Source organism: Microcoleus sp. Pol17C6, assembly GCF_036701145.1.
Taxonomy (GTDB): Bacteria; Cyanobacteriota; Cyanobacteriia; order Cyanobacteriales; family Microcoleaceae; genus Microcoleus.
Window position 1 is genome coordinate 1 of the sequence record NZ_JAUBQH010000009.1, and the last position, 57,671, is coordinate 57,671.

The following is a 57,671-nucleotide window of genomic DNA, read 5'->3' on the forward strand; positions in this document are numbered from 1 at the left end:
GTAACAGAGGTTAATTTTAATAATTTACCCGTGTCTTTATGGTGGGCGGGAATAGGGGGAGGAGTTGCGATCGCATCTCTGACTTTCACAGCCGGCGTGTTGTGGGGAAATCGACGCAAATTGCCAGCAATAGCAGCGGATTCTGGAAACAATGCCGGAAACAATAGTTTTTCCAGCTCTGCATCGGCGTTAGACAATGAACTGCTGTTACACAATGACAACCATCACGTTAAAACTCAAGAGACAGAAGTCAAGAGTTTGAAGTAAACAATTGCGTGAATATAGCAATTGAGTTTGCATAAGTATGTATCTATTAACTCCAAGATAATAAAATGTTCAGCACTATTCTTAGATGGGTAATAAACCGCCGCTGGCTAGTTGTTATCGCTACCATTATTGTTAGTCTTTGGACATTGTATATCATCCCCCAAATGTCGCTTGATGTCTTCCCTCCTTTTGCACCCCCGCAAGTCGAAATTCAGACGGAAGCACCGGGGCTCGCGCCGGAAGAAATTGAGTCTTTAGTAACACTGCCAATTGAAAGTGCGATTAATGGAACTCCTGGGGTGACAGCAGTGCGATCGTCTTCGGCTGTGGGTCTTTCTGCGGTTAAGGTAATCTTTGATTGGGGAACTGAAATTTATCAAGCGCGGCAGTTGATAACAGAACGGTTGCAGCAAGCGCAAAGCAAACTCCCGGCTGGGGTAGAAACACCGCAAATTTCTCCCACAACTTCTCCTGTGGGTACTGTTATTACCTATGCTTTTACCTCGGAAACTACTTCTTTGATGGAAGTGCGCCGTCTGGTTGACTGGCAAGTCACAAATCGCCTTTTGGCAGTGACTGGGGTTGCTCAAGTGGTGGCTTACGGAGGCGAAGAAAGGCAGTATCAAGTATTAGTAGAACCTGCTAAGTTGAAAGCATTTAATGTGTCGTTGCAGCAAGTAGCTGAAGCGGCGGCGGCTGCGAATGTTAACGCGCCAGGGGGGTATTTAATTACGCCGGATCGAGAAACTTTAATCCGGGGGGTGGGCCGGATTGAGTCTCTGGAAGATTTGCAGCAATCGGCGATCGACTCTCGCCACGGAACGCCCGTCAGAATTGCTGATGTGGCTGATGTCAAGATTGGGGCTGCTATCAAGCGGGGTGATGGCAGTTTTAAGGGCAAAAAAGCTGTGATTGTGATGGTAAACAGACAGCCAGTTGCTGATACTCCGACGGTAACTAAAGCGGTTGAGGCAGCAATGGCTGAGGTGCAGCAAGCTCTGCCCAAAGATATCAAAGTTACTGTGACTTTTCGACAGGAAGAATATATCAATTCTTCGGTGGAGAATGTGCGATCGGCTTTAGTTGAAGGCAGCATCATTGTCACCCTTATTCTCATCCCGTTTTTGATGAATTGGCGCACTCTGGCGGTTGTTTTGCTGGATTTCTTTCTGACTTGGCTGTTGGCGCTGCTGGCGATGTATTGGCTGGGGCTGGGGCTGAATACGATGACTTTGGGGGGTTTGTCGGTGGCGATCGGTACTGCGATCGACGATGCGATCGTTTATGCCGAAAATACCTACCGCAATTTGAGAGAAAATACGTCTTCTCTTCATCCGCGCCCGGTGATGGATGTGATTTTTGATGGCAGTCAAGAGGTGCGCGATTCGTTAATTGGAGCGACTGTTATTGGCATTGTGGTGTTTTCGCCAATTTTTACTTTGCCCGGTGTAGAAGGTCGAATTTTTACGCCTATGGGAATTACTTATCTGGTAGTTGTGGTGATTTCTAGTCTGGAGTCGCTGTTAATATCTCCGGCCCTTTGCGCTATCTTGTTGCCTAACAAACGCATGAGTGCTGCGGAACCTTGGCTGCCGAGATTTTGCAAGAAAGTATATCATTTTTTGATAAATTTGTCAATGCGCTATTCGCGGATTATTTTAGCTTTAGCTGCTGCTAGCATGGTGGCTGCATTAATTATTTTGCCTTCCTTTGGACGGGTGTTTTTACCGGAGTTTCAGGAGCAAACTTTGGTGAATACTATTATGCTTTATCCTGGCGTGTCTTTGGAGACAACAGATAGCGCGGCTTTTGCTATTGAAGATGCACTTAAGAGTGATACCAGGTTTGAATACGTGCAAGTGCGATCGGGCAGAGCTCCGGGTGATGCTGATGCTGCGGGAGTTAATTTGGCTCACATTGATATTGGTTTAAGCGAAGAGGGCATGAAAAACAGGCCGAAAACTTTGGAAGCGCTGCGGCAGGAGTTTGGTAAATTGCCGGGAGTTGCACCAAATATCGGCGGTTTTATTTCTCACCGGATGGATGAGGTTTTATCTGGTGTCAGGAGTCAGATTGCTGTCAAAATCTTTGGCCCGGATTTGGATCAGCTTCGCAGCATCGGTGCCAAAGTTGAAGAGCAAATGAAAACAGTTGAAGGAATTGTGGATTTGCAACTCGAACCGCAGGTGCCAGTGCAACAAATTCAAATTAAGTTTAACCGCCAATCGGCGGGTAGATACGGTTTGAAAATCGGAGAGCTTTCTGAAATAATTGAGACAGCTTTAAACGGCAAAGTTGTTTCTCAAGTTTTGGAGGTGCAGCAAACTTTTGACTTAGTTGTTTGGTTGCAGCCTGAAGCCAGAAAGAATCTAGAAACTATTCAGAATTTGTTGGTTGATACTCCAAGCGGCAACAAGATTCCCCTTGCCCAAGTTGCGACTGTCAAATACGGTACGGGTCCAAATACGATTAACCGCGAGAATGTTTCTCGCTTGATTGTGGCGGCTGCTAATGCTAAAGGTAGGGATTTGCGATCGGTTGTGAATGAAATTCAAGCTAAAGTCAAACGAGAGGTGCAGTTGCCTTTTGGCTATTTTATCCAGTACGGTGGTCAATTTGAAGCCGAGCAAAGAGCTTCGCAAAATATTATGATATTTAGTGCGATCGCCTTTTTGGTAATTACAGTATTGATGTACTTGTCCGTCAAGTCCATTCCTTCAACTGCTATGATTATGATTAATTTGCCGATCGGCTTAGTGGGAGGAGTAATTGCGGTAGCTTTGACGGGCGGCATTATCTCTGTAGCTTCCCTAGTTGGCTTTGTCACATTATTCGGCGTTGCTACCCGTAACGGCTTGCTTTTAGTAGACAACTACAACTCTAAGTTTTCCGAAGGAATGCCTTTTAAGGAAGCAATTATTAAAGGTTCGATGGAACGGCTCAACGCCATCCTGATGACCGCTTTAACTTCAGCTTTGGGTTTAGCACCTTTAGTATTTGAAGGCGGGGCGGGCAAGGAAATCCTCCAACCGCTGTCAGTAGTAGTTTTAGGAGGTTTATTTACTTCTACAGCACTAACTCTGTTAGTTTTGCCAGCTTTGTATGCTCAATTTGGGACATTTTTACGACCTCAAAAACCTCAGCCAGTTATTGAAGACGGTAAGGTACTTAATGTGTGATATTTTCTAATTATTGTCCGTCAACAAGGAGTCAAACCAATGAAATCGCTCAAGTCTAGCTTAGTTATTTTAGGTAGTGTCGGATTGCTGTTTTTGGGAGCTTGCAGTAAAGGCGACCAAGGAAGCGATCCAAATAGCACTCCAGCATCCCCTCCTGTCGCCTCTCAACCTGCGTCTTCTACTCCCGCCACTGCTCCTGCAACCGCAACTAAAGGGGGGCAAGTTGTAAAGTCGGGAGCTTACTATTTAGAGTTTGTACCGGAAAAAGAAGCTACCGGAACTCATTTAGATGTTTTTGTGCAAAAAGGGGAGAAAAAGGAACCAGTTCCTAACGCTAAAGTGACAGCTCAAGTGCAGTTGGCGAATGGAAAGCAGCAAACTCTAGCTCTCAAGTATGATGCTGAGGGCAAACATTACGCTGTGGTGTTTCCCGGCAAAGATGCAGGAAGTTATCCCGTGAAAGTTACTGCGGATATTAACGGAGAAAAAGTTGACGGTCGTTTTACATTCAATCAATAGATAGCTGATTTCCTAATGCGCTCTAACTTAGGGGCGCATTAGTTATTAGCCACAAACAACTGCCTCCTGCATTTCGACTACAAAGCCGATCGCGTTTTGATCGCACTTTATTTCCTATTTCGTTGCCTGAGTTTTTTTGAATGGGAAGAAAACTCTACCTGCCAGACTTTGGAAGTAGATGCCACCGACAGTACCTAAAAACATCAAATAGGCGATCGCCTGCACGACATAGAGCTTATCCGTGTAGCCAAACAGCGCACTCAACAACAAACCTGGAAACTTGTCTTCGGGAAGCAGTTGCGAGGTATTCCAGACCATCGGCCCGAGAATGCAAGAGTGGATTTTAGTAAATCTTTCGTAATAGAAACACAGTGCTGCTGATTCGCGATTTGTTTGCGATAAAGTATTCATCGCGCTGTCAAAAAGTCCCAAAGTAGATACCACTAAACCCGCTACAATGAAGAGCAATAAAATGCCCATATATTTGAAAAACAGGCGGATATTAATTTTGACTCCCCATTTAAACAGCAGGACACCAAGTCCGGTGGCTGAGAGAATCCCGCCCAAAGCGCCGAGGGCTGGAATAATGCCTTGTTGAAACTTGGCGACGACAAACAAAACAGTTTCAAACCCTTCGCGCAAAACAGCAATAAAAACTAAACTAAATACGCCCCAACCGGCATGAGAGTTTTGCGTTAAAGCAGCACTTACAGCGCCTTCGACTTCGGCTTTCATAAATCGCGCTTGCTTGGTCATCCAAATCAGCATCCAGCTCAGCATTGCGATCGCTATCAGCCCAAAGATTGCTTCTAGCAGCAATTCCATAATCGGTGCAAAAGGCTGATTGGATGCGGACAAAATTTGAATCGTCCAGCCGAACAGTACACCTATCAAAGCGCTGGCGATAAGTCCAACGCCAACACCACCGAAAACCCAAGGACTTAAATAACTTTGTCCTGATTTTTTGAGACAAGCTAAAACAATTCCGACAACTAAAGCGGCTTCGACTCCTTCGCGGAGAGTAATTACAAATGTGGGCAATGCTTCGCCAAAATTCATTTTTTTATGGTGGGAATGAGAGTGGTTAATGAGCGAGGTAATTGGCAGATTATTTACCAATTACCGCTCTTGATGAGAGTGATGTTTTTAAGATGCGGGTTTGAGAACTTTTTGGCTGTCGCTTTCGATCGTTTTAACTAGCTGGTTGACTTGTTCGGTGGTTTTTACAGGGGCGGGGGGTGCGATCGCCGTTGGCCAATTTGTCTTCAGTTCAGCCATGTTGGCAACAATTGCTTTGTCAATTTCCGGGCTGGTTTTAGCCACTTGTTCGGCGATATCTTTGTATAGCATTTCCGCGTACATGACAAAACCCCGCGAATCTTGATATTCAATAATTGCGGAAATTTTGCCGTTAGCAACTGCCGCTCCGTATTCGGAATTAGCTGTATCCAGCAAGCCGTTAATCACTTGCAGCACGAATTTCGGATCTTTTCGCTGCGTTTCGGGAAGGGCGGCAATTGCTCCATCAACTGCTTGCATTGATGTGGTAAATTCCGCCTTCACTTGAGCCGGATCTTTTGCACCCGCTTTAACTAAATCCTGCAATTTAATTAAAGTAGCCTTAAATTCAGGAATTTTACGCTCGTTTAGCTGATCTTCCACATCGGCATAAATTTCTTCTACTGGATGCCCGATGTGCGGTTCTGCCTGGTCTGGTTTGCCTTGATCCAAGAGTTCTTGGGCTACGAAAAGATGCCCTTTCATCAAGCCAAGTTTAGTCATGTAGTCTACATCTTTGGGTTCGCCTGTCAGCACCACATTTTCAATAGTTACCAAGTCTTTGATTTGGTCGAATTGCGCTTGAGTAATGACATTTTTTGAAACCAATTCTTCGACTTTTCCGTAAGGGCGGCTGGCTTGAATTTTGTTAGAAAGTGCCGGCACTCCTAACTTGGCTTCGAGTTTATCTAACTCTGAAAGAATGGCAGTATTGATGTTGATGCCGCCTTTTTTGCCGCCGTGATGCCCGCTGTGACCGCTTGTGGATGCGGGACTGGCTGTGGCAGCGGGTGAGGGTGTGCTGTCGGTGTTGCTGGCTGTGGGGGAAGCGCAACCAGCTAGAGCAACGAGGATTGCTGTAGCAGTGACTCTAGGTAATAAACGAAATGTGGATAACATGGCAGTTGCTAATTTTTACGTTATGTGCATTTGGTTTCGCAAGTTATTAAGAATAATTCTCAATTATTTGCGAGCTATTCATTCTACCTATTTGCGATCAAGCTTGTCAAATAATTTCATACTTTATTTGAATCGGCGCACCCTGGTAGCAGGATGTGGTTTAAGTGATGACTTCAAATACACCCATGCAGCCAGCTTCGGCGATCGCATCTTGATGGGGATGAAACATAAATTTTCCAGCGTAGCCGTAGGTAAATTCTAAAATATGCCGTTCAGCTACTCCCATTGTGATTACATCGGTTCTTTCACTGGGAGTTAAAGTCATTCCCGTGCGATATACGTCAAAAAAGTTGGCGTGCAGGTGGAAGGTTACTGCCGCTTCGTACTCAATCAGGTTGAGAACGTACAGCCGAATTAGCTGATTTCTGTAAATAGGGATCGGGTTGTTCATGTAATAATTGGGCAACCCGTTAAAAGCGTAAAGTTCATTTTTTTCGTCGTCGTTTACGTCGTATCCTCCCATGATTAATAAGATTTCATCGGCGGGAGGGCGGGGTTTTGGCGGATCGATGATGAACATTCCATATAGTCCTTTACCTACATGGCGAGTTACGGGTTCAATATGGCAGTGATATAGATGCAATCCGTAAGGATTGGCATCGAATTCATAAATAAATACCGAACCGTTTTTCACTGGTTTAACGCCATCCATTTCGCTGGTATGAACGCCGTGAAAGTGCAGCGAATGAGAATGTCCGGCTTTGTTATAAAAAATGACGCGGATTCGATCGCCCTCAGTTGCCCTCAATGTCGGCCCCGGCACGCGATTGTTCACGTTCCAGGTGTTGAAAGCGACGGCGCTGTTAAGTTGGATGATCGAAGTATTAGCTTCCAGGCGAAATTCCCGAACCGTGCGCCCGTTTTCGCGCGTCACCGTGCCGTAATCAAAATCCCGCGCAATTTGCATCGGGTTAATATTGCTGACGGTGAGTGCATCTGCGGGGATGGGCGGTATTCTCGCGGCTGATGTCGGTTTGCGAGTCAAGTTTTGAAGTGCGATCGCGCCGCCCGCTACCCCAGCCCCAGCTATTCCTAGCTGTAGCAGTTGACGGCGACTCCAGCGCCCAGCCTTTTTAATGGCGGGACGATCGGATAAATCTGTCATAACTTATTGAAAAATTTTCTCAAAAATTTACTCGTGGTCGATTATAAGACATTACCAGCTTGTTGTCAATTATTGTCAACTGTTCTCTTTTTCTGCGAATTCGGAAAATTTCATGCTGATTTCATCTCAGTATGTGAGCTTAAAGATTGGGGTAGATGCTGCCGATCGCTAACAATGTATAAGGATTTACCGCTATAAATTAGAGTTATGAGAGTTTTGCTAGTTGAAGATGAGCCAGATTTAGGGAAAGCGATCGATCGCACTTTAAAGCAGGAAAAATATATAGTTGATTGGGCCCTAGATGGCAGTGAAGCTTGGGAATATTTAGACAGTCAGTGGACGCAATATAACCTAGCTATTTTTGACTGGTTGCTACCAGGATTGTCAGGATTGGAACTGCTGCGGAGATTGCGTGCTAAAAATAGCGCCCTGCCCGTTTTGATGCTGACAGCAAAAGACCGTATGGAAGATAAAGTTGCGGGACTAGATGCAGGGGCTGACGATTATTTAGTTAAACCGTTCGGGATGGCGGAACTGTTAGCAAGATTGCGGGCATTGCAAAGGCGATCGCCCCAAATTCAACCGAAACAGCTACAGGTAGGAAATGTAGTTTTGGACTGCGGAAATCGAACAGTATGCCATCTCGATCGAAGTGGCAACAGCCAGATAATTTCTCTAACAAACAAAGAGTTTCAACTGCTAGAATACTTTATGAAACATCCCAACCAAATTATCACCACTGACCAAATTCGGAATCAGCTATGGGAGGCGAGTGCAGATACCTTTAGCAATGTGGTAGCAGCTCAAGTGCGCTTGCTGCGCCGCAAACTTGAGTCTGTTGGCGGCGCGAATTTAATTGAAACCGTTCACGGCGTCGGATACCGCATGAGAAATTAAAGCTGTAGGGGCAACAGCGGGCGGATTATATCTCGTTTCCAGTATGTGGCTATAATATAGAAAACTCGATCGTAAAAATGACTGCTATGAAAGATTTAATTCAACAAGAGTTAGAAAAGCTCGATCTAGAACAACTCAAACAAGTATTTGAATTTATTGCCTTCCTAAAATTCCGTGCCCGATTAGCTACTATTCCAGCAATCGATGAAACTAACTTAGCTGCACTCTACGGCGAATTTGCCGAAGAAGACCGACAACTTGCGGAACTCGGAATAAGCGAATATGCAGAACTCATAAAACATGAGGATTGGGCATAAAAGCCAAATATAAAAAATGTATTATTACCTGGAAATTTTTATTTTAATAGGATTTAGACACGGGTGTCATAAACCTGATTATTTAAGAGCTTATTCTCTCTTTTGTCCTCCTCTGCGTTCTCTGTGGTAGGTAAAAAAATATCATTTTCAACTAATTACCAATTACCAATTACTAGCAAGATATGAAAGGTGAATCAAAATAAACTATTTAATCGAACTCGCTGGCAATTAGCCATTTCCTATGCGGCTGTAATGGGTTTGATTTTAAGCTTGTTGGGATTTGGCGTATACAAGGCGATCGCCCACGCTCACTGGGTAGCCATAGACCGAGAATTAGAATCGGTAGCGGGGACGCTACACGACAGCCTAGAACTCAAATTGCAGCAGCCCGGACGCTTGGAGCCAATAGTAAACGAACTTTTGCCCAACCTCCGGCTAATTGGAGTTAAAGGAATTAAAGAACAGTTGCCAAGCCGCCATATTTTAAGCGCTATCAACCAAGGCTATTACTATATTCGTTTATTTGATTATTCCGGGAAATTAATTGCTACTGCAGGCGCTTATCCCGAAGAATTACCCCCAGAATTTAACTCCCAATACTGGCAAACAATAACTGACACCAAAGGCAATGTTTACCACCAAATTTCTGTAGCGCTACACACCCAAACACAGCAAGATTGGGGATATTTTCAAGTTGGGCGGAGCCTGCAAGACTTCAATGATTATCTCAGTACAGTGAAATGGGTTTTGAAATTAGGATTGCCTACAGCATTGATTTTGATAGGCTTTGCTAGTTGGTTGTTGGCAGGATTGGCTATGAAACCAATTTATTCTTCCTACCGACAAATCCAACAGTTTACAGCGGATGCAGCCCACGAATTGCGGACGCCTTTAGCGGCTTCGCAGGCGACTGTAGAATCGGCGCTGTTGACGCCTCAATTAGATGAAAAAGAAGCGCGGGAAATTTTGCGGACGATCGATCGCCAAAACCGACGATTAACTCAGTTAGTTGCTGATTTGCTGCTGCTGGCTCGCATGGATAATCAGGCGATACGCGATCGCCCTCAATTGTGTTGTTTGAATGACTTGGTGAGCGATTTAGTCGAGGAATTGGCGGCAATGGCGATCGCTTCTAAGGTAGCGTTAATATCCGAAGTGCGAGTGCACCAGCAATTAAATGTTGTCGGCAATTCCGACCAACTTTATCGCTTAGTTGCTAATTTAATTGTTAATGCGATTCAATACACTCCGGCGGGCGGGAAAGTAACAGTTATTTTAGATTGCAGCCACCAAGAGGCGATCGTTCAGGTTCAAGATACCGGTATTGGGATGGCGGCGGCAGATTTAGAGCGAATATTCGATCGATTCTACCGAGTCAACAGCGATCGATCGCGCCATACGGGCGGTTCGGGACTGGGATTGGCGATCGCCCAAACCATAGCCCGCGCCCACCGCGGCAGCCTCAGCGCCCGCAGCGAATTGGGTTCCGGCAGCACCTTTCTCCTGCAGTTGCCTTTGTGAGCTACTATGTGAGGGCAACTGACATCTTGCACCATGTTCGCTTAACAGGCTTTTCGGCCTGTTCCACAAAAAGTTAATTATCTTGTGGGGAGTAGGGGTTGGAGACGAGAACCCGCCCCTGAAAGGCTGATTGAGAATTGTGCAAGATGTGGGGAAAACCGAATCATCTTTTTGTGGTAATCCCTTTTGCAGAAGAGAGCACGATCGCCGAAAATCATTAAATAGCTATTTCTCAGCAATTAGCAGTCATCAGAGAGAAAAATTATGACAGTTTTAGAACAGGGAACAATCTCAATCCATACCGAAAATATTTTCCCGATTATCAAGAAGTCGCTATACACTGACCACGAAGTCTTCTTGCGGGAACTAATTTCTAACGGCGTCGATGCCATTGCCAAACTCAAAATGGTTTCCCGTTCCGGCGAATACGGCGGCGACATGGGCGAACCGCAAATCAACATAGCGATCGACAAAGATAACAAAACCCTCTCAATTTCCGATAACGGCATCGGCATGACTGCCGATGAGGTAAAAAAATACATCAACCAAGTCGCTTTCTCCAGCGCAGAAGAATTTATTGAAAAATACCAAGGCAGCGGCGAGGACGCAATTATCGGTCACTTCGGTCTGGGTTTCTACTCTTCTTTCATGGTGGCGAAGAAAGTAGACATTGATACTCTTTCTTACCAGGAAGGCTCCCAAGCCGTACACTGGTCTTGCGACGGTTCTCCCGCTTTTGAACTATCAGAATCTTCCCGCACGGAACGCGGCACTACTATTACTCTTACCCTCCAAGACGAAGAAGAAGAATATTTAGAACCGACTCGCATTAAGCAGTTAATCAAAACTTACTGCGATTTCATGCCAGTTCCCATCAAATTTGAGGGAGAGGAACTCAACAAGCACAAAGCAATTTGGCGGGACTCAGCCAGCAATTTGCAAAAAGAAGATTACTTGGAACTCTACCGCTACCTTTACCCGTTCCAAGACGAGCCGCTGTTGTGGGTACACCTGAATACAGATTATCCTTTCATTGTCAACGGGATTCTTTACTTTCCCAAACTGCGCCCAGATGTCGATGTTACCCAAGGCAATATTAAGCTATTCTGCAACCAGGTTTTTGTCAGCGACCACTGCGAAGAAATTATCCCGAAATTCTTGATGCCGCTGCGGGGAGTCATTGACAGTACCGACATTCCACTGAACGTTTCTCGCAGTTCTTTGCAAAGCAATCGCACGGTGCGGAGAATTGCTGATTATATTGCGAAAAAAGTGGGCGATCGCCTGAAAGAACTTTACCGCGACGACCGCAACGAATACATTCGCTGCTGGCAAGATATCGGCACTTTTGTCAAGTTTGGAACTCTCAACGATGACAAGTTCAAAAAGCAAGTCGAAGATATCTTAATCTACCGCAGCACCTACGAGCCAACAGCGGACAAGCCAGAAACTGTAACGCCAGAAGTTCAGGTGCAAACTGAGGAAGGAGATTTGTGGCAAGATGTCACTCCGAAGTCGGAAAATTCTACTTCCACGCAGCCTTACACGACTCTAAAAGAGTATTTGGAACGCAATCAAAAACGCCACGAAAATCGCGTGTTTTATTGTACAGATCCGGCATCTCAAGCAACTTACGTGGCAATGCACAAAAGCCAAGGTTTAGAAGTGCTGTTTATGGATTCTTTCATCGACACGCACTTTATCAGCTTCTTGGAAAGAGAATACTCAGATGTCAAATTCTCGCGGGTTGATTCCGACATCGACGAAACCCTAATTGATAAAGAGAAAGAAGCAGAAATTGTCGATCCGGCGACGAATAAGACTCGCAGCGAACAAGTTAAAGAGATGTTCCAAAAAGCTCTCAATAAGCCGAAAGTGAACATTCGCACAGAAGCTTTGAAGTCTGACTCTGCGGAGGCGACGCCACCTGCGATCGTACTTTTGCCGGAAGCTTTGCGCCGGATGCGCGACATGACGGCGCTTTTGCAGCAGCAAGCGGCCGAATTCCCCGAAGAACACGTTTTGCTGGTGAATACCTCTCACCCGCTGATTCAAAATCTGGCTAGTTTGAGTCAGGGTGCGATTATTCAAGGCGGCGGGGAGTCTCCGTCGGCTCAGTTGGCGAGTATGATTTGTCACCACGTTTACGACTTGGCTTTGATGGCCCAGAAGGGTTTCGATGCTGAAGGAATGAAGGATTTTGTCGAGCGATCGAATCAAGTCTTGACAAAATTGACTGAACGTGCGATGTAATTAACCCCCCCAACCCCCCCTTGCTAAGGGGGGAGCAAGAGTTTATTTCTATTGGTAAAGGGATAAGTCCAGCCTTCTTCCTACTTCCTTCTTCCTTCGGGTATAATGAAATGCTGCACGCAAAAAACGGTAATCTGGAGGGAAGTATGTCACGGAAATGTCAGCTAACAGGAAAGAAGGCGAATAACGGTTTTGCAGTTTCTCACTCGCACCACCGCACTCACAAATTGCAAGACGCCAATTTGCAGTGGAAGCGGGTTTGGTGGCCGCAGGAGAAGCGCTGGGTAAGATTGCACCTTTCTACAAAAGCGATTAAAACCTTGCAAAACAAGGGTTTGGAAATCATGGCGAAGGAAGCTGGAATTAACCTGTACAAGCTTTAAAAAACTTGGCTAAATTAAAATGAGGGCGATCGCACACTTGAGAGTGCGATCGCCCTTACTTTTAGAGAAAAACCTTTACTAGAGCAATTTGCGGCATTTCAGTAAATAAGTAGTCATCAGGCCTTTGCCTTTAACTTCGATGGCGCCGCGGTTTTCAAAGAAATACTTTTCCCGCAACTGCTGATAAGTTGTTTCTGTTACCTGAATACTCCCTGGCTTCCCGTGAGATTCCATGCGGGAAGCGGTGTTAACGGTATCTCCCCACAAATCGTAAATAAATTTTTTAATTCCAATGACTCCGGCAACAACCGGGCCAGTGTTGATGCCGATTCTGATGCTGAAATCTTGATTGTGGATATTGCTGAAGTCAGTAATTGCCTGCTGCATATCGAGGGCCATTTCTGCGATCGCTTCTGCGTGATCCTGGCGAGGAATTGGCAGCCCTCCTACTACCATGTAAGCGTCGCCAATCGTCTTAATTTTTTCCAAACCGTGCCTTTCGGCTAGGTTGTCAAATGTGGAAAAAATGTCATTCAGAAAAGCTACTAATTGCGTTGGAGAAACTCGCGAGCTCAATTGAGTAAAGCCTACTATGTCCGCAAACAAGACAGTAACGTCAGCAAAAGTATCTGCGATCGTACTGTCTCCCCGCTTCAACCGATTTGCTATTTCTTCAGGCAAAATATTCAACAACAAGCGTTCTGATTGTTCCTGTTGAACTTGCAGCGCATTTAAAGTATTATTCAGAGCATTAGTTCGTTCTTCCACTCTAAATTCTAACTCTTCATTCAGCTTGTAAAGAGCCATTTCAGCCCGCCTGCGGTCTGTGATATCCGTACCGATTGCCAGCATTCCCACGAAGTTTCCTGCTGCGTCAAACAGAGGTTTATTTGCCCACGATACCCAAACCCGATCGCCGTTACGCTGGATATTTTCATTTTCAGTTCGCGTGTATTGTTCTGGGTTTTCCAAAATATCTCTCAACTTTGCTGCCCAGTCATTTCCTGTGGTATCTCTCTGGGGAATGATTGTTCCCACGGCGTTTTTGCCAATAATCTCTTTTTCATCGTAACCAAAAAACTTCTGTGCAAATTCGTTAAAAAAAGTAATATTTCCTTCCGTATCTAGTTTTAAAATAATGCTGTTAGCATTTTCCACTAATTCCCGATACTTAATTTCGCTTTGCCGCAGTGAATCCTCTGCTGAGGCGCGTTCGGTTACAGTGGCGGCCAACAGCAGCGATGTAACTACAATTACGCTCATAAAAGCCTGCAAAAATAAGATTGCCTGATTGATATTTTCCGCTTTGCCAATAAATGGACCACCTCCCTGAGAACCGCCCCAAATTGCGATACTGGATACAATGAAAGATGCTAAAACCGCCCCTACGTGACCGAATTGAATGGTTGCCCAAATTACTAAGGGAAATGGCAAGTATTCGAGGGGATAACCGGAGAGATTACTTTCACTTTTTGAGTTGTAGACTAGCCAACTGACTGTTACTAATAACACCAGGCCTATTGCCGCACTGATTCGATTTACAATTGTTTGAAAACCTGTATTTTGTGAAAACCTGGGCGCTTGTTTGTGGTTGTATATAATCAACAGCAGGGGAGTAAAAATTAAAACTCCTAATGTATCTCCGAGATACCAATTCCATCTAACGTGCCAATATTCGCTCCACTCAACTAAACCAGTTACACAGAGACGCAGTGTGCCGAGAGTACAGTTGATTTGAGTGGCAACTACAGCACCGCACAAAACTAAATTGACTACATCTATGAGCCGATCCAGTGACGGGCGAAACTTGAGTTTGTGCAACAAAGTAAATGCACACAAAGCTTGTAAACAACCGCAAAAAGCACTAATTGTTGCACTTATTATGGTGAATTTGAGATTAATAGTTTCGTAAAAAAATACGCCTAAAGCTATTCCCGGCCACACCTGCCGCCCGAACAATAAAAGTGCAGCTTGTGCAATCCCTGCGGGTGGCCAGACGCACGTACCTAATTTATTTATGCCAGGGATTGAAACTGCTATTTTTGCTCCCAAAGCGTAAGCAAAAGCAATGGCAGCTACTTTGGCTAAGTATTGCCAAATTCTAGATTGAGGAAATCGCAAAAACTGATTTTTTGGGGAAATCATACTGAGTGTTATTTAGATTTTTAAGTAACTATAGCAACCGCGGCCGAAGATTAGGATATTCTTAATTCTGAAACCTGACTTCTTATATTAATTCTTCCTTCTTCATTCTTCCTGATGCTATAACTTGATGCCTGTAAGAAAATAAGTGTTCATCTCGCCTTTGCCTTTAACTTCGATCGCGCCGCGACTTTCAAATACATACTTGTCCTGCAATATATCATAAATTGCAGACGTGACTTGAATACACCCCGGGTTGCCGTGAGATTCCATGCGGGAAGCGGTATTAACGGTGTCTCCCCATAAATCGTAAATAAATTTTTTAATACCGATTACTCCGGCGACAACTGGGCCGGTGTTAATGCCAATTCTGATGCTGAAATCTTGATTATGGCTATTGCTGAAGTCAATACTTGCCTGCTCCAGATCGAGGGTCATTTGGGCGAGCGCCACTGCATGGAATGGAATCAACTGATTTAGCTTCAGATTTATATCGAGTTTTAAGTTTTAGGAACTTTCACATTTTGTCTTTAAAGTCCGCAGCGGAAGGAAGAAGGCCCTTCGGCTTCGCTCAGGATAAAAAGAGGGAAGAAGAAATAAGGAGCCTAATGTAGGCGATGCACACCGCACATTGCCCTATAAGTAGGGTGCTAATGTAGGGCGATGTACACCGCAGTTTACCAATTAAAAAGGCTTAGTTGATGGCGGCTTCAATCCACTGTTTTAAAGTAGAATTTACTTCCTCAATGAGAATTTCATGGGATTTGTGAGTGGCTCTTTCCACAACTTCAACTTTGCCTGCTTTCAGGGAACGACCCGGAACAATCCGATAGGGAATGCCGATTAAATCAGCATCTTTGAATTTAACTCCGGCTCGTTCGTCGCGGTCATCTAGTAGGGTTTCAATCCCAGATTGGTTGAGTTCTGCATAGAGTTTTTCGGCGACTTCTACTTGTTGGGCGTCGGAAATATTGGGGATGCTAATGATGGCGTGATACGGGGCGATCGCCACTGGCCAAATTATCCCATCTTTGTCGTAGGATTGTTCTACGGCCGATTGAGCTAGCCGCGACACGCCAACGCCGTAGCAGCCCATCACAAAGGGCATTTCTTCGCCTTGTTCGCTGGTGTAGGTGGCGCCCATTGCTTGGGAGTATTTTGTGCCTAATTGGAAGATGTGGCCGACTTCTATGCCTCTGGCGCTTTGCAAGGTTTGTTCGGGGTTGTGCACTGACCGATCGCCTTTTTTGGCCGTTCTGACACTTACAACCGTTGCTGGTAGCGGAAATTCTTTGTTCCAATTGGCTCCGACAACGTGGTATCCTGATTCGTTGGAACCGGTGACAAAGTTTGTCAGGTCAACTGCAGTGCGATCGACTAAACGCAAAAATTTAGAGTTTACCTGCTTGCTTCCAGCGATATAATCATCAGCAAGATCGGGAGCAATATAACCGAGAGGTAAAGATTTAGCAGCCCATTTCCGCTGAGCTTCTGCATCGGGAACAGTCAAAAATAAAACTGTTTTAGCTTGATAATTGCCCGCTAACTTCGTCAATTCATTCAGCAACTTTACCTGATTCACATCTTGGTCGCCGCGAATGCTTACCAATACCAAGACTGTGATGCCATTGTCGTAAATAGCTTGGTAAAGCACATTTTTGACAATTTGCGTCGGAGAACATTTCAAAAACTTGCAAAGTTTATCAATTGTTTCAGTTCCCGGCGTTTCCCGCTTTTCAAATGTGGCAAAGGGCGACGCTTCGGCATCAGCAGGCATCGAGACAGCCTTTTCCACATTAGCTGCATACTGACCGTCTTCAGTATAGAGAACTTCATCTTCTCCCGCTTCTGCCAACACCATAAACTCTTGAGAACCAGAGCCGCCAATTGCTCCAGAATCAGCATCGACTGCTCGGAATTGCAAGCCCGATCGGCGCAGCATATTGCTATAAGCTTGAGCCATATCCTGATAAGTTTTTTTCAGGCTTTCTTCGTTAGTGTGGAAAGAATAGCCATCTTTCATAATGAATTCGCGACCGCGCATCAACCCAAAACGCGGGCGAATTTCATCGCGAAACTTAGTTTGAATTTGATAGAGATGTACGGGCAATTGCCGATAGGAACGAATCATATCTTTAGCAATTGTAGTAATCACTTCTTCGTGCGTTGGGCCCAGTCCCAATTCTCGCTGCTGCCTGTCTGTCATGGAAAACATAATACCTTCCGCTTGAGTATAGGTATCCCAGCGGCCGGATTCTCGCCACAAATCTGCCGGTTGCAATTGCGGGAGGAGACATTCTTGAGCGCCGGTAGCGTCCATTTCTTCGCGCACAATTTGAGAGACTTTTTTGAGAACTCGCCACATCAAAGGGAGATAAGCGTAAAGGCCGCTACCGATGCGCCGGATATATCCGGCACGGAGTAATAGTTTGTGGCTGGGAATTTCTGCTTCTGCGGGGTCTTCGCGCAGGGTGACAAAAAGCATTTGAGAGAGTCGCATAGCTGATTTCCTTAAAATACCGAATGATTGTAATCTCAGATTAACTTCTGATATTATCAGACGTGAGGCGGATTTGATTAAATATATGAATAAAATTTGGCAAAACTACGAAAAAGGTATGGCAGTATTTGATAATTGTCACTCTCCTACTGTGCAATCTCAGTGGCTTGCTTTAAAAGATGAAATAGGCGAATTTGTTCGAGAACCTAATTTAAGCGAAATTTGGGATATTGTTCATGCTGCTGGTCGATTGTTTTACAAACTAACCGGAATTCCTTTCAATTTACTGGCCTATCCTACTGTTCGCAAACACAGTCAACGTTTTGAGGAGTACGGCTGTATTCGCAGCATTCGCAACTGTGAGGGTAAATGCTGCGGCAAAAATTCGTAGCCTAGGCTGCGACGCACCCGATATCATGTTTGTTGAATTGCCTGCAATTAGATATAGAAACCCTCGATCGCAACCGACTGCTTATGCAGATCCCTCCCTCGGAATTACTAGATAGCTTTGAGCCTAAAAATCAAACGAAATCCTCAACCAGGTAGCGTACTCTACGATATGTAGAGTGCATCACATCGCACTTTACTACTATTGATAATTGGTGGGGATTGCCCCCGCCTCAAACTTGCCACTTTTATGCGATCTCTGCTGCTACCAATCCCTTAAAAAGTAATTTCTGACTTTAGACGGATTTATTTTTTAGCTTCCAGAGCCATAATAAGCAGTAAGGATGAGATCACTATAGAACTGAGTTACCACTCTTCCCAATGTCACTAAGAAGGGCTTCCGTAAGATAAAGCCGAACCAAAACAAAACCTCATCTAAAGATTACAAACACCCCTAGAAAAAAGTTGGGGGAAATTTTCGCTATGCCGAGTTAGGCATAAAAATTAAGGAGGTAAATTATGTTTCAAAGCGAGTTATTAATGTCGCTGTACACTCCAAAACTCGATAGGGGCCAAATGCCAGTAGAAATGCCTGTACAAATGCCAGTACAAATGCCAGTAGAAATAGATGTGCCATTTGACCACCCCGATATCGGAGGGCTGATGTTTTTAAGCCCGCAGTTTTTCGTGGCATTAATTGCCGGAGTCATCATGGCTTTCGGCTTCCAATTCCTGTTAACAAATTTCTCGATCGCAGCCAAAATATCAAATTGGGACGAGGCTTTACCCGACGATGACGATGATGATGAGTCCGAAAGTATAGGCCGTAAAGTTCGCAAAATCGAAGGTTTAGTCGGGGGTTGGATTTTAGTCACCGTTAACCTGGCTTTATTTTTGGCTTGTTTTCTGGCCGTCAAACTAACTTCAATTGCCTCGGTAGACGGAGCGGCAATTATTGGTGTCGTAATCTGGGCTGCGTACTTTTTAACCCTGGTGTGGCTCGGTTCTAGCGCCGTCGGTTCTATGATCGGTTCCTTGATAAAAACTGCTTTTTCAGGCGTTCAAGGCCTCATGGGTACTGCCGGTGCTGCGATCGGCGGCAAGATGGCTAGCGACCAAATGGTCAACACTGTAGAGGCCTCTGTGGCTGCTGTCCGCCGTGAATTGAGTTCGGCGGTAGACCCGGATAGCATTCGCGAAACACTGCAAGATTATGTGGGTTCTTTGCAGTTACCGAAACTAGATGTTAAGGAAATTCGCGGTCAATTTGAAAAGTTGCTGGGCGATGCAGATATCAAATCTCTTGCCGGAAGCGACGTTCTGAAGAATGTTAACCGCCAGACTTTTGTGGATTTAGTTAAGAGTCGCACAGACTTTTCTCAAGAGGAAATAACTCAACTTGCTGACCAACTCGAAGGTGTTTGGAAGCAAACTTTCGGCAAGCAGCAAGAGCAGAAAGACCCGAATTTAGAGTTGGTTGATTTTCTCAAGTTTGCGGCTCCCGATTTGCTGAAGTCTGACGAACTCAACGCCAAGCTGTCTCAAATTCTGGAAAGTCGGGAAAACAAATCGGAATCCAGCAGCGGCATGAAGCGAGCGATGCAGTTGGGTGTCGAAGCTCTTGTGGGCACTGTTTTGTCGCGGACGGATTTGTCTGATTTGGATGTTGAAAAAATCTCTGGTCAGTTGCAGCAACTGACAGCCAAAGGGACGGAACAAGCTAAATCTTTGGCTTCTAAGGTGGGCGACAAAGTGCCTGCGCTGCCTTTCAATACAGGTAAGGCTGATGTGGAAAACTACTTGCTGAATACCCAACCTTGGCATCTCAACCGGGAGACAATCAAGCAGGAATTTAGGGATGTGATTTACGACCCGGAAGCTTCTCCGGGAGCCGTTTTGCGCCAGTTAGAGCAGTTTAATCCCGATTATTTTGTAGGGATTCTGGGCCGCCGCGAGGGGTTTGCTCCTGAACAGGTGACGGAAATTGCCGAACAGCTTGAAGGTGTCCGCCAAGAAGTGTTGGAAATCGTGCGAGATGCTGCTGGTGAAGAACAGTCTCAAGATTTACGCAGCCGGATTGAAAATTATTTGCGATCGACTGGCAAAGATGAGCTGAATCCTGAAGGTATCGAACGGGATTTCCAAGCGCTTTTGGAAGACCGGGATGCTGGTTTTGAGGCTTTGCGCGATCGCCTGTCGCACTTTAACCGCGATACTTTGGTGCAGTTGCTGGGTCAGCGGGAAGATTTCAGTCCAGAGGAAGCCGATCAGTTAATCGGGCGGCTCGAAAGTTCCCGCGATCGCGTTATTTCTAGAGCTCAAGAATTGCAAGAGCAAGCGCAATCGAAAGCCCAAGAATTGCGGCAAAAGGTAGAAGACTATCTCCGCAATACTAATAAGGAAGAACTCAATCCTGAAGCGATCGAGCGCGAGTTTCAAACGCTGTTAAACGACCCGGAAGCCGGATTTAAAGCGCTGAGAGAACGCTTGTCTCAATTCGACCGCGATACGCTGGTGCAGTTGCTGTCACAGCGCCAAGACCTCAGCGAAGAACAGATCAATCAGGCGATCGACCGGATCGAATCTGTGCGCGATAACATTATCCACGCGCCGCAAATAGTGGCAGATAAAGCTAAGCAACAGTACGAGGAAGTTACTGCAAAAATTGGCGAGTACCTGCGGAATACAAACCTGGAAGAACTCGATCCAGAAGGTATCAGTCGGGATTTGACTAAATTGTTTGAAAATCCGAAAGAGGGTGCTTTGGCACTTCGGGAAAGACTTTCTCAGGTCGATCGCGAAACTTTAGTCAAGTTGCTGTCGCAGCGGGAAGATTTGAGCGAAGAACAGATCAATCGGACGATCGATCGCGTGCAAGATTCGATTCGCAGCATCGTGAAATCGCCCCGCCGCTTGGCATCTCGCGCTCAAAAAACAGTCCGGGATTTCCAAGGCAGTTTGGAAAATTACTTGCGGAATACGGACAAGGAAGAACTCAATCCTGAAAGCATCAAACGCGATTTGCAGTTGCTGTTTAGCGAGCCGGGAATGGGGATGCAAAGTTTGGGTGATCGCCTGAAGCACTTCGATCGATCGACTCTGGTAGCATTGCTGTCGCAGCGGGAAGACATCTCGGAAGAGGAAGCTAACAGAATTGCCGACCAAATTGAATCTGTCCGCAACCAAATTGTCGAACAAGTTCAAATGGTTCAGGAAAAGTTTCAGTCAGCAATGGACGGTATTTTCGGAAAAATCCGCGATTACCTCAATTCGCTCGATCGACCTGAACTCAACTACGAAGGCATCAAGCGGGACTTACGCAAAGTGTTTGACGACCCGCAGGCCGGATTTGACGCGATTAAAGAGCGTTTAGGTGAGTTCGATCGCGGTACTTTAGTTGCCCTGCTGAGTTCTCGTTCCGATATTTCCGAGACTGACGCGCACCGAATTGTTGACCAAATGGAAGGAGCCCGGGACAGTGTTTTATTGCGCTCGGAACGCCTGCAATCTGAAGCCAAAAAACGCATCAAACAGCTCAAAAACAAGGCCAAGCAGCAAGCAGAAGATGCGCGCGAAGCTGCAGCAACTGCTGCTTGGTGGCTGTTCGGTACGGCTCTGACTTCTGTGGTTGTTTCGGCTTTGGCTGGAGCAATAGCAGTCGGTGGTATTTCGGGTTTGTTTAGCTAGATTTTCAACGAGTTTGAAATAAAGTTCTCCTGATTCTAGGCTGGCTGTTTGCCAGCCTATTTTCTTTGGAATAATATCACAGTCCTTCAGGATGCTATAGTTGGCGGAAACACTCTCGATAAATCGAGCGCCAAGTCGTGAAAATAAGGCAGATTAACAGACTCGTTGGGCAGAAAAATCAGCGTCCTGCGATAACCAAATTGGCCAGGGGCATTCTGATACGGCTCGCTGTAACATTCCAAGCAAGTTTGTGATAAATTAAATATCCAATAGTTCGAGATTCCGGCTTCAGCATAAAGGGGGAGCTTAACCTGTTTGTCGTAACTCAAAGAAGAATCTGCAATCTCAATCAGCAACAGTATATCCCCTGGACAGGGGTGAGAGGATAGATAGTCGTCAGGGCGATTTTGTACGATCGCGCGATCGGGTTCTGGTTCGCTGTCATCCGGCAAAATAATCGGTTGTTGGCCTCGCAGTGTCGCCCGTTCTCCCAGCAGCTTAAATAACTCGCGTTCCAAGCGTGTCTCGCAAACAGAATGAGCGGTACCTTTAGCTGCCATTTTCACAAGTTCTCCCTTGATTAGCTCAACTCGATCGTCCTCACCAAAGAACCCCAGTTCTGTGAGGCGATGATATTCCGCTATGGTGAAACGTTTAGCAGTTGCGATCGACATAACAGCCACCTCAATACAGGTCTGTTGCGATTATAGGCGATCGTCGATCGGCTAAACAATGCTAATCATGAGCTCCGCTAACAACAATCTTGTCAAATTTGCCTCATCCTTTGGTTGCAAATTTTCCCGATTTTGGTGAATTTACTCCCCGAACTTATGTCCGGGATCATCTCTGTCTTAAGCAAGATTCTAGCATCACTATTTATTAGGTACTTTAACTTAAGTAGCAAACAAAAGTTTTCTCACAAATAAGAAAACTGAGCAATACATATTATTTTGGAGGCTTGAATGACCTTTACTACCAGTGCTTACGACCAAGGAAAAGCAGATATTAAGCAGTTGAGTGTAGACGACCAATTAGGTTTGCTGTGGTTTGTTTACACCGAAATGGGCAAGTCAATAACCCCAGCGGCTCCCGGTGCTTCCGGTTCCGAAATCGCTCAGGGTTTGTTCGAGCAAGTCAAGCCTCTGCCCCACCAAGAACAACTACAAGTAATGCGGGACATTGCCTCAAAAGCCAATACCGAAATCAGCCGGATGTACGGCTCAATGAGTCCTGAAACCAAGCTGGCTTTTTGGTATTTCCTAGCAGTAGGAATGGACGAAGGAACTATTATTCCTGTGCCTCCAGACTATCAACTTCCCGAAGCAGGAAAAGCTTTATTAGGAAAGATTGAGGGGATGGATTTCCAGCAGCAAATTGATTTCCTTCGCGGTACAATCTTAGAAATGGGTGCTGAAGCCGCTCCGGGGGCTGGCATTTAAAAATAGGGCTTACGAAAAAAAAACCGGTTTGTAGGGGAATATGGCGTGCCGCAACGAGGCATCTAAGAAGAAACCGGGTTTTTAGCCTTTTGATGCGTAAGTTCTCAAAAAGATTAGTAAGTAGATCAAACTAATACCCCGCGCCAGAAACCCGGCTTCTTCAAGAAACCGGGTTTCTGGCTGTTCGGTTTTTTTAGGTTTACGGCGAATACCCGCACTTTACAGCTAATAATTGAATTCAAGGGATTTGTTCCCCACAACTTCCGGCGCAGCGACTGTTAAACGCATATCTTCGGAGCCAAAAGTTAGCAAGGGCTGGCCTAAGTTTAAACTGGCAAAAGGACTTTCTTCTGCCACTTCTAATTCGCCTTTAATCAAACCGATGCGAGACTGCAATCCTCCTTTAAACAACAACAAATTGCTGCGGTCAGCGCTGAAAACATTTCCGCTAAAAGGCAGGGGTAAGGCTAACGTTTGCTGGCTGTAATTGAGGCTGCACAGTTGACGGTTTTCTTGGCTAACTGTGACGCGGTAGCCTAGCGGTGCTGCCTTTACCGAATCGCTGCCTTCCCAACTAAATTGAGCTAATTCTTTAGGAAGCCCCCAAATTTCGCGCCCGCCGGCTACCGAGTTAGGATTGTCTACGTAAATATGGGAAATCCAAGCGCCCCATTTTCCTGCATAATTGGCGATCGCGCTAACTACAATTAACTCATTGTACTCCATCACCGAACCCAACCCGTAGGAGGATATATAAATGCCGCCTAGGGTTTTTCCTGGCAATAAAGAGACAATTTCTAACTCAGAGGGAACCAAGGGGCGCACTCGTGCCACATCTACCAATTGTAAAGTCTCAACAGCATAACCTTGCAGATTCCAAGGTGCAGATGGATATACCATTTTCAGTGATTAAATTTATGAGATTTTATATTTATTTTAGCTGGGCGCTTCAAAAAGCAACTATTTTTGGTATTTCTTCACAAGTTGTTAGTGATTTACTTTATTTAAACAAATTAATATGTGACGATAAAATTGATGAATAGTTGACGTGGGTTATCTGTTGTATGGGGGCGGGTTTAGTAATATTGTTAGTAGGAATTAGATATTATTCGTAAAACCCGCCCCTACAGATATTATCAGCGTTTATCCGCGTTCATCGGCGGTTAAACACCTCAAAATCTACTTACTAGCATAACCCGTACTTACCAAAAACTCCCGCAACTTCCCAAAGAATTGAGTGCGATCGCGCCCTTGATAAACCCTCTCCAACAACTGCCAACCTTCCGCCTCCTGGCCCATGACATACTTGTTCGCCATGAATGCCGCCAACACCCCTTTCACCTCCCCATTTTCACTCAGACGCTTGTTAGATTCCAGCCAAAGCTCAGCAGAATTCGTGTATACTTCCACCGGATACTGTTTGCTAACATCTTGCATTTTACCTTGGCGGTACTGCCAAATTTGCAGCGGAAAGCGAGAATCAGCATAATTTGTAAAAGCCTCGGAAAATCTGCCGTCCAGACTCTTAAACTCTGGGATATCATTTTTGCCAAAATCGACTATTTCGTAACTCACATTGCCCCAAAAATGCTTGATGTGACTGTACTTGTTAGCCCCCGATTCGTAGCGGTAAATAAACGAATAATTGCAGCATCGGACGCCGCTTTTGATTGACACTAAATCTGCCAGCACTTCCGGTTCTTTGTCCCCGTCCAAATCACGGATTCGCAGCGATAAAAAACGTCCTTCTGATATTTCTTCGCTGGCTCTTTGGTCGGGATTATCTACTAGAGAGCGAGTCGGAATCAGCACTGGTTCTTCTAATAAAGTTTTACCGTCGCGGATAATTATGATGCGGAGATTTTTAGCATTTTCTGCTTCTTTTACGAAAGAAACTTCCGCCCGAACTTTCCCCGCTTCCGAGATTTCTGTTGTTCTCGGCGGGCCGATATTCGCCGGAACTTGGGCGATATATTGGGCAGGAACTAAGGCTGTTTGACCGGGTTTGGCGATCGCCTGACAGAAAAAAGTTGCGACTTCGGCGCGAGTAGCATTCCGAGTAGGTTCTAGCTGTTTAACAGCAGGATAATTGACCACAAGTTGTTTTTCTGTGGCAGCGGCGATCGCACTTCTGGCCAGTTCCGGAATATCCCGCGCATCCTCAAAAGTCGCATCCAAAATCTCAGCCGCCGACCCCGTAGGTGTATATTTCAAGCCGCTGGTTAAAGCTACCAAAGCCTGCCAGCGGGTAATATTCAAAGTGGGGTTAAAGATACTGCCACTGTATCCAGACATAAAACCCGTCTGATAAGCTTCTCGAATTGCTTTAAAACCCCAGTAATTTGTAGGAATATCTGCAAAGTCGATCGGAGCGCGGACGGTTTTGGCATCGGGAAAAGCCATGCGAACCATCGCCGCAAACTCAGCGCGGCTGACGGGGCGATTCGGGCGAAAAGTGCCGTCTTCGTAGTAGCCACTGATGATTTTTTTCTGTGCTAACTCCTCAATGCAAGCTTGCGCCCAATGGTCGTTAACATCCTTAAATTTGGCTTGAGCAACTGCCGGCGCTACATTCAGACCCGGAAACATTAAATTCCCGATGATTATCCCCAGGGCTACCAGTAAACCGATGATAGCTTGCCATCTGTGCGATCGAATCATAGAACAGACTCCTCTACTTACAAATTGGCGATCGAAACTTTCATAAAATTTATATAATATCAGGTATATTAACCTGATTTAATACCATTTATTACAAGTTAACCGGCGACTAAGGACACGGCAGTGCCGTGTCCCTAATTTTTCTAGTTCCTATAATAAAGCTTACTTCGACTCTAAAGTCATCTCCATCGCCATTTTTGTGGTGATTGTTGATTCTTCTGAGCTGCCAGCATTTTTAACACTCATTTCGCTATTTGAACTAATAGACACACTAGAGCGCAAAGGAATTAATCTATCCAAGCGCCCTGTAACTTTTCCCCGGCCCTGAGAACTAAAAGATTTGAGGCTTAAAGTAGTTCCAGCAGGCAATTGGGGAGAGGTAATATTTTGGGGGTTGGCTTGCTGCTCTATACTTACATTCAGAGACACAACTCCATCTTGCCAGCTATCCAATTCATAGGTAGCAATGTCATTCACATTCATGCCACTGAAATCAGAGGAAGAAGAAACGCGCCATTTCGCTCCTTTTCCGACTGCTTCGGCAGGCAGCGGCGAGGCTAGTTGTTCTAGAGATTTAGACATTTGTCCAACCATTTGTTTGAGGTTGTTGTCAGCTTTTTCGGGCAAAATAATGTCACCTCCTTTATGAAAACCGCGATTGTCCATGATGAAAGAGCCTTTCACTCCCACCATGCTTTTGAGTGCGGAACGCATGGCATCTCGGACGGCTGGTGGCATATTTCCAGTATCGCCGACGATATCTGAGTTAGTATAAGCAAACTCGTAGTGAATATCGCCATTGGGATCAATTTTAGTGACTTTTGTCTCGAAAGTCATCACCGATACTGGAATTTTAGCCCCAGGCGAAGACCGACCGGATGCGGATATTTCCATATCCGTTTTTACGGTCATAACAGTTGTTTCTTTGACATCGATAGCTGGTTTTAAACGCAGTTCCTGTCGTGGTTCCACTCCCGGATTTAGCAGTTCCACTTGCGGGGTTTTCGAGTTGAGGGCAGGCGCAGATACGCCAGGGGCTGGCTGCTGCACTACAAGTGGAGTTTCCGCGCTTAGGGAAGCAGGAGAAAGCTCGATCGCCCATCCGGCACTTACCAAACAAAGAGATGCAATAAACTGTCTTTTTTTCATTAACTTAATTTCCTGTTATTTGAATGTTGGTCTGTTCCCACAGTCTATCGACTGTCACAAATTTGTAACCTTTGTACAAAAGCAATGGAATTATTTTATCCGCCGAAGCTGCAACATCTTCACCGCCGCAATAGCCGTCGTGCAGTACAATAATTGATCCGTTTTCAGTTTGCTGCACGATGCGACTAATAACTTTCCTCACCCCCGGTCGCACCCAATCTTCCGGGACGACACTCCACATTACAGGGCGATATTCCCACTGTTGCAATAACTCTAATGTTCGCGGCGTAAAAATGCCGTTGGGTGGCCGCACGTCCAGGATTAATTGTGGGTCTAAATCGCAAGCTTTGGCAATTGCTTTCTGCGTGTCTTCTAAACTTTGTTTGAGTTCGTGGGTTTTTAGTTTGGGAAACGATATATGCTGATAGCCGTGGAGGCCGATCCAGTGTCCGCGATCGTACACTTCTTTAGCCGTTTCTGGATGCCTGTCCACACAAAAACCTAGCCAGAAAAAACTAGCTTTGATGTCGTATTTATCTAAAATTTTTAACAGTTGAGGTGTGTGCTGACGGTGCGGCCCGTCGTCAAATGTGAGGGCGATCTCTCGGCTGTTGATATCTCCAGTCCACAGACATCTGGGAAAAGCAGATTTGAGGATGGGATGAACGACAGGAAACAGGGGTGCTAATGGCATTGATTAACCTTGATAAATGCGATCGGGTAGAAATGAAGCTGCGTTACAATAAAATAAAGTTAACTTAATCTAGGTAAAGATGACAACTACCGTTGAGATTGGAACGCTAATTGTCAGCACGCCGGGAACTTGCGGCACCCACCCGCGCATCGCCCAAACCCGAATTACCGTAAAAAATATTGCTATTGATGTTAATGCTAGGCTGACTCCAGAACAAATCATCGATCAAAAACCGCACTAGACTCGATCGCAAACACAAATTTATGGTTTACTAGCCTATTCTTTGGCGAATCAAGACAAACTCGACGCGGATATAGCAGCATAAAAGGCTGATTTTGACTCCGGAAAATCTGAATACATAATCCAACTTAAACCGTTAAAAGAGAATATAATCATAATATTAGTAAGGTTATATGAGAGGTTAATAACTATCTGTAATAGCTGAGGGATCGCTACTTAAAAAATCTCTTAAGTCTTTTGATAGAGCCTCAAACTATGTCCCATTAATCGACCTCTATCTCGGGGTCGATGCGCTTACCCTATAGTGTCTTCCTATACTAAAAACTAGCACAGCTAATCTACCAACCATCAAGGAGGAACAATGACCGAGGAATATTTAGCCGAACGCACAGTTTCAGCCGTATTTAAGGAAGAAGAACAATTAGACGGTGTAATTCGGCGGTTGCTCGATCGCGGAGTTTCCCGCGACCACATCTCAGTAATGGGAAAAAACTTTCAATCTAAAACTAAAATTGCCGGCTTTATTACTAAAAAAGATGTGATATTAGGCGGTCTGCGAAGCGGGGCGATTTTTGGTTCCTTATTCGGTTCTTTTTTGGGTTTGCTAACAGGCGTCGGTGTCCTGTTTATTCCCTTTGTCGGTGCAGTAGTCTCGGCGGGCCCGCTGGGTGCGGTACTGTTGGGTGCAGCTAGCGGCGCGATCGCAGGTTCGGCCGGTGCGGGTCTAGTTTCGGCTTTGGTCGCTTTGGGAATGCCGGAAGACAAAGCAACTATCTATCAAACCCGCGTTGAAGCAGGCGAATTTCTCGTGATGGCAGAAGTTCCCGCAGATAAATCGGGCGAATTTAAACTCTTGCTAGAAAGTGCAGGTGGCGAAGAGATAGCTATTAGCGAAATGACGCTGCCGCGCGCCGTCAAAGGTCGCTGCAATAGTCCGGCAGATTTGTCTCCAGAAGTGCGATCGCACCTGTCGGAAGCAGCTCAAAAAACCTTTATGGAATCATACAACGCCGCATTTGATGAAAGCAACGACTCGATACAAGCGGAACACACCGCTTGGAATGCCATTCACCAGCAGTACGAAGAAGATGAAAACGGCGTTTGGACTAAGCCTTTAGCAAAAGTCTAGTCTTCCAATCGCAGCAAACTAATAAAAAATACGATCAAGCCTCTAGAACTGCGGTTCAGGAGGCTTTGACGATTTTAGATTTGAGATTTGAGATTTGAAGATGGTGCAAAACTTAATTCGTAAAGACTTGGGAATTACAGAAAGTCTCATTACTTTTTGAAAGTGGTATTGCACTAGGTTGCGTTGTCAAGTACAATCTATAGGCTTACAATAAAAAATTGAGTTAAGCAAATGCAAAAATACGTTTGTACAGTTTGCAATTACGTCTACGATCCAGCAGAAGGCGACCCCGACGGAGGCATAGCTCCCGGTACTGCCTTTGAAGATATCCCCGACGATTGGGTTTGTCCCACTTGCGGGGCGGCAAAATCCGATTTTGAACCAGAATAAGCGAGAAAAAATTTGTCCGATCGAATCCTCAAAATTACAATCATTGGCGGCGGTGCAGCGGGTTTTTTTAGTGCAATTACCTGTGCCAAAACCTACCCGCAGGCCCGCGTCACTTTACTAGAAGCTGGCCGGCAACTCCTGGCAAAAGTTCGCATCTCTGGCGGCGGGCGCTGCAATGTGACTCATGCTTGTTTTGACCCCGGTGTTTTAGTGCAGAATTACCCCAGAGGAGGGAAAGCTCTGCGCGGTGCTTTTACTCGATTTCAACCCCGCGATACTGTAGAATGGTTTGCCAGTCACGGTGTGAAGTTGAAAACCGAAGAAGACGGGCGAATGTTTCCGATCACCGACGATTCGGGGACAATTGTTAACTGTTTGATTCGGGCTGCTGAGGATGCAGGCGTGAAAATTCGCACGGGTGATGCAGTCGTTTCAGTAAAGAAATTAACGGGCAACACCGCAGAGGGCGAACACGGCGACACCGCCCCTAGTTTTGAAATTGAGTTGAAGTCGGGGGAAAGACTTAAGTGCGATCGCATTCTTCTCGCTACAGGCAGCAATCCGTCGGGTTATAAATGGGCCAAAGAGTTAGGTAATACTGTAGAACTGCCCGTTCCTTCTCTATTTACTTTTAATATTTCAGACAGCAGAATCAAAGATTTAGCCGGAATTTCTGTGCCTAATGCTAAGGTGAAATTGCCGGGAGCTAAATTAGAACAAAGCGGGCCTTTGCTAATTACTCACTGGGGTTTAAGCGGGCCTGCTGTACTCAAACTTTCGGCTTGGGGTGCGAGATTTTTGCACGATCGCCATTATAAAACACCTGTGCTGGTTAATTGGCTTCCCCAGTACAATGCGGAAGTTTTGCGGCAGCAACTGCTAGCGGTTAAGTCGCAGTTGTCGCACCGATTGATTGTCTCTAGCTGTCCGTTTCCGGTGCCGCGCCGCCTCTGGGAACGCTTGACAAGTTCGATCGGCATTGATGAGCAAAAACGCTGGGCTGACTTATCTAACAAAATCCTCGATCGCCTCCTGCTAGAACTCGTTCAAGGCGAATATCAGATTGCCGGAAAAGGCGCATTTAAAGAAGAGTTCGTCACCTGCGGCGGTGTCAACCTCAAAGAAGTCGATTTCAAGACAATGGAAAGCCGCCGCTGTCCCGGACTTTTCTTTGCGGGCGAAATCTTGGATATCGACGGCGTGACGGGCGGTTTCAACTTCCAAAGTGCTTGGACTACGGCGTGGTTGGCCGGTTTGGCGATCGGCAAACCATCGGATTTTAGATTTTAGATTTTAGATTTTAGATTGGGGAATACTTGCTGTGTAAAAGTTTGGGAGTTGCGATCGCGCGATCGGCTCGCCTATATTAAATTTTGTGTTATTTTTGAATTAAGGCGCACCAAATGTGTGTCCTCTTCAGCTTGTAGACAAAATTCGCAGTTTGGCGGACTTAACATTGGGTGAGATACATGAAAGACTTGAATCTAAAAACCCTAGAGTTCGATCGCAACCTTGACATCCATTTTGACTCACCTTTCATTGAAAAAAATGGCTTGCTGGAACTAAACCCCAAATTTATCACTCCCGAATTTTTAACAGCCTGGACGTTTGAAACACACCTGTACGACGAACAAGTTGCGATCGACCACTTTGTCCTCACATTCCCTAGCCGCACCGAACTCGAAAACTACGCCAAATCTTTTTACCCCTTCGGCGCCAAAACAGTTGAAGGCCCCGACTTGTTCCCGATTAACTTTTGTGGGGAAAACATTAATGTTCCCTCCGACTTGTGGCTGCATTTAATGACCTTATTAATGCCAGCGGGCGGCTTAGTAGTATTAGATGCGCCCCACGCACCGGGCGACCAAACAGACCGCTTCCAGCAAGAAAGAGGATTAGAAGCCGTTCACCACGTCGCGATTCGAGTTGAAAACGTGCAGAATGCTGCTAAGATATGGCAAAATAAAAACTTTAAACCACTATCAGAGCATCCTCTAAACTCCGGCTCATTAACTCAGTGGTTTCTGCAAAACCCCGCCGGACAAATTCTCGAATTAATAGAACGTCGCCCCGGCAACAACGCCACCTTTGACTGCAAAAACATCGCAGGTTTGCGCCTTAGTGAAGTCGCCAGTCAGTAGGGCAGGCAAGATGCCTGTCCCACAATTCCAAATTATCTCGTTCCCAGTCTCTGACTGGGAATGCCGATTCGGAGGCTCTGCCTCCTGTCTTTTCACTAATAAAATATATGGTTGCAATAAAAATCCCCAAAGTCACTTTTCAACCCCCAACATTCAACTCACTTGAAGAAGAACGCCGCCACCGCAAACAGCGTTTAGCCGCCGCATTCCGATTATTTGCCCGCTTCGGATTCAGCGAAGGAATAGCCGGACACATCACCGTCCGTGACCCCGAACACCTAGACCATTTCTGGGTCAATTCTTTTGGAATGCACTTTGGTTTAATTCGAGTCAGCGACCTAATTTTAGTCAACCACAAAGGCGAAGTTGTTGAAGGAAATAAACCCGTAAACGAAGCAGCATTTGCCATTCATTCCCAAGTGCACAGCGCCCGCCCCGACGTAATCGCAGCAGCCCACGCTCATTCTCCCTACGGCAAAAGTTGGTCGAGTTTGGGCCGCCTGCTTGACCCGCTGACGCAAGATGCTTGTTCTTTTTATGAAGACCAAGCTTTATTTGACGATTACACCGGAGTTGTTTTGGAAATCGAAGAAGCTAAACGCATCGCCAAAACTTTAGGTGAGAAAAAAGCTATTATCTTACAAAATCACGGACTGTTAACAGTAGGTCAAACAGTAGATGAAGCAGCTTGGTGGTTTATTGCAATGGAACGTTCTTGTCAAGCGCAGTTAATGGCCGAAGCAGCGGGAAAACCAATTCTCATCAAGCCAGAATGTGCGCGTTTAACACAGCAGCAAGTAGGGTCTCACCGCATGGGATGGTTTAGCTTTCAACCGCTTTATGACATGATTGTGCGTCGGGAACCTGACTTATTAGATTAGCAACTAGGCGGTTGAAACCGCTACTACACAAACACATTCCGCCTGCGGCGAATCAAGAATGAAGGGGGTATTAAAGCCGGATTTAGTATCAGAAGTGCAAAATTTATAAATTCATCCTGACACGGATTCCAGCCAAGCTATCAAATCCTCTTGACTGGTAAAATCTAACAATATTTCTCCTAAATCCTCTAATTGTTCGAGAGATAACTGCCGAATGCGAGTTTTAGTTTCGGGTGGGATTTCGCCAGTGCGCCGCCGGAGTAGACGCAGGATTAATGCTGTTTGCCCCTCAATTAGACCTTCTTGGCGACCTTCTTGCATCCCTTTAATAACAGCACCGCGTTGGTCTTCAAAAAACATTTCCCGCTTTTCCAATTCCTCTAACTCCTTAAGGGTTAAATTAGTTCTGCTGGCGATGGAAAAAGCTGTTTGAATTTCGGGCATTGATGCAAATTTTTCCGGTATTTCATCGAAGAGGGGAGCATTTTTGATAAAATAAATCCAGCTTTGAATTAGGTTTTCGACTTGTTCCAGTTCTTTGTTAAACTTGGGCAGTTCGACAAATACTAATTCGATTTCTCTGTTATAATACTCGAAGTTTTCTTCGAGTTCTTTAAAGACAAAATGGGTCAGAAGTTTTTCTGTGTTTTCAAATAGAATAAAATCTGTAATTGTTAAAGCAATCAGAGGATTTAATTTAGAGTATCCTTCCCTGGGTCTGAGTTGAGTTGCGTAGGTTTTGGCGGCATTATACACTACCCGTTTAGTAAAAGCTTCTACATTTATTACCTGCATTTCGATAATCACAGTTTTGTTGCCTGTAATTTTGGCTTTAACATCCAGGTAAGTGTCTTTTAATCCAGTAACACTCGGCGCGGCGTAGGGATCGATGATTTCTAAGTCTTCAATGGTAGGCTGCGCGTCATAGAGCATAGCATTGAGGAAGCTAATCAAAATGTCTTTGCTCTGGGGGGAACCAAATATTTTTTTGAAACCAAAATCTGTTTTAGCACTGATGAAAGGCATAATTAATAGTGGGTAATTGGTAATGGGGGCGCTTAAATCACAAAAGTCCTTCCATTTCTAGATCTTCAATTATCTGCAAACCTCGCGGGTCGCCAACTCGCAAAAGTGAAGATTTAGCATCTTCCCGCACGCCCATATCTTCATCTTCTTCTAAAGCTTCAATCAGACCATCGATCGCCCCAGCGTACACTATATTATTCGGCAATTCGCGTGCCAGTTGCCCGATCGCCCAAGCGCAGTTGCTCCGCACAGCAGACACAGCATCTCCCCGCAGCGCTTCAATCAACGGCGGAATCGCCGCAATCACCACATAGTAACCAACTTTTGCCATTTGACCCAGAGAACTCGCCGCCCACAAACGCACCGCCGAAATATCAGTTTTCAGAGCATCAATTAAAGATGGCAAAGCGCGGTGGTCCCTGCAATTTCCCAAGGCCCAAACTACCCCTTTGCGAACGTAACCGTTCCAATCGCGGTTAAGCTGAAAAATCAGCGGTTCCACAGCATCGGGACTCGGATTTCGCCCCAAAGCATAAGCCGCGCTCACTCGCACCAAGGGGCAACCGTCTCTCAATAAATTAATTAAATGCGAAATTGCTCGATCGTCCTGCAGTTCGCAAAAAGCCCGCGCCGCAATCATCCGGTGCTGAGGTTCCGGGGATTCCAGCAAAGGCAGCATTTCCTCGGGATCTGGCAGCGGGGGTTCGGATTCGTCAAAATGATCCAAAGGGCTTTCCAGTTCCGTGTCAGTATCAAGGGCGTTGGAGTAGTCGTTATTGTTCATAAAAAAACTTTACCGCACAGAGGATGCTCCTAAGCAACTCAGTCAGCACTCAGCAGTCCGCAGTCAATAATTGTAGGGTGCGCGCGCAGTACCTTACTACAAACAAATACCTCTGCTGTCACCTAAGTTAATAGCGAGGACTTCAGTTCTCATAATTGCTGTCACCTAAGTTTCTAGTGAGGACTTCAGTCCTCATAATTTGGATGAATCCGGACTAAAATCCTTACTACAAAGGAATATCTCTGCTGTTACTTAAGTTGGTAGTGAGGACAGAAGTCCTCATAATTGGAATGAATCAGGACTTTTGCCCTGATTCCAAACCAGTAGAATTTATATTTCAAAGGGATTTGAGCATCGAGAGGGAATGAGTTTGATAGCCTAATTTTTGATAGAGATTCACCGCAGGCTGATTGCTCAGAAATACTTGCAAACCAATTTGCCCATCGCCTCTTTCCCGCGCCCAATTTTCAGCATGAATAACTAAAGCTGCACCTACTCCTAGACGGCGATGTTCCGGTGCTACGTACAACAAAAAAATGTGAGCGTAGCGTTCTCCGGTGGTTTGGTCGATCGCATTTCCCAACCACAAACATCCGACAACCGATGTCAGATTTTGGGCTTGAGATTGGGGATTGAGATACTGCGAGGGAAGCGCCGGCAAAATTTCTGCCTCTTCCTGGGTGTTTTTCTGGCACTCTACCCACCAAACCGGCGTCTGGTTAGAAAAATACTGCTCGACAGTTTGAGCCAAATGTCCCAATTCCCCATCCGGGTAAAGCTCTTGGTAAGTCCGGTGCATAAACTTTACCAGTTTTGCCCGATCGAGTCCCGATCCTGAGCGCAGCCGGTAGCCCGGTATTAGTTGAGCAGACATCAGCTCAGCGGACACGAAAAGCGGAATAATTTAGCCCCAAGAAAATTGGATTCACTACTGCCGCTTGCTTTTGCGGGATCGCTTCCTCAATCGGTGCGGGGGCAGCCATGTCACCAGGCAAAAAGATGCGAGCACTGACTGCTACCAGAGCCGCGAAAAATACTAATACCGCTATCAATGGAGCAATGTATTGACGAATGATACCCATAACCGCAAAAACTTAATTCTTGAGTTGATATTATCAAGTGTACCATACAAATCTTGTCAGCTATAATTGCTACCATTGGACAATTAGCTCAACAAGAGAGCGATCGCAAATACCAACAAACAGAAAATATAATATTATGAGTGCCTCGCCTGCTGTTTATGAATCTCTAGCTAAATCAATTGTTTTTTTGAATCAAAAGCCGAGCGCGCAAAATCAAGTTTCGACTTTCCTAGATACTAATGGCTACTATATCGATCGCATATTCGACGACCCAGAAACAAACTTTTATGCGATCGGGTTCGGTTCATCCAATCCCGAAAACCCGCCCGCCCTGGTATTTAAAGGTACAGACTTCATCGACGGCGACGCTATCTTTTCCGACTCGCGGGACATTGGTTTACCAGAATTTGAAAAGAACAAAGATAATATCAAAAATTGGCTCACAGAAATCGGTCAAAATACTGGTAAAAACCCCAGCAAATTATTGCCAGATGTCATCGGGCACAGTTGGGGCGGAGCTGTCGCTCAAATTGTAGCAACCGAATACACATCTCTGACCGGCGATATCTTTACTTTCAACTCTCCGGGAGTATCAGTGAGTACATTTAACAGTTTTCGGAGAAATCTCAGCAGGGCAGGCAACAAAAATGTCACTCACTACATTGCCAGCGGAGATGTAGTCAGCTTGTTTGGCGAAGCATTTATCCCGGGTAAAGTATTTATCCAAAGTTTTACAGATCCGAGTATTAATCCCTTAACTGTTTTGGCAAAACATCGAACTGAAAATTTGTTAACTACTCCGCCCGTCGGTTTTTTGCAGAGGCAAATTTCCGTAGAACAATTAAACAGTTCTGAATTTACTTATAACAACGATTCAGATTTTAACGAGTTTATAGCTGCGATGAATTTGGCCCTGCCCAATGTGTCAGTAGCGATCAGAAGCAGAGGCGGTGCAGAGAGTGTGAGAACAGCACCAGAATTTTCTTTTGTGCAGTTGATCAGAGAAATGCAATACGGTTTAGCTCCCTTACAACCGAATTATTTATCAGGCGACGCTCGCAACAATACTGCTACGGGGGGCCCTGGAGAGGATACAGTTATCGGCAACGGCGGTAACGATACTCTCAGAGGCAATCGAGGTAATGACAGCATCACCGGTGGTGATGGCGACGATTTCTTGTACGGCGGCAGAGATAACGATTATTTCGAGGGCGGCGACGGAAACGATTTGGTTTCCGGCGAGTTTGGCAACGATTTTTTAATTGGTGGTGCGGGGCGCGATCGCTTTGTATTGGAATCCGGCGGCGGAGCAGATGTGATTTTAGATTTTCAAGATAGTGAAGATTTAATTACCCTGTCGCGGGGTCTAACTTTTCCTCAAGTTAGAGTAACCCAAGGTGGTGACGGAGCTTTAATTACTATCCCGGTTACTGGGGAAATTCTTGCTACTCTCAGAGGCGTAGTTGCCAGCGATATTACGCGGGTAGATTTTGTATAGCTTTAGGGTGCTCAAAATTTGTATTTTTGGTGGCGCAAAACCTGCCTGGGTTTTGTAGCGATAGGTTTTTTTTTATTAAAAAATCTGTATCAATTTGCCGCAAAAAAACTACTAAAAATGACCAATTAATATGGTCAATAAACTAAGTTTATAGTAAACTTAGTTTAGTAGCTTAAAAACTAATTACCCCTCAAACGACAGGAAATAAAAAAATATGCCCTCCTCCCCCGCCGCTTACGAAACTATAGCCAAGCAAGTTGTTTACATAGATAACGACCCCCAGTCTCAAACTTTAGTTCAAACGGGTTTGACCGCTGCTGGCTACCAAATCGATCGCACTTTTGACGATCCCGGAACTGGATTTCACGCGATCGGCTTAATTTCCACCACCCCAGACAAACCGCCTATTTTGGTATTTCGCGGCACGGATTCGCTCGTAGACGATATTGCCAACGCAGACCCGCGCGGCGCCGGTTTCAACCAATTTGAAGCCAACAAACAAGCATTAGGAAATTGGTTGACAGAAATCAGTCAAGATACAGCCAAAAACCCCAGCCGCTTGCCACCAGACCTTCTTGGACACAGCTTGGGCGGTGCCATAACGCAACTAGCCGCCACCGAATTTACATCTACTATCGGAGATATTATCACCTTCAATTCTCCCGGAGTTGATCAGAGCACCGTCAATACATTTAAGCAGAAAGCCGGGGCAGGAAAAAATGTAACTCACTACATAGTTAACGGCGATTTTGTTAGTTTGGGAGGAGAAGCTTTTATCCCCGGCAAAGTAATTCTTCAAACATTTACTAACCCGATTATCAACCCGCTACTTGTCTTGGACAAGCACACGCAAAGCGGTTTGTTAACTTCTCCACCTCCCGGCTTGACTCAGACAGAAATCACTGTAGACCAGTTGAGCCGCCCGGATTTCACTTTTACAGATTCAGATTATTTAGAACTGTTAGCTGGCTTAGACTTTGCACTGCCAGCCTTGGGAACCTCGTTGGAATCGCGCAGCAGTTTAGAGCAATTAAGAACCACTCCGGGAACCTCATTTTTAGCAAACGTTGCAGCAATGCAAACTGCTCTAGCTCCCTCCCAAATTAATAATTTAGTCGGTGACGAGGCCAACAATACAGCATCAGGTTTTGGAGACGACGATATTATCACTGGCAATGGGGGAAACGACACTCTCAGCGGCAACAAAGGCAACGATATTATCAGCGGTGGCAGCGGCAACGATCTGCTATTAGGCGGCAAAGGGGATGACAATTTGAACGGGGCAGAAGGAGACGATACACTCATTGGCGCAGCGGGTGCGGATCTCTTAATCAGTGGCGCTGGACGCGACGTATTAGTGTTAGGAGCAGGTGCCGGTACAGATACACTTGTAGACTTTCAAAAGGGTCAAGATTTAATCGGTTTGAGTGGAGGTTTGACCTTCAACCAAGTCAGAGTTACTCCAGGGGATTTTATAACGACGATTGAACTAGCCCGTAATGGCGAAGTTCTTGCCAGTATTCCTGGCATTCCAAGTAGTCCGCTAACAGCTAGTGATTTTATTGCGATTTAGTTGGCGGCTGGCAATACAGATATTCGGTAAGGACACAACAATGTTGTGTCCTTATTTTATCTTAGGAAAACAAACACCGACAATTTATACTCTGCCATGATTAAAAACATCAATATTCCTCCAACGGCGGGTTCACCGAAATCTCGAAAAAAAAGTGCAGACCTTCGTAAACCCGCCCCGCCCGGCTCTTATAATTATAGCGATCGCACTTGATATTAATCGAAATCGTCCAGTCCAGGTCTGGGCATGGATGCTAATTTTTTCTCATCTTCTAGGGGCAGAAAGAAAATCGTCAGCATACCGGGAATTACAGCCAGCGCGCTCATCAAAAAATAATTTTGATAGCCGAGATTCGCCTGCAAGTAGCCGCTAAAAACGCCTGGAATCAGCACTCCTGCGGCCATAAAAGCCGTTGTAATTGCATAGTGAGATGCTTCGTATTCAGGGCGGACAGTCCGCATCAAGAACACTGTATAGGCAGCTACGCCAAGTCCGTAAGTAAATTGCTCGATCGAGTTTACAGCATAAGCCCATTCAATCCCCGGTTGATTGATTGCCAACAGCCAATACAGCACGTTAGTTGAATTTTGCAGAATAGCCGTCGGCCACATCCATTTTTTCAATCCTTGTTTAGCAATTAAATAGCCGCCCAGCAACCCTCCTATTAACAAAAACATTACCCCTAAAGTACCTGATAATAAGCCCATATCCGACGTAGAAACTGCTAATCCTCCTTTCTCAACTTTATCCATTAAAAATGGAGGAGCCATTTTAAAAGTCAAGGCATCGCCCAAGCGAAAAATCAAAACGTAAGCCACAATCCAACCTATTTTATCTTGCTGAAAATAGGTTTTGAATGCTTCGATAAAGCTGGTTCTTTGTTGGGGGGTGTCGGATTCCAGATCGTAATTTCGAGGATAGGGAAGATACCACCGCTGAAAGAGATATATCAGCACAAACATAATCGCACAAATGCCAAAGGCTGTCGCCCATCCGTAGTTAAGCGCAGACACGCTAAAATCCGAACCGAAAAGTGACAGTGGAATGTTTTGATAGATTTTGGTGTCGCCTGTATTTCCGGTGACTAAATGGTTTTCGGCCAGTTTCCCGGCTAAGAACACCAATAAACCGCTACCGGCAATGACAGCACCTCTATAAGCCGTGTTGCGAACCCCGACAAATAGTGCTTGTTGGTCTTTATTGAGAGTGTTTAAATAAAATCCGTCAATAGCGATGTCGTGAGTAGCTGAGACAAATGCGATCGCCGTAAAGATAACAAGCGATATAATAATCGGTGCCGGCGTTAATACGCCAAAAGCTAGGAAAGCAAACAGAAAAGCACAAATGATTTCGGTTGCTAAAATCCATTTGCGTTTGGTGGAATACAAATCAACAACTGGCCCCCACAAACCTTTTAAAACCCAAGGGAAAGACAACAGACTTGTCAATCCGATGAGTTCGTTGCTGGTTCCCATACCTTTCAAAAAAATCACCGACATTAAATTAACGACGGTGTAAGGGAGACCTTGAGCGAAGTATAATACTGATACCCACAATCCAGCGTTATGCTTTTTTTCCATTGCAGAGATATTTTACCTAGTTACTTATTTGATTTACGGAGTGCGATCGACAATTCCGGTCTATTCAACCCTTGGCATCACACTATATGTCATTCCGATGCCAGCGGCAGCCATATAAACAGTGTATTTTAGCATCCTTCTGACTCACAAATATTTCTATTTTTGGGATAACCGTGCAATCATTTTTCTCCCTTAAAATGAACGAGGTAAGCGCAAACATTCTTTTCCCAGTCAGAAGTGTCATAAGTTCGCAGCAGTTCGAGAGCAGTTTCTTCTATCTGATATGCAGTTTTTGGACTATTCACCGGACGTTCGGGACTGTCAGGATTAACAACAATTAAACCTGCATCTAGAAACTGATGGACAGTCTGGCGACGCACAGTTTCCCGCGTATTTGGTGCATATTTTTTACCGTATTGCTGCTCCATGAAGTCCATAATGGGTGTGATTCCCCGAAGTGGAGCTTTCGCCGATTCCCAAGCATCCTTTGGCTTGAGGTCAAGCAAAGCCAGAAGGGTTAAGGCGGAACGTTCGTTAAGCTGACCTTTTGGAAAACCGAGCGCTGCAAGTATTTCTAGAGATTCATCAATACGGTTCTTGATTGTCAGGGGGCTATTTTCTAACGGATTGGGATTGTTCAGCAGTTGTGTCTCGACAAGTCGATCAATCTCCCGCTGTGTAGGAAATATTTCTCTTATTTGAGCGCCAAGTAAAAGTAATTGCTCTACAGTAGGATACTTCAAATTGCGTAAATCCGTAGCATTAACTTGAGTGTGTCCGTTGAACAATCGGAAAAACGCATCTACCAAACTCGAATTTAGATAAACGGCCAATCCCCGCGCCAGGGTGAGGTCTAATCCGCGTCCCTGTTGGTGAAAGTAATTCAAATGGTTCTCAAAACCAACGCGAGAACTATTAATTTTATTGGCATCCCAGACAACTGCAACAATTCGCTTTTTCTCTTCCTTCGACGAGAAGCGCTTGATCAAAACATAATGTTCGTTAGGTACGAGGAGTGCAGCAGTTTTTTCCGTGACAGCTAAAGCTTGAGGCTTTCTCGTTGCGGTGGGATATTCAACACAGCCAGCCGAGAAGTGTGCGGGATAAATCAGCGGAACTGTACCGTTTTCCGGTTTTAGCCGCAAGTCAGAGCGAACACGAAAATCTACAACTTTTCCCGTAGAAACTGTTAAGCCTAATTCCTCTAGGGTGCAAGTAAATTGAGCCATTTGCTCGGCTACTTTCTGGCTGACCGAATCCGGTAAAATCCGAATAAATTGCTCGGAATCTTTGGGATTAATTAGGGCGGTATAGGGCAGTTGGTGAGACAAAACCAAGTCGTCGCCCACGCTGCTGCTTGAGGTGATTAGTACAGTATCTGGCTGTTCTATTTGTTTGGTGGCGCGCACAATAATAGTTTCTTGCAGCACTGCATCATCGCGAAATGGCAACTGTCGGGATTCAAAGATATGTAGTTGACGTAAAGCCATCATTTGAAGGAAGACTTTGCGGAAATCTCGAAAGTATAAACCGTTGCAAAAGCTGCGGGGAGTAATCGACACTAATTCACCGTCTGGTTTGAGCAGGTGAGCAGCAGCCACTGTGAAGCCAGCGTAGAGATTGCTGGTTTCTAGTCCTATAGAACGCAGCAAGGTTCGGGCTTGGGATTTAGCGTCTATCTTGACATAGGGAGGATTGATAATTGCATGGGTAAATTCCCGTTTTACTGCTTGTGTAAATAGATTGGGCTGCAACATATCGGCGCTGTCTTGAATAAAATCAATTTCGCGAACCTCACAGGTAAAAGATATCCCAAAACGCTGACATTCTATACTGCATAATTCTAAAGTTTGCTTGAGGTATTCAATCAAAATAAGGTCAATTTCATAAGCTGTAACGTGCAGGCTGTGCGGTTTGTTGGGGCGCTGGCAAAGTTCGCAAACAACGGCTGCTAACAGGGAACCAATACCAGCCCCGGCATCTAAAAGCGATATATCGGGACAGTTAAATTCAAACATTCCCGCCATCAAACTTGCGACTGAGGAAGGTGTTAAAAATTGTCCCTTTTCTCCTCTCTGGCTTTGCTGCAACTTTCGGGTTGCTTCTTGGCGGCAGCCATCTACTCGATCGAGTAAATTGCTTGCTGTTGAGTAGCTGTTACCGGGAAGGGCTAGGGTTTGAAATTGCGGTACTATCATTTGTTCAAAAAGTGCGATCGCCTGTTCAGTGTATTTTCGCCCAAAATTGCACCGATGTGCAAAAATGTCAAGCGCACTAGAAAATATATAACTTATCCAAAAGTATGTTTACTGTTCATATAGCTAGATCGGGAGGTAGCTAACGATGACACAAACTGAAACCAAGCGTTATGATTTTACTTAAGTATCTAGGTCTAAATCATGACAACTATCAACTGGAATGAAGTTTTAGATAGTATTTCAGAGAATGCAGAAGAGCCAGAAGTCGAAGATAGATTTGTCAAACGCCTTCTAAATGCACTTGGATTCAGCTCTGATGAGTGGGTACAACAGTTTAAAACAGGGAAGGGTCCTGTTGATTTTGCTGCTCGCAAGAATCACGATGAGGATAAATTTTCAGTTGCTAAGATTAACCCATACTTACTCATTGAAGTTAAAGGGAGAGTATCAGGAAATGCCATCATTAACTTAGCAGAAGGTACTCCCGCGTACAAAAAAGCTAAAGAACAGATAACAGGTTATCTTCTTGCTCCTAAGTGCCAAACATCTCAATGGGGTATTATCACTAACTCAACAGATATCCAGCTATTCCGCAAACATGGTAAAATCGTATTGCCTGCTACTGACTGCATGAGGATAACCAAAGATAATATTATTAAAATTATTACTAGAATTAAGAACTTGCTGGAAAACGCACCCAAAGCTTTAACAATTTGCATCTATAATGATAAGGGAGGCGTGGGAAAAACTACAACGACAATCAACTTGGCTGCGATTCTTCGACAACAGCATAAAAAAGTGCTTGTTGTTGACTTCGATCCACAACAAGGAGATTTAACAGATTCATTAGGCTTACAGGAGGGAAAAGTTAAATTATCTCAGTGCCTGGTTGATGAAGCATTGAATGTTAAAGAAACTCTTCAAGCATTTAATCTGAAGGATAAAGCAGGTCTATTAGTTAAGGTATTTGATGTCATCCCATCTGATTCAGGATTATCGAAGTTCATGGCTTATGATTGTGAAGCACTAATTGATAAAGGTTCAGCAAAGCTGCGAAATTTGCTTGAGATTTTTGTTCGTAATTATGATTACATCTTAATTGATGCACCTACGAACTGGACTTTTTTTAGTAAAAGCTGTGTGATAGCTTCTGATGTAATCCTCATGCCAACAGAACACAATAACTTTTCATCTTTAAAAAATGCTGCTAAAGTTATTAAAGAATTCTTGCCGGAAGTTAAGAAGCTTAGGCAGGACGGTGGCCCTATTGCCTTGCCGATATTTTTCAATAAACATAAAGAAAGCGAGGCTTCAATCAAAAGAGCAAATGCAGAAATAAAAGCAATTATTACACTGAAGAAAGGAGAGAATTATATTCTCGATTCTAATTTGTTACCCTATTATTGGCCTAAATCTATAAAAACGGTGATTGACACAACTATATTCAGTGTTCCAGAATATGAAGTTGTTTCAAGTGCAGCTTTTTCTCGAAAACCAGCGGTTTTTCAACACAAAAAAGCCGCTGAATATTACTTAAAATTAGCGAAGGAGTATTTTTTGTATGAGTAATTCTGAGAACATCGGTAAGTTAATGCACTTGAAGTTATCTAAAATTGAGTCAGCAGAACCCTGCTCTGAGTCAGAGTTTATCATTGCCGGAGCCGCCGAAGCCGTATTGCAAGCAGGTAATCGCAATTGGATTCCGATTATCGTTAAAGAAACAGGCGACTATCAGTATCAAGTTGTGAGCAATCACTTTGTCTATGCTGTAGCTCAACAAGCCAAATTAGATTTAGTATGGTGTATTGTCATTGACCCAAAACCATTAAATATTGAACAAGCGAAGATTCTAGCGCGAGAAGCAAATCCCACAGTCAATCTGAGTACAGCATCAAAAGATACTATTATAGCTGTACTTAAATACTTAGTTAAAGAGCATAATTGGAAGAATGTAAAACCAGTTGAAACAGCCAATAAAATTGTAGATTCTAACCGCGAGCAATGGTCAGATTTCACCCCCCTGACTAAGTTACAATGTGGTTTGACTAAGGCTAGATTAGATTTTATTGCTAAAGTATTTTCTATATCACCGCCACCGCCGCCTCCTCCTCCTCCTCAAGCAGTTAGTGTGAAACGTGCATCTAGAGATGAAATTTTCGACCGCCTCAATTACTTATCCACTAATAAAATAGGCGGCTTTGAAAATATTGATGCAGAAAAAACAGCCGATGCTATCTTCACCGCGAATAAAGGCAAGTGGAAAACTCTCAGTCCAATTTCCAAACTTGAATGCGGCATTGATACAGCCAAAATGAAAATCATTAAAACCCTATTTAGCCTGTAAAACTATGTTAAGTGGTGTAGCGGATTCAATTTACTGGCTCAACCGCTATATTGAAAGATCGGAAAATATCGCCCATTTTGCCCAGGTGAATTTTAATCTCATTCTCCACTCTCCCAGCGGTATTACTCAACTATTTACCGATCTGCCCAATTAATGTACCCTTGTGCGAAAATGTCAAGCGGACGCTCAAACCAAAAGTCCGTAAAGGACTGTTAAACGCTCTCTCACACACTTCTGATGCGAAATACCAAAACATTCTTTTTGTCAAGCTTGTTCCTGATCGGCTTAACAATTAGTTTTCTGCTGACTCCTGGTTGGTTCTCCAACTTCCCATCCCGGGCGATCGCAACTATGCCTCCGGAAACCCAAACCGCCGAATTTCGCGCCTTCTGGGTGGACGCCTTCAACCCCGGCTTCAAAACGCCTCAAGAAGTCATAAAATTGATCGCAGACGCGCAGCGGGCAAATGCCAACGCCATCGTCGCCCAAGTCCGCCGCCGCGGCGATGCTTTTTACACGAGTGCGATCGAACCCCGCACCCTCGATCCCAACGTTCCGGCGGGTTTCGATCCACTGCAAGATGTGATTGACAAAGCCCACGCCGCAGGCATTGAAGTATACGCTTGGATGGTGACGCTGCCAGTGGTTTCGGGCAGCAAACTTCCCGCCGGTCACGTTTGGCAACAACACGGGCCTTCGGCCCCGGGCAGCGACAATTGGGCAATGCTGACTTACGGGGGGGAATCACCCGGTTTCCTCGATCCCGGTCATCCAGACGCCGTAGATTATACTGTTTCCGTCTATTTGGACTTGCTGAAGCGCTACGATGTGGACGGCGTACAGTTGGATTATGTGCGCTACGGCGGGCCGACTTGGGGGTACAATCCGACTGCGATCGCCCGTTTCAATCAGCAAACAGGTCGATCGGGCAAACCCGCACCCACCGATCCCGCGTGGATGCAGTGGCGGCGCGACCAGGTGACAAATTTAGTACGGAAGCTTTATGTAGAAAGCCTTGCGATTAAACCGCGCGTTAAAATTACCGCCGCCACGATCGCCTGGGGAGACGGCCCGAAAAACGATGCAGGGTGGTATCAAACGCAGCCTTACAAAGAAGTATTGCAGGATTGGCGCGCTTGGCTGGAAGAAGGGATCGTAGACATGGCGATGCCGATGACTTACCAGCGCGAGTACAAACGGCAGCAAAAACTAGCTTACGACAACTGGATCGAGTACGCCAAAGACCACCAGTACAACCGCCAAATTGCGATCGGCCCCGGCAATTACCTCAACTACATCGAAGACACTCTAGGCCAGATTCGTCGCGCCGAACAGCCGTCTGCGAAAGGAAATCACGTCGCAGGTACGGTGCTCTATTCCTACGCTAGCAGCAACGTGTACACCAATGTTGAACTGCGATCGGGCGGTAGCGGAGATTTGCCCCGCCAGCCTTGGAAATACGTTCCTCAAAGCAACGATTTGTTTTACACCGCGCTTTCGCAGCCGAGTCAATACGTTGACGCTGCGACGGGCAAAACCTATGAAACTCAGCCTGTGTGGGCGACAGCAGCAGCGGTTCCCGATATGCCTTGGAAGTCGCGCCCGACTACAGGTGCGATCGCCGGAAATTTGCAGCAGTGCGCTCAAACTTGCGACGGTGCGAGCTTGACATTGCAGTCGATCGATGCTGCTGCCAAGGTGCGTCAACTGCGCGCCGATGGCAAAGGATGGTTTGGGGCGATCGAGCTTTCTCCGGGAACTTATCAGTTGAAAGTTGACGGAAGTCAAATTCAACAAACAGTTAATGTTGTCGCCGGTGAAGTTGCAAAAATCAATTTCGGAGCCTCTTAATCACTTTTTAGGGTGCGCCGAGGCGGGCTATTGCGATCGACTTACAGCGTATCCCGGGTTTATAGAACCCATGTAGGATCTTTTTGTTGTCTCACAAGCCTTTGAGGTATCTAGGTTGTATCTGGTTTGATGCCTGTTAGCTTAAAGTCCTGACTCTGGTATTAAATCCTCTGGTAAAACGATCCCCTCAAAACCATATAGTTCGCTCAAGAAGATACCAAATGGGTTCTATAAAGTTTCTAAGATTTCTGACTTAGGGAATCTTACTTTTGCCAGTGAAGCATACTTATCTGTTTCAGATCGATAGCCAGCCGCACAAGCTACGACGGTAGTAAAGCCTTTTGCAGAAAGACCCAACAGGCGATCGTAATTGACAGGTTCAATTCCTTCCATTGGACAGGTGTCAACACCAAGCAATGCAGCACTGGTCATAAAGTTGCCCAGTGCAATATAAGTTTGGCGCGTTGACCAGTCATTGATATTAAAACTGCGGCCACCATCAACCAAGTCACTGACGATTAGACTCCGATATCCTGCCATTGCCTCTACAGTCCCGCCTCGCACCTCGGCAGTGCGGGCAATAAAGCGATCGACATCCTCGGCCGTGAGATTCTTTTTAATCGCGAACACGACATAATGAGAGCAATCAGTAACCTGTGACTGATTCCAGGAGAGGGGCTTGAGCTGTTCTTTAAGTTCCGAGCTGGTAATAATCAGAAATTTCCAAGGTTGAAGCCCATAAGAAGATGGTGTTAACACTAACGCATCTTCTAAAGCTGTCCAGATTTCTGGAGCAATTTTTTTCGCTGGATCGAACTGTTTGGTGGCATATCGCCATTTGAGATTTTCGAGTAAGTCTGTCGTAGTGATGTGATTCATTTCTTTTACTTAAGAGATTGCAATTAATCATGGTTGAAACGGATAATTACAGGCTGGTTGCCAATAATCCTGGTTCAAATGAAATGATAACGGAAGCGGTCTGCAAAAAGTAGCGATCAGGTCGATTTGCTCCCCCGACCGACTAATTTTTAGCTAATTCCTAATCGCTTTCCAGAATGCTTGCGAGCAAAGCTTGCTGAGCGTGCATCCGATTTTCTGCTTGATCCCAAACGCGCGATTGACTGCCTTCAATCACTGCATCGGTAATCTCTTCATCTCGGTGCGCGGGCAAACAGTGCAGTACAATTGCATTTTTATCTGCTAACTTCAGCAATTGTTCATTTACCTGATAGGGTTCAAACAAAGGAATCCTGATTTTTGCTTCCTCTTCCTGTCCCATACTCGCCCAAACATCAGTATAAATCACTTGAGCATTCTTCACAGCAGCTTCTGCGTCCGTCGTCACAGTAACTTCTGTTTTTCCCTTAGCAATATTCTTAGCTTTTTCCACTATCTCAGCATTCGGCTGGAAATCTTGAGGGCAAGCAATTCTTACATTCATTCCCGTCATTGCACAGCCCAACATCAGCGAATTAGCCATATTATTGCCATCGCCCAAATAAGTCAAAGTCACCCCTTTCAACTTGCCAAAACACTCTTTTACTGTCATTAAATCCGCCAGCACTTGGCATGGGTGTTCGTCATCTGTCAGTGCATTAATCACAGGAATTTTCGCATAGTTGGCAAAAGTAACTAAATCCTTTTGCTCGAAAGTCCGAATCGCTAAAATATCTAAATATCTGTCTAAAACCCTGGCTGTATCTACCAAAGGTTCACCGCGGCTGACTTGTGTAACGTTGGGATTGAGGTCAATCACTTGCCCTCCCAATTTATACATTGCCACCGTAAAACTTACCCGCGTTCGCGTTGAAGCTTTAGAAAATAACAAGCCGAGAACTTTATTGCGTTTCAGCTTGACCATTCCCGATTTTAAACTGGCTGCTAGATCCAGCAAATAATTTAATTCATCTATGCTTAAATCTGCCAGACTTAATAAATCTCGCCCTTTTAATGAATCCATGCTTTCCCCCACACACAAATTTTTAACTGTGTCTTAAATCTTAGCCCGCAGAGGTGGGTTTTGTTTCTGTAATCCCTAGTTGACATCTGCGGGTAAGGTTTATGCGGGCAATTGCTCGATCGCCCGATCGATCGAATCGCAACCTTGTTCAACCGTTTCTACCACAGCCAACACGCCCCGCAATTCCCCAGCGCCGGGGAAACCCTTAGCATACCAGGTTAAGTGCTTGCGCGCTTGGGAGACACCGCTTTCACCTTTATATTCCCACAAAGCCCGCAAATGTTCCTTAGCACATTCGAGGCGTTCAATTGGTGTCGGAGGTATCTTTTCCACACCTGTTTTCAAGAAATAATCAACTTCTCCCACCAAGAATGGATAGCCCAAAGTTCCCCGCGAACACATCACTCCATCAGCGCCGGTTTCTTCCAGACATCGCATCGCTGCTTCTACTGAAAAAATATCCCCGTTAGCAATAACTGGAATCGATAAAACTTCTTTAACTCGGCGAATCCACTCCCATTTTGCCGGGCCGGTGTAACCTTGCGATCGAGTGCGGCCGTGCACGGTAATCATTTTTGCTCCCGCATCTTCCATCCGCTTCGCAAATTCCAAAATATTAATTTCTTTGTCAGTCCAACCAATCCTAGTTTTAACGGTGACAGGAACATCTACCGCTTCCACAACAGCCCGCACAATTGCCTCGGCAGTTTCCGGGTCTCGCAGCAGGGAAGAACCGCCGCCGTTTTTAGTAATTTTGTTAACCGGACAGCCCATATTAATATCAACAGTATCGGCTCCTTCTGCCACTGCTTTTTGGGCTGCTTCTGCCAAGAAATCCGGCCGGCAGTCAAACAATTGAATGCTAATCGGGCGCTCGTTCGGGTCAACTTCCATAATTCTCGGCAGTTGCTTCACGTAGTGCAAACCCGTAGCGTTCACCATTTCCGTGTACATCATCGAATCTGGCGCGTAGCGCCGCACCAGGCGGCGAAATACCAAATCGGTAACGCCGGATAAGGGCGATTGCAGGACGCGGCTTTTAACTTCAAAATCGCCGATTTTGAGCGGAGTTGATAATTTTTCTTTTAATTCGGGAGAGAGAGTAAGCATAGTCGATCGCACTTTAATTCTAATATCTGTATATTATACTACACTTCAGGTAGTTGACAGTTGTTAAATATACTTTTAGCCGATTATTGAGTGACAGCTAAAAGTATATTTAACCTGACCGCAATGCCTATTTTACACATCCCGATCGCCCTAATTTGAATATTGTGAAACCAGAACCCAAACGCCAACGCCGACCCGAGTTAAATCTCTGTGCCGCTTCTCTCTATCTATGGGGTGTGACCATTAATGAGGGATCTACCTACTAAGAGTGTTGCCCAAGTCATATTTTTATTGTTTAATTCTCCCGAATGCTCGGCCTGCCTTCGGCTCCGGCTATCTTCAGACGACTAATGGTTAAATTTATTGGGATTGTGCAAAAGCCGTACATCAGATCGTTTTAAACTACAATTGGTGGATTCCTGACGACGCCGATCGAACATTAAAAAAATTGTAGAGAATTCCTATGGACGCCGCAGCACTCTGGCAACGCTATCAAGACTGGCTTTACTATCACGAGGGATTGGGACTTTACCTCGATATCAGCCGCATGGGATTCGACGACGCTTTCGCAGCAGCACTGAAACCCAAATTTGACAAAGCTTTCAAAGACATGGCAGCTTTGGAAGCAGGTGCGATCGCCAATCCCGACGAAAACCGGATGGTGGGCCACTACTGGCTGCGAAACCCCGATTTAGCTCCCACTCCAGAATTAAAACAAGAAATAGTCGAAGGCATAGCACAAGTCGAAGTATTTGTCAAGAAAGTTAAAAACCGCGATATTAAACCGCCCTTTGCTCCGCAATTTACCGACATAATTTCGATCGGCATCGGCGGTTCGGCCCTAGGCCCCCAATTTGTCTCCGAAGCTTTATCCCCAGACCTTCCGCCCCTAGCAATACATTTTATCGACAACACAGATCCGGCTGGGATCGATCGCATCCTTAACAGAATCAAAGACAAACTCGCCAGCACCCTAGTAATTACTATCTCCAAATCCGGCGGCACCCCCGAACCCCGCAACGGGATGATCGAAGTTCAAAAAGCCTTCGCCGCTCAAAAACTAGACTTCGCCAAACAGGCAGTTGCCATCACTGGAACAGACAGCAAACTAGACAAATTAGCCAAATCCGAAGGCTGGATTGGCAGCTTCCCGATGGCCGACTGGGTGGGAGGACGCACTTCGGAACTCTCAGCAGTAGGACTTTTGCCAGCAGCTTTGCAAGGCATCGACATTCGGGCGATGCTCGACGGCGCTAAAGTCATGGACGAAGCTACTAGAATTCCCGACATTAAAAATAATCCCGCCGCCCTTTTAGCCATGAGTTGGTATTTTGCCTGCAACGGACGGGGTGAAAAAGATATGGTAGTTTTGCCGTATAAAGATTCACTGCTATTGTTCAGTCGCTACTTGCAGCAATTAGTCATGGAATCGATCGGCAAACAGGAAGATTTAGACGGCAACACAGTTCATCAAGGAATCGCAGTTTACGGCAACAAAGGCAGCACCGACCAACACGCCTACGTCCAGCAACTGCGAGACGGCGTGCCGAATTTCTTTCTAACATTTATCGAAGTTTTGCAAGACAGGCAAGGCATTTCCCCAGAAGTAGAAACCGGCGTCACTTCGGGAGATTATTTGTCTGGTTTGTTGCAGGGAACTCGACAAGCTTTGTACGAAAATCACCGAGATTCCATTACTGTCACAATTCCCCAAGTCAACCCGGAGACAGTAGGAGCATTAATCGCCCTCTACGAAAGAGCCGTAGGTTTTTACGGTTCTTTGGTGAATGTCAATGCCTATCACCAACCGGGCGTCGAAGCAGGCAAAAAAGCGGCCGCGGCTGTATTGGACTTGCAGCAACGGGTACTGCAAGTGCTCAAAGACGCCCAAAAACCTCTGTCTGTCTCAGAAATAGCCAAAAAAGCAGGAAAGCCAGAGCAAATCGAGACAATTTACAAAACTCTGCGGCATTTGGCAGCAAACGGGCGCGACGTAGTTTTGGAGGGAACATTAGGGCAGCCTGCTACTTTAACAGCAAGTTATAAACAGAATTAAACAGTAGAATTAAAAATTAAAAGTGAGTAATTTCACTTTTAATTTTTAAGGTTTAATTTTTAAATTCCCCTCATGCCCTTGACGATTCTGGTTGCTGACGACGATTTCGCGACTCGCTTGTCGATTACCGATTATCTGGAAATTACCGGATACTCTGTAATCCCTGCTGAGAATGGCAAAGAAGCTTTAGGTTTGGTAGAGGAATTTCAGCCCCACTTGATTGTTACCGACATTACAATGCCGGAGATGGATGGCTACGAATTCGTGCGGCGAGTTCGGACTCGTCCCGCTTTCCGCTTGCTGCCGGTGATTTTTTTGACGGAACGCACGAGCACGCAGGAACGGATTCGCGGCTATCAGATGGGGTGTGACAATTATCTCGCTAAGCCTTTTGAACTCCAAGAATTGGGGGCGGTAATTCGCTCTTTGCTCGATCGCTACGCTCTAATCGCTCAGGCACCGTCTCATTCCCCAAAACCAGAACCGACGCCAACAGAGGCACGCAGCAGAGCCAATGGCAAGCCTGAAGCGGATTTTTTCACTCAAAAGCCAGAAACCGACGATCGCCCCTCTCCCAGCCAAAATGCTCCGAGTTTGACTCAGCGAGAGCGAGAAGTGCTAGATTTGCTGACAGAAGGTCTTTCTAATATTCAAATAGGCGATCGGCTCCACCTCAGCCCTCGAACTGTCGAAAAGCACGTCAGCAGCTTGTTCAGAAAAACAGAAAGCAACAACCGTGCAGAACTCGTTCGTTTTGCGATGGAACACCATTTAGTCGGTAATTGGTAATTGTTAATTGGTAATTGGTAATTTTTCCTGATTTATAACGTACTCCAACAAACCCTGGGAAGCATCCAGCAGCAAATCAATTACTCGATCGAATCCCTCGGGACCGCCGTAGTAAGGATCGGGCACTTCTTTAAGGTCGTATTTCTGGCAAAAATCGCACATCAACCGCACTTTATTTTTATATTTTCCCGCATTATCGAGGGCAAGAATATTCCGATAATTCTCCCTATCCATCGCCAGAATCAAATCAAAATTCTCAAAATCTTTCCTTTGAAATTGGCGGGCTTCGCCTAACAATTCAATGTCTCGCTTCCTCGCGGCCAATGCCATCCGCCTGTCAGGAGGGCTGCCAATGTGATAGCTAGCAGTTCCGGCAGAATCGCAGGTGATACGATCGCTCAAACCAGCTTGTTCAATTAAGTGATTCATAATATTTTCTGCTGAGGGCGATCGGCAGATATTTCCGAGACAGACAAACAATAATTTAGTCATTAGTTAGTAGTTATTAGTTATTAGTTATTAGTTATTAGTTATTAGTTATTAGTTATTAATTAATAGTCAGTCAACAGTCAACAGTGCTAATTTGTAGGGTGCGTCGCTTTCAGAGTCAATCTGCAAGTTCCATCGAACATGGAGCAGCGACGCACCTTAATATAGCGGTTTTGCAGAAAGTTTAATCAGTCAACAGTCAACAGTCAACAGTCAACAATTGACTAATGACTAACCGAAACCGGGGAGATTTAGTCCGCCGGTGAGTTCTTCCATTTTCTCCCGCATCGTCATCGTAGACTTAGCGTAAGCATCCTGCATCGCCACCGTGACGAGTTCAGAAACCACATCAGCACCTTCACCGAGGGCATCCGGTGAGATTTCCACGCGGCGGGGTTCTTGGTTGCCGCTGAGAAAAACCTTGACCAAGCCGCCGCCGGCAGTTCCCTCAATTTCCATTACATCCAACTCTTCTTGGAGCTTTTTAGCTCCTTCTTGAACCTGCTGAGCTTTTTTGAAAGCTTCAGTCAGTTCTTTCATTTTGCCCAGGCCGAAGCCAAATCCTTGTCCTGATTTTGTCATAACTACTTTGTGATGGTGTGTGGGCTGGCAGTCTGCCGTTTCCGTATTACTTCAATGATGCCTTAGAAGGGAAACTCTCCCAGTATTCTAACTTCTGGCTCCAACAACAGCGACCACCGCTGCTCGACTTGCTGTTGAACGTGGCGGATCACTTGAAAAATATCATTGGCCGTTGCCGACCCGCAGTTAAGAATAAAATTAGCATGGCGCTGAGCTACTTGTGCGCCTCCGATCTGATATCCCTTCAGTCCCGCTTGTTCGATGAACCAACCGGCCGTCTTGGGGCCGGGGTTGCGGAAGACTGAGCCACAGCTCGGTAAGTGGTAAGGTTGAGTTGTCCGCCGTTGGCTGAAATGGTCATTAGTTTCTGCCATTACTTGCGATCGGTCAAATCCCGGCTGTAACTGGAAAGTCGCTTCTGTTACTAGCCGATCGCCCCCTTGGAGCACCGAAGTCCGGTAGCGGTACTCCAACTCTTGGGGAGTCAGAATTTCCACCTTGCCACCAGGGGAGAGGACGCGAGCGTTGACCAGAATATCAGCAGTACAGCCTCTGTGAGCGCCTGCATTCATCACCACAGCCCCTCCCACCGTACCCGGTATGCCGACTGCCCATTCTAGACCTTTCCAGCCCCGTTTAGCAGCCAACCAAGCGAGGCGGGGAATTGACTCCCCCGCCCCCGCTGTAACTTGACCTGTTTCTGGATTAAAATTCACCTGTTTGAGGTAGCGAGTGCCGACGACCAAACCGGACAAACCCCGATCGCTCACCAACAAATTAGAACCCGCACCCAGTAGAGTCACCGGCATCCCTTCATCGTGTGCCCAGGCAAAACTCGCTTGCAAAGCCTCCATACTGCGGGGAGCAACGTACCACTCGGCGGGGCCACCGACTCGGAAGGAAGTCAGGCCCGCCAGCGAAACTTGGGAGTTAATCTTGCAATCAGTTCCCCGCAAAGAAATAGGAGAATACACTCGCCGATTTTCCTTAACAGAGGAGTCATTCGAGATAGTCACCATCTTGAAAATCCTTAAAAATACCTTCGCTCGAAGACGTGGTTGAAAATCCATTTAGCTAACTTATGTCGCCCCTTTGAGCGAGCCGCCCGACAGAAGTTTCGGCACAACGTGCAACGCCATAATGTCGCTCAACTCTACTCTGTTCGCGAGCTAATCGGGGCGATCGGCTTGTTGATAAAAAGCCATAACCTCTGGAATAATCTGATTCAGATTACCAGCACCCAAAAACAGAGCCAAATCTCCCGGTTGCAGATTTTTGGTTAAAAACTTAGTGACTGACTCCAGGGAAGGCGCAAACTCAACCTCTCGGCCTTCTTTAGCAATCAACTCAGCAACCTGCTGCCCGCTAATCTCTCCTAAATTCGGTTCCCCAGCACTATAAATATCGCAAGCCACAACCAAATCAGCATCCCCAAAAGATTGAGCAAATTCTGGCAAAAATGTCAGAGTCCGGCTGTAACGGTGGGGTTGAAAAATTGCAACCACTCTTCGGGATTTGGGATTTTTTTCGCTACCTTCGATCCGCAAGCGAGCCGCCGCCAAGGTGACACGAATTTCGCTAGGATGGTGGGCGTAGTCGTCCACAAACAGGATGTCATTGTGAAAACCCCGCACCTCAAAACGGCGGCGAGCTCCTTCAAAGCCAGCAATCGCTTTGGCAATCGCCGAAAATTCTAACCCCAACAATCGGCCCACTGCTACCGCAGCTAGTGCATTGCTGAGATTGTGTGTACCCAGCAACTTCAACTCCATTTCCCCTAGGAAAGATCCTCGCTCCCAAATCCGGGCCTTGGTGCTTTCTGCTCCGTACTCCACGCCCGAAGCCGTGTAGTCAGCACCGCTGTCTGGCTGCAAGCTGTAGCTGACATGAGGCTGAAGGGAATCTTTGACTATTTGGTCGTCAATGCAACCCACCAAGGTTTGACAGTTTTGGGCAAACACCTTAAATGTGTCTATTACCTGGTCAAGGGTATCGTAATGGTCTGGATGATCCAGTTCCACATTCGTCACTATGCCAATTTTGGCTACCAGCTTAACGAGAGAACCGTCGGATTCATCAGCCTCGGCCACTAAGTAGGGCCCTTCCCCCAAACGGGCATTGCCTTCCCAAGCATTTACCTCGCCTCCTACCACGATCGTCGGGTCTAGACCCGCAGCCATCAGCATGAAGCCGATTAAGCTGCTAGTAGTAGTTTTGCCATGAGTCCCCGCTACGGCTATGCTTTGGTAATCTTGAATTAACGCTGCCAACACATCCGATCGATGAAAAATCGGACAGCCCAAATCTAAAGCAGCTCGATATTCGGCATTTGCCGGGTGAATAGCCGTCGAACATACTACTTGAGGCAATCCCGGAATTGCTTGGGCGCTTGAACCGTTGCCGTTGAATTGGAGAGCTTTGGCTGTCGCGACAGAAGTCCCTACCGTACCCGCGACGGCCGAGGATACGGTCCTTTCCTGTTGCCCGCGGTCGGGACTGCTACCGTTGAGGGCCGTTTGAAATAGTTCAAAATTGCTGGCGTCTTGACTCCAAAAAATATGAGCTCCCATTCCTTGCAAGCGCTCGGTTATGTGACTCGATTTAATGTCGGAGCCGTACACAGGCAACTTGCGTTTAGCTAGAATGTAGGCTAGGGCTGACATCCCAATCCCACCAATGCCGATGAAATGAAATGGTCTACCGCTGAAATCAACAGAACTCGGCATCTTCGCTCCTCACACACCACACCACGCCAATAACACGCGATATCATATCAAGAATTGTTTTTTCAGGATACAGTTCGCTAGAGATTTTGTACAAAATTCTCTGCGCGTCCCTAGATTTGCGGGACTTGTAGAGATGTTTGTCTTGTATCCTATATGACTTAGTACCGAGTAGTTTTCCGGAACAGTCACAGCTCGAAAATAGCAGGTAACAGAAAACGGGGTCTGGGGTCTGGCCCAACAGACTATTTTTGGGTCCTTGCATACTCCTGCATTCTTTCTATTTCTATCCGCCTGCTGTGCTCGGATACGGCAGCAAAAGCCCCACAACCTTTTTACCAAGATTGAGGGTAAAACCCATAAGGATTTACAAACACTACCACGTATGACCAAATTTCGCTCTTTTTATAGTCATAAATCTACCTTTACGGTCATTTTCTCGCCCAAGTCAGAGATTGACACGATCGCAGCTATAGTATATATTCTTACTTTATTGTATATATACAAGGTATGCAGTTAGTCGAAATAGTCGCAAAGCCATAGATCAAACCAAATCATTGGTTTTGATCGAGAAGCCGATCGACTCTCTTGGCAGCCCTTAAAATTTTTACCACTGCGATAAGTATATCTACCGTCAAAACTTTTTCGGTCGCCCACAAACGAATGCTCAGGCGGTCGATCGCGCACTCAAAACAAGTTGGGATTAATATTGGCAAGGTTAATCATCCAGTCCCGCACCCACTCTGACGCTCAGAACCGAGTTTTTTAAGTCTTATTGAAGGTTTGAACGAATTAAGGGGGTTGAAAAAACCGGTTTCAGCGTCCGGGACGATCGTCGAAACTAGGGTCGTCCAGGGGTTTGTCCCCAATGAAAACCGAGGGTTTTCTAATAAACGAGCTTATGGTTGAAAGCGTATAAACATAAAAGTGGCGCGATGTCTGTATTAATCCTGATTTGGGGGAAATATGGCGAAAATAGCGATTTTGGGGGGGACTTTTGATCCGGTTCACTGGGGTCACGTGTTGGTAGCCGAGACGGCTGCGAGTCAATTTGCTCTTGATCGAGTCATTTGGGTACCGGATCGCTCTCCCCCTCACAAAGAGCGCCCGGATTTGGCAAGTTTTGAGCAGCGGCGGGAAATGCTCGCTCTGGCGATCGGCGATCGCCCTGACTTCCTAATTTCGCCGCCGTCGGCAAATCCCTCCGACAATTCTTTTGCGATCGACACCCTGCTGTATTTGCAAAAATTGTATCCAGGCGATCATCGCTGGTACTGGATTATTGGTAGTGACGCACTCCTTACTCTCCCCAAATGGCACCGGTGCGGCGAAATTGCCGGGTTGTGCGACTGGTTGGTGGCCCCACGTCCGACTCAGGGAGAGCGAGAGACAGCAGAAAGCGCCGAGATTGGGGAATTGTCCGAGTGGGGAGATTGTCCGGGTGGAAAACCCCTCGCTTCCGGGGGGGACAGGATGCAGGTTCAGGCAAATGCTGTGGGCCGACGAGTTGCCGAACAAATGGCTCTTTTGGACGTGGAAATTCGCTGGGAGGTGCTGTCCATGGCTGCGATCGAGATTTCGTCGAGCCACATCCGCCGCTGCTGCGCCGAAAGGATCGACCTCCGCTACTTAGTCCCGGAAGTGGTCGGGACTTATATTGCATCCCATCAGCTTTACCAGTAACTAGCTGCAGAAAGCCTAATGCCTTCTGCCTTGCAATTTCAGCCTTCTAGAAAAGTTCAAGCTTTTTTGATCGACACAAAAAGTTAGAAAGGATCGACCTTTGCGATATGATCTTGTCTCATAAGTCAATTCTTAAATTTTTTCAAAATTTAAGCCTGAGCTAGAGGCTGCCATCGTTAGGAGGTACAAGGTGATTAGAGTCGCGATCAATGGTTTTGGACGTA

50 protein-coding genes and 2 pseudogenes (1 of these 52 running past the window's edge) are annotated in these 57,671 nt (G+C 45.8%); 27 read left to right on the forward strand and 25 right to left on the reverse strand.

Annotation, left to right across the window (positions count from 1 at the left end):
• The 3 genes and pseudogenes from QUA25_RS06825 to QUA25_RS06835 form a co-directional block, all read left to right on the forward strand.
• Positions 1 to 267 (forward strand): annotated as a pseudogene (locus QUA25_RS06825) (efflux RND transporter periplasmic adaptor subunit); the annotation flags it as partial.
• 65 nt (positions 268 to 332) lie between these two features.
• Entirely contained in the window at positions 333 to 3,446 is a 3,114-nt protein-coding gene (locus tag QUA25_RS06830) for an efflux RND transporter permease subunit (RefSeq protein WP_333036583.1), read from the forward strand.
• Between the two features lie 39 nt (positions 3,447 to 3,485).
• A complete protein-coding gene (locus QUA25_RS06835; RefSeq protein ID WP_333036585.1) occupies positions 3,486 to 3,965 on the forward strand; it encodes a hypothetical protein in 480 nt (159 codons plus the stop codon).
• A 114-nt stretch (positions 3,966 to 4,079) separates the two neighbouring features.
• Here the strand turns inward: QUA25_RS06835 and QUA25_RS06840 are convergent, their stop codons facing one another.
• The 3 genes from QUA25_RS06840 to QUA25_RS06850 all read right to left on the reverse strand — a co-directional run bounded on the left by QUA25_RS06840 (position 4,080) and on the right by QUA25_RS06850 (position 7,308).
• Positions 4,080 to 5,024 (reverse strand): FTR1 family protein, encoded by a 945-nt coding sequence (locus QUA25_RS06840; RefSeq protein WP_333036587.1) that lies wholly within the window; start codon positions 5,022 to 5,024, stop codon positions 4,080 to 4,082.
• A gap of 87 nt (positions 5,025 to 5,111) precedes the next feature.
• The gene (locus tag QUA25_RS06845) at positions 5,112 to 6,143 is read right to left on the reverse strand and encodes a helix-hairpin-helix domain-containing protein (protein ID WP_333036588.1); all 1,032 of its coding nucleotides are present in this window, start codon (positions 6,141 to 6,143) and stop codon (positions 5,112 to 5,114) included.
• A 160-nt stretch (positions 6,144 to 6,303) separates the two neighbouring features.
• Positions 6,304 to 7,308, reverse strand: a complete 1,005-nt coding sequence (locus QUA25_RS06850) for a multicopper oxidase domain-containing protein (RefSeq protein ID WP_333036589.1) — start codon at positions 7,306 to 7,308, stop codon at positions 6,304 to 6,306.
• A gap of 207 nt (positions 7,309 to 7,515) precedes the next feature.
• Between QUA25_RS06850 and rppA the strand changes: the two genes are divergently transcribed.
• From rppA to rpmB, 5 genes are all read left to right on the forward strand, one after another.
• Positions 7,516 to 8,205: a two-component system response regulator RppA gene (rppA, locus tag QUA25_RS06855; protein WP_333036591.1), complete on the forward strand. Its 690-nt coding sequence runs from the start codon at positions 7,516 to 7,518 to the stop codon at positions 8,203 to 8,205.
• A 77-nt stretch (positions 8,206 to 8,282) separates the two neighbouring features.
• A complete protein-coding gene (locus QUA25_RS06860) occupies positions 8,283 to 8,522 on the forward strand; it encodes a hypothetical protein (RefSeq protein ID WP_333036592.1) in 240 nt (79 codons plus the stop codon).
• A 189-nt stretch (positions 8,523 to 8,711) separates the two neighbouring features.
• A complete protein-coding gene (rppB, locus tag QUA25_RS06865) occupies positions 8,712 to 10,043 on the forward strand; it encodes a two-component system sensor histidine kinase RppB (protein WP_333036593.1) in 1,332 nt (443 codons plus the stop codon).
• A 264-nt stretch (positions 10,044 to 10,307) separates the two neighbouring features.
• On the forward strand, positions 10,308 to 12,296 hold the full coding sequence (gene htpG / locus QUA25_RS06870; protein WP_333036594.1) for a molecular chaperone HtpG: 1,989 nt from the start codon (positions 10,308 to 10,310) through the stop codon (positions 12,294 to 12,296).
• A gap of 146 nt (positions 12,297 to 12,442) precedes the next feature.
• Positions 12,443 to 12,679 (forward strand): 50S ribosomal protein L28, encoded by a 237-nt coding sequence (gene rpmB / locus QUA25_RS06875; protein ID WP_015177569.1) that lies wholly within the window; start codon positions 12,443 to 12,445, stop codon positions 12,677 to 12,679.
• Between the two features lie 78 nt (positions 12,680 to 12,757).
• Here the strand turns inward: rpmB and QUA25_RS06880 are convergent, their stop codons facing one another.
• The 3 genes and pseudogenes from QUA25_RS06880 to proS all read right to left on the reverse strand — a co-directional run bounded on the left by QUA25_RS06880 (position 12,758) and on the right by proS (position 17,321).
• Positions 12,758 to 14,824 (reverse strand): adenylate/guanylate cyclase domain-containing protein, encoded by a 2,067-nt coding sequence (locus tag QUA25_RS06880; protein WP_333036596.1) that lies wholly within the window; start codon positions 14,822 to 14,824, stop codon positions 12,758 to 12,760.
• Between the two features lie 117 nt (positions 14,825 to 14,941).
• Positions 14,942 to 15,283, reverse strand: a pseudogene (locus tag QUA25_RS06885) (adenylate/guanylate cyclase domain-containing protein); the annotation flags it as partial.
• A 232-nt stretch (positions 15,284 to 15,515) separates the two neighbouring features.
• Positions 15,516 to 17,321, reverse strand: coding sequence for a proline--tRNA ligase (proS, locus tag QUA25_RS06890; protein ID WP_333036599.1), 1,806 nt, complete (start codon positions 17,319 to 17,321; stop codon positions 15,516 to 15,518).
• A gap of 85 nt (positions 17,322 to 17,406) precedes the next feature.
• On the opposite strand from proS, the gene QUA25_RS06895 reads away from it, so the two are divergent.
• Positions 17,407 to 17,712, forward strand: a complete 306-nt coding sequence (locus QUA25_RS06895; RefSeq protein ID WP_333036600.1) for a hypothetical protein — start codon at positions 17,407 to 17,409, stop codon at positions 17,710 to 17,712.
• A gap of 515 nt (positions 17,713 to 18,227) precedes the next feature.
• The gene (locus tag QUA25_RS06900; protein ID WP_333036601.1) at positions 18,228 to 21,395 is read left to right on the forward strand and encodes an MFS transporter; all 3,168 of its coding nucleotides are present in this window, start codon (positions 18,228 to 18,230) and stop codon (positions 21,393 to 21,395) included.
• An 86-nt stretch (positions 21,396 to 21,481) separates the two neighbouring features.
• Here the strand turns inward: QUA25_RS06900 and QUA25_RS06905 are convergent, their stop codons facing one another.
• A complete protein-coding gene (locus tag QUA25_RS06905; protein WP_333036603.1) occupies positions 21,482 to 22,069 on the reverse strand; it encodes a Uma2 family endonuclease in 588 nt (195 codons plus the stop codon).
• A gap of 288 nt (positions 22,070 to 22,357) precedes the next feature.
• Here QUA25_RS06905 and QUA25_RS06910 point away from each other — a divergent pair, with 288 nt between their 5' ends.
• The gene (locus QUA25_RS06910) at positions 22,358 to 22,834 is read left to right on the forward strand and encodes an orange carotenoid protein N-terminal domain-containing protein (RefSeq protein WP_333036605.1); all 477 of its coding nucleotides are present in this window, start codon (positions 22,358 to 22,360) and stop codon (positions 22,832 to 22,834) included.
• Between the two features lie 225 nt (positions 22,835 to 23,059).
• Here QUA25_RS06910 and QUA25_RS06915 read toward each other — a convergent pair whose 3' ends face one another.
• The 4 genes from QUA25_RS06915 to QUA25_RS06930 form a co-directional block, all read right to left on the reverse strand.
• The gene (locus QUA25_RS06915; protein WP_333036607.1) at positions 23,060 to 23,734 is read right to left on the reverse strand and encodes an acetoacetate decarboxylase family protein; all 675 of its coding nucleotides are present in this window, start codon (positions 23,732 to 23,734) and stop codon (positions 23,060 to 23,062) included.
• Between the two features lie 279 nt (positions 23,735 to 24,013).
• A complete protein-coding gene (locus QUA25_RS06920) occupies positions 24,014 to 25,495 on the reverse strand; it encodes an S-layer homology domain-containing protein (protein ID WP_333036609.1) in 1,482 nt (493 codons plus the stop codon).
• A 162-nt stretch (positions 25,496 to 25,657) separates the two neighbouring features.
• Positions 25,658 to 26,644 carry a DUF6263 family protein gene (locus QUA25_RS06925; protein ID WP_333036610.1) on the reverse strand — a complete coding sequence of 329 codons (987 nt, stop codon included), beginning with the start codon at positions 26,642 to 26,644 and terminating at the stop codon, positions 25,658 to 25,660.
• A gap of 4 nt (positions 26,645 to 26,648) precedes the next feature.
• Complete coding sequence (locus tag QUA25_RS06930) at positions 26,649 to 27,338, reverse strand: polysaccharide deacetylase family protein (RefSeq protein WP_333036612.1); 690 nt, start codon at positions 27,336 to 27,338, stop codon at positions 26,649 to 26,651.
• Positions 27,339 to 27,417: 79 nt separating this feature from the next.
• Here QUA25_RS06930 and QUA25_RS06935 point away from each other — a divergent pair, with 79 nt between their 5' ends.
• From QUA25_RS06935 to QUA25_RS06960, 6 genes are all read left to right on the forward strand, one after another.
• Positions 27,418 to 27,579, forward strand: a complete 162-nt coding sequence (locus QUA25_RS06935) for a DUF433 domain-containing protein (protein WP_333036613.1) — start codon at positions 27,418 to 27,420, stop codon at positions 27,577 to 27,579.
• 360 nt (positions 27,580 to 27,939) lie between these two features.
• A complete protein-coding gene (locus tag QUA25_RS06940; protein WP_333036614.1) occupies positions 27,940 to 28,707 on the forward strand; it encodes a ChaB family protein in 768 nt (255 codons plus the stop codon).
• A 231-nt stretch (positions 28,708 to 28,938) separates the two neighbouring features.
• Complete coding sequence (rd, locus tag QUA25_RS06945; protein WP_333036615.1) at positions 28,939 to 29,097, forward strand: rubredoxin; 159 nt, start codon at positions 28,939 to 28,941, stop codon at positions 29,095 to 29,097.
• Between the two features lie 12 nt (positions 29,098 to 29,109).
• Positions 29,110 to 30,387 (forward strand): NAD(P)/FAD-dependent oxidoreductase, encoded by a 1,278-nt coding sequence (locus QUA25_RS06950; RefSeq protein WP_333036616.1) that lies wholly within the window; start codon positions 29,110 to 29,112, stop codon positions 30,385 to 30,387.
• A gap of 179 nt (positions 30,388 to 30,566) precedes the next feature.
• Positions 30,567 to 31,238 carry a hypothetical protein gene (locus QUA25_RS06955; protein ID WP_333036618.1) on the forward strand — a complete coding sequence of 224 codons (672 nt, stop codon included), beginning with the start codon at positions 30,567 to 30,569 and terminating at the stop codon, positions 31,236 to 31,238.
• 107 nt (positions 31,239 to 31,345) lie between these two features.
• Positions 31,346 to 32,119: a class II aldolase/adducin family protein gene (locus tag QUA25_RS06960; RefSeq protein WP_333036620.1), complete on the forward strand. Its 774-nt coding sequence runs from the start codon at positions 31,346 to 31,348 to the stop codon at positions 32,117 to 32,119.
• Between the two features lie 111 nt (positions 32,120 to 32,230).
• Here the strand turns inward: QUA25_RS06960 and QUA25_RS06965 are convergent, their stop codons facing one another.
• The 4 genes from QUA25_RS06965 to QUA25_RS06980 all read right to left on the reverse strand — a co-directional run bounded on the left by QUA25_RS06965 (position 32,231) and on the right by QUA25_RS06980 (position 35,011).
• On the reverse strand, positions 32,231 to 33,145 hold the full coding sequence (locus QUA25_RS06965; protein WP_333036623.1) for an Rpn family recombination-promoting nuclease/putative transposase: 915 nt from the start codon (positions 33,143 to 33,145) through the stop codon (positions 32,231 to 32,233).
• A 37-nt stretch (positions 33,146 to 33,182) separates the two neighbouring features.
• The gene (locus QUA25_RS06970) at positions 33,183 to 33,929 is read right to left on the reverse strand and encodes a HEAT repeat domain-containing protein (RefSeq protein ID WP_333036626.1); all 747 of its coding nucleotides are present in this window, start codon (positions 33,927 to 33,929) and stop codon (positions 33,183 to 33,185) included.
• 337 nt (positions 33,930 to 34,266) lie between these two features.
• On the reverse strand, positions 34,267 to 34,803 hold the full coding sequence (locus QUA25_RS06975) for a GNAT family N-acetyltransferase (RefSeq protein WP_333036628.1): 537 nt from the start codon (positions 34,801 to 34,803) through the stop codon (positions 34,267 to 34,269).
• A gap of 4 nt (positions 34,804 to 34,807) precedes the next feature.
• On the reverse strand, positions 34,808 to 35,011 hold the full coding sequence (locus QUA25_RS06980) for a hypothetical protein (RefSeq protein WP_333036629.1): 204 nt from the start codon (positions 35,009 to 35,011) through the stop codon (positions 34,808 to 34,810).
• Between the two features lie 136 nt (positions 35,012 to 35,147).
• Here QUA25_RS06980 and QUA25_RS06985 point away from each other — a divergent pair, with 136 nt between their 5' ends.
• Together QUA25_RS06985 and QUA25_RS06990 are read left to right on the forward strand one after the other, a co-directional pair.
• On the forward strand, positions 35,148 to 36,509 hold the full coding sequence (locus QUA25_RS06985; protein WP_333036631.1) for a calcium-binding protein: 1,362 nt from the start codon (positions 35,148 to 35,150) through the stop codon (positions 36,507 to 36,509).
• A gap of 214 nt (positions 36,510 to 36,723) precedes the next feature.
• A complete protein-coding gene (locus QUA25_RS06990; protein WP_333036632.1) occupies positions 36,724 to 38,082 on the forward strand; it encodes a calcium-binding protein in 1,359 nt (452 codons plus the stop codon).
• A 215-nt stretch (positions 38,083 to 38,297) separates the two neighbouring features.
• Here the strand turns inward: QUA25_RS06990 and QUA25_RS06995 are convergent, their stop codons facing one another.
• Together QUA25_RS06995 and QUA25_RS07000 are read right to left on the reverse strand one after the other, a co-directional pair.
• Positions 38,298 to 39,662: an MFS transporter gene (locus QUA25_RS06995; RefSeq protein WP_333036634.1), complete on the reverse strand. Its 1,365-nt coding sequence runs from the start codon at positions 39,660 to 39,662 to the stop codon at positions 38,298 to 38,300.
• 179 nt (positions 39,663 to 39,841) lie between these two features.
• Entirely contained in the window at positions 39,842 to 41,860 is a 2,019-nt protein-coding gene (locus QUA25_RS07000) for an Eco57I restriction-modification methylase domain-containing protein (protein WP_333036636.1), read from the reverse strand.
• 201 nt (positions 41,861 to 42,061) lie between these two features.
• On the opposite strand from QUA25_RS07000, the gene QUA25_RS07005 reads away from it, so the two are divergent.
• The 4 genes from QUA25_RS07005 (at position 42,062) to QUA25_RS07020 (ending at position 46,055) form a co-directional block, all read left to right on the forward strand.
• Positions 42,062 to 43,429, forward strand: coding sequence for an AAA family ATPase (locus QUA25_RS07005; RefSeq protein ID WP_333036638.1), 1,368 nt, complete (start codon positions 42,062 to 42,064; stop codon positions 43,427 to 43,429).
• Positions 43,422 to 44,204 (forward strand): hypothetical protein, encoded by a 783-nt coding sequence (locus tag QUA25_RS07010; RefSeq protein ID WP_333036641.1) that lies wholly within the window; start codon positions 43,422 to 43,424, stop codon positions 44,202 to 44,204. Before QUA25_RS07005 ends, QUA25_RS07010 begins: the two co-directional genes overlap by 8 nt.
• 4 nt (positions 44,205 to 44,208) lie before the next feature.
• Positions 44,209 to 44,358: an alpha-E domain-containing protein gene (locus QUA25_RS07015; RefSeq protein ID WP_445242185.1), complete on the forward strand. Its 150-nt coding sequence runs from the start codon at positions 44,209 to 44,211 to the stop codon at positions 44,356 to 44,358.
• A gap of 83 nt (positions 44,359 to 44,441) precedes the next feature.
• Positions 44,442 to 46,055: a family 10 glycosylhydrolase gene (locus QUA25_RS07020; RefSeq protein WP_333036643.1), complete on the forward strand. Its 1,614-nt coding sequence runs from the start codon at positions 44,442 to 44,444 to the stop codon at positions 46,053 to 46,055.
• A gap of 228 nt (positions 46,056 to 46,283) precedes the next feature.
• Here QUA25_RS07020 and QUA25_RS07025 read toward each other — a convergent pair whose 3' ends face one another.
• The 3 genes from QUA25_RS07025 to dusB form a co-directional block, all read right to left on the reverse strand.
• A complete protein-coding gene (locus QUA25_RS07025; RefSeq protein ID WP_333036646.1) occupies positions 46,284 to 46,934 on the reverse strand; it encodes an NAD(P)H-dependent oxidoreductase in 651 nt (216 codons plus the stop codon).
• 160 nt (positions 46,935 to 47,094) lie between these two features.
• On the reverse strand, positions 47,095 to 48,015 hold the full coding sequence (gene argF / locus QUA25_RS07030) for an ornithine carbamoyltransferase (RefSeq protein ID WP_333036647.1): 921 nt from the start codon (positions 48,013 to 48,015) through the stop codon (positions 47,095 to 47,097).
• A 99-nt stretch (positions 48,016 to 48,114) separates the two neighbouring features.
• Positions 48,115 to 49,125, reverse strand: coding sequence for a tRNA dihydrouridine synthase DusB (gene dusB, locus QUA25_RS07035; protein WP_333036649.1), 1,011 nt, complete (start codon positions 49,123 to 49,125; stop codon positions 48,115 to 48,117).
• Between the two features lie 463 nt (positions 49,126 to 49,588).
• Between dusB and QUA25_RS07040 the strand changes: the two genes are divergently transcribed.
• Together QUA25_RS07040 and QUA25_RS07045 are read left to right on the forward strand one after the other, a co-directional pair.
• Positions 49,589 to 51,181 carry a glucose-6-phosphate isomerase gene (locus tag QUA25_RS07040; protein WP_333036651.1) on the forward strand — a complete coding sequence of 531 codons (1,593 nt, stop codon included), beginning with the start codon at positions 49,589 to 49,591 and terminating at the stop codon, positions 51,179 to 51,181.
• Between the two features lie 72 nt (positions 51,182 to 51,253).
• A complete protein-coding gene (locus tag QUA25_RS07045; protein ID WP_333036653.1) occupies positions 51,254 to 51,970 on the forward strand; it encodes a response regulator transcription factor in 717 nt (238 codons plus the stop codon).
• Between the two features lie 3 nt (positions 51,971 to 51,973).
• Here the strand turns inward: QUA25_RS07045 and QUA25_RS07050 are convergent, their stop codons facing one another.
• The 5 genes from QUA25_RS07050 to QUA25_RS07070 all read right to left on the reverse strand — a co-directional run bounded on the left by QUA25_RS07050 (position 51,974) and on the right by QUA25_RS07070 (position 56,480).
• On the reverse strand, positions 51,974 to 52,462 hold the full coding sequence (locus tag QUA25_RS07050; protein ID WP_333036654.1) for a low molecular weight protein-tyrosine-phosphatase: 489 nt from the start codon (positions 52,460 to 52,462) through the stop codon (positions 51,974 to 51,976).
• A 228-nt stretch (positions 52,463 to 52,690) separates the two neighbouring features.
• On the reverse strand, positions 52,691 to 53,041 hold the full coding sequence (locus QUA25_RS07055; protein WP_006634273.1) for a YbaB/EbfC family nucleoid-associated protein: 351 nt from the start codon (positions 53,039 to 53,041) through the stop codon (positions 52,691 to 52,693).
• Between the two features lie 62 nt (positions 53,042 to 53,103).
• Positions 53,104 to 54,060: a UDP-N-acetylmuramate dehydrogenase gene (murB, locus tag QUA25_RS07060; RefSeq protein WP_333036656.1), complete on the reverse strand. Its 957-nt coding sequence runs from the start codon at positions 54,058 to 54,060 to the stop codon at positions 53,104 to 53,106.
• Positions 54,061 to 54,210: 150 nt separating this feature from the next.
• Positions 54,211 to 55,767 (reverse strand): UDP-N-acetylmuramate--L-alanine ligase, encoded by a 1,557-nt coding sequence (gene murC, locus QUA25_RS07065; RefSeq protein ID WP_333036657.1) that lies wholly within the window; start codon positions 55,765 to 55,767, stop codon positions 54,211 to 54,213.
• 551 nt (positions 55,768 to 56,318) lie between these two features.
• On the reverse strand, positions 56,319 to 56,480 hold the full coding sequence (locus tag QUA25_RS07070) for a hypothetical protein (RefSeq protein WP_333036658.1): 162 nt from the start codon (positions 56,478 to 56,480) through the stop codon (positions 56,319 to 56,321).
• Between the two features lie 250 nt (positions 56,481 to 56,730).
• Here QUA25_RS07070 and nadD point away from each other — a divergent pair, with 250 nt between their 5' ends.
• Together nadD and QUA25_RS07080 are read left to right on the forward strand one after the other, a co-directional pair.
• On the forward strand, positions 56,731 to 57,447 hold the full coding sequence (nadD, locus tag QUA25_RS07075) for a nicotinate (nicotinamide) nucleotide adenylyltransferase (protein WP_333036659.1): 717 nt from the start codon (positions 56,731 to 56,733) through the stop codon (positions 57,445 to 57,447).
• A gap of 190 nt (positions 57,448 to 57,637) precedes the next feature.
• A protein-coding gene (locus tag QUA25_RS07080; protein WP_006634268.1) for a type I glyceraldehyde-3-phosphate dehydrogenase crosses the window boundary here: on the forward strand, positions 57,638 to 57,671 show its beginning. Its footprint extends 986 nt past the window's final position; the window shows 34 of its 1,020 coding nt (coding positions 1-34); it begins with the start codon at positions 57,638 to 57,640; its stop codon lies off the right edge, out of view.

Coding starts and splice junctions, on each gene's coding strand:
- QUA25_RS06830 (WP_333036583.1), top strand. CDS start 333: ATGTTCAGCACTATTCTTAGATGGGTAATAAACCGCCGCTGGCTAGTT.
- QUA25_RS06835 (WP_333036585.1), top strand. CDS start 3,486: ATGAAATCGCTCAAGTCTAGCTTAGTTATTTTAGGTAGTGTCGGATTG.
- QUA25_RS06840 (WP_333036587.1), bottom strand. CDS start 5,024: ATGAATTTTGGCGAAGCATTGCCCACATTTGTAATTACTCTCCGCGAA.
- QUA25_RS06845 (WP_333036588.1), bottom strand. CDS start 6,143: ATGTTATCCACATTTCGTTTATTACCTAGAGTCACTGCTACAGCAATC.
- QUA25_RS06850 (WP_333036589.1), bottom strand. CDS start 7,308: ATGACAGATTTATCCGATCGTCCCGCCATTAAAAAGGCTGGGCGCTGG.
- rppA (WP_333036591.1), top strand. CDS start 7,516: ATGAGAGTTTTGCTAGTTGAAGATGAGCCAGATTTAGGGAAAGCGATC.
- QUA25_RS06860 (WP_333036592.1), top strand. CDS start 8,283: ATGACTGCTATGAAAGATTTAATTCAACAAGAGTTAGAAAAGCTCGAT.
- htpG (WP_333036594.1), top strand. CDS start 10,308: ATGACAGTTTTAGAACAGGGAACAATCTCAATCCATACCGAAAATATT.
- rpmB (WP_015177569.1), top strand. CDS start 12,443: ATGTCACGGAAATGTCAGCTAACAGGAAAGAAGGCGAATAACGGTTTT.
- QUA25_RS06880 (WP_333036596.1), bottom strand. CDS start 14,824: ATGATTTCCCCAAAAAATCAGTTTTTGCGATTTCCTCAATCTAGAATT.
- proS (WP_333036599.1), bottom strand. CDS start 17,321: ATGCGACTCTCTCAAATGCTTTTTGTCACCCTGCGCGAAGACCCCGCA.
- QUA25_RS06895 (WP_333036600.1), top strand. CDS start 17,407: ATGAATAAAATTTGGCAAAACTACGAAAAAGGTATGGCAGTATTTGAT.
- QUA25_RS06900 (WP_333036601.1), top strand. CDS start 18,228: ATGTTTCAAAGCGAGTTATTAATGTCGCTGTACACTCCAAAACTCGAT.
- QUA25_RS06905 (WP_333036603.1), bottom strand. CDS start 22,069: ATGTCGATCGCAACTGCTAAACGTTTCACCATAGCGGAATATCATCGC.
- QUA25_RS06910 (WP_333036605.1), top strand. CDS start 22,358: ATGACCTTTACTACCAGTGCTTACGACCAAGGAAAAGCAGATATTAAG.
- QUA25_RS06915 (WP_333036607.1), bottom strand. CDS start 23,734: ATGGTATATCCATCTGCACCTTGGAATCTGCAAGGTTATGCTGTTGAG.
- QUA25_RS06920 (WP_333036609.1), bottom strand. CDS start 25,495: ATGATTCGATCGCACAGATGGCAAGCTATCATCGGTTTACTGGTAGCC.
- QUA25_RS06925 (WP_333036610.1), bottom strand. CDS start 26,644: ATGAAAAAAAGACAGTTTATTGCATCTCTTTGTTTGGTAAGTGCCGGA.
- QUA25_RS06930 (WP_333036612.1), bottom strand. CDS start 27,338: ATGCCATTAGCACCCCTGTTTCCTGTCGTTCATCCCATCCTCAAATCT.
- QUA25_RS06935 (WP_333036613.1), top strand. CDS start 27,418: ATGACAACTACCGTTGAGATTGGAACGCTAATTGTCAGCACGCCGGGA.
- QUA25_RS06940 (WP_333036614.1), top strand. CDS start 27,940: ATGACCGAGGAATATTTAGCCGAACGCACAGTTTCAGCCGTATTTAAG.
- rd (WP_333036615.1), top strand. CDS start 28,939: ATGCAAAAATACGTTTGTACAGTTTGCAATTACGTCTACGATCCAGCA.
- QUA25_RS06955 (WP_333036618.1), top strand. CDS start 30,567: ATGAAAGACTTGAATCTAAAAACCCTAGAGTTCGATCGCAACCTTGAC.
- QUA25_RS06960 (WP_333036620.1), top strand. CDS start 31,346: ATGGTTGCAATAAAAATCCCCAAAGTCACTTTTCAACCCCCAACATTC.
- QUA25_RS06965 (WP_333036623.1), bottom strand. CDS start 33,145: ATGCCTTTCATCAGTGCTAAAACAGATTTTGGTTTCAAAAAAATATTT.
- QUA25_RS06970 (WP_333036626.1), bottom strand. CDS start 33,929: ATGAACAATAACGACTACTCCAACGCCCTTGATACTGACACGGAACTG.
- QUA25_RS06975 (WP_333036628.1), bottom strand. CDS start 34,803: ATGTCTGCTCAACTAATACCGGGCTACCGGCTGCGCTCAGGATCGGGA.
- QUA25_RS06980 (WP_333036629.1), bottom strand. CDS start 35,011: ATGGGTATCATTCGTCAATACATTGCTCCATTGATAGCGGTATTAGTA.
- QUA25_RS06985 (WP_333036631.1), top strand. CDS start 35,148: ATGAGTGCCTCGCCTGCTGTTTATGAATCTCTAGCTAAATCAATTGTT.
- QUA25_RS06990 (WP_333036632.1), top strand. CDS start 36,724: ATGCCCTCCTCCCCCGCCGCTTACGAAACTATAGCCAAGCAAGTTGTT.
- QUA25_RS06995 (WP_333036634.1), bottom strand. CDS start 39,662: ATGGAAAAAAAGCATAACGCTGGATTGTGGGTATCAGTATTATACTTC.
- QUA25_RS07000 (WP_333036636.1), bottom strand. CDS start 41,860: ATGATAGTACCGCAATTTCAAACCCTAGCCCTTCCCGGTAACAGCTAC.
- QUA25_RS07005 (WP_333036638.1), top strand. CDS start 42,062: ATGACAACTATCAACTGGAATGAAGTTTTAGATAGTATTTCAGAGAAT.
- QUA25_RS07010 (WP_333036641.1), top strand. CDS start 43,422: ATGAGTAATTCTGAGAACATCGGTAAGTTAATGCACTTGAAGTTATCT.
- QUA25_RS07015 (WP_445242185.1), top strand. CDS start 44,209: ATGTTAAGTGGTGTAGCGGATTCAATTTACTGGCTCAACCGCTATATT.
- QUA25_RS07020 (WP_333036643.1), top strand. CDS start 44,442: ATGCGAAATACCAAAACATTCTTTTTGTCAAGCTTGTTCCTGATCGGC.
- QUA25_RS07025 (WP_333036646.1), bottom strand. CDS start 46,934: ATGAATCACATCACTACGACAGACTTACTCGAAAATCTCAAATGGCGA.
- argF (WP_333036647.1), bottom strand. CDS start 48,015: ATGGATTCATTAAAAGGGCGAGATTTATTAAGTCTGGCAGATTTAAGC.
- dusB (WP_333036649.1), bottom strand. CDS start 49,125: ATGCTTACTCTCTCTCCCGAATTAAAAGAAAAATTATCAACTCCGCTC.
- QUA25_RS07040 (WP_333036651.1), top strand. CDS start 49,589: ATGGACGCCGCAGCACTCTGGCAACGCTATCAAGACTGGCTTTACTAT.
- QUA25_RS07045 (WP_333036653.1), top strand. CDS start 51,254: ATGCCCTTGACGATTCTGGTTGCTGACGACGATTTCGCGACTCGCTTG.
- QUA25_RS07050 (WP_333036654.1), bottom strand. CDS start 52,462: ATGACTAAATTATTGTTTGTCTGTCTCGGAAATATCTGCCGATCGCCC.
- QUA25_RS07055 (WP_006634273.1), bottom strand. CDS start 53,041: ATGACAAAATCAGGACAAGGATTTGGCTTCGGCCTGGGCAAAATGAAA.
- murB (WP_333036656.1), bottom strand. CDS start 54,060: ATGGTGACTATCTCGAATGACTCCTCTGTTAAGGAAAATCGGCGAGTG.
- murC (WP_333036657.1), bottom strand. CDS start 55,767: ATGCCGAGTTCTGTTGATTTCAGCGGTAGACCATTTCATTTCATCGGC.
- nadD (WP_333036659.1), top strand. CDS start 56,731: ATGGCGAAAATAGCGATTTTGGGGGGGACTTTTGATCCGGTTCACTGG.